The organism is Terrabacter sp. Soil811, from assembly GCF_001429655.1.
Lineage (GTDB): Bacteria > Actinomycetota > Actinomycetes > Actinomycetales > Dermatophilaceae > Terrabacter.
Window position 1 is genome coordinate 1,078,133 of sequence record NZ_LMSX01000001.1, and the last position, 56,605, is coordinate 1,134,737.

Below are 56,605 nucleotides of genomic sequence, written 5' to 3' on the forward strand. Positions count from 1 at the left end.
GCCGGCACGCGCGACGTCCGCCGGCACCACGTCGGACGCGCGTGGATCACGTGCCTGCTCGAGTTCCGCGACCGCCGCGTGCGGCAGTGGGACCCCAGCCACTACACGCCGCTCTTCTTCCTCGACGAGGCGCTCGCCCTCGCGGCCGGGCATCGTCCGTGCGCCGAGTGCCGTCGCGCCGACTTCAGCCGGTTCCGCGACCTCGTCGCGGCGAGCCACCGCACGACCCACCTGCCGGCGCCCGGTCTCGACCGGCTGCTCCACGACGAGCGCTGGGACCCGCGGCGGCGCACCCGCCGGCTGCATGCCTACGCCTGGGGTGACGTGCCCGACGGCACCTACGTGCTGCTGGGTTCGGGTCCTGCCGTCGTCACCAGCGGCGGCCTGCTGCCGTGGCTGCCCGACAACACGTATGCCGCCACGCCCGTCGAGCGCCCGCGCGCCGGCGTCGCGACGGTGATCACGCCACCGTCGTCCGTCGAGGCGCTGCGGGCGGGGTTCGAGGTGCGCGTCGGGCGGCGCCCGGGAGGCCCTCAGGCGAGCCCCAGCTCCTCGAGCGAGAAGGCGTAGCGGTACTCCACGCCGGCCTCGGCGGTGATCCGGTCGCCGGCGCCGGTGGCGCGGTCGGCGATGGTGGCGACGGCGACGACCTCGGCGCCGTCCTCACGGGCTGCCTCGACGGCGGCGAGCGGCGACGCACCGGTCGTCGTCGTGTCCTCGACGACGAGCACCCGTCGACCCGTGATCGACGGCCCCTCGATGCGCTGCTGGAGGCCGTGCGCCTTGCCGGCCTTGCGCACGACGAAGGCGTCGAGGCGCTCACCGGCGGCCGCGGCCGCGTGCAGCATCGAGGTCGCCACGGGGTCGGCGCCGAGCGTCAGGCCACCGACGGCGGCATACGTGAGGTCCTTGGTCAGCTCGCGCATGACGATCCCGACGAGGGGCGCGGCCTCCCCGTCGAGGGAGATGCGGCGCAGGTCGACGTAGTAGTCGGCCTCCTTGCCGGAGCTGAGGGTCACGCGACCGTGGACGATCGCCTTCTCTCGGATGATCTCGAGCAGGCGGGCACGGGCAGCGGCGGTGTCAGTGACGGTCACGAGGCTCCATCGTAGGGCCCCACGTCAGTCGGGCCGGAAAAGCGCTGTCGGGCGGGCGCGCCCGGGTGGTAGACATCCGGCGTGACGAGCGAGCTCGAGTTCCCCGACCTGCTGCGCCTCATCGACGAGCGGTCGCGGGCCTTCCGCTCCGCCGTCTCGACGGCGGCCAGCCTCGACGTGCCGGTCCCGACCTGTCCCGAGTGGACGCTGCTCGACCTGGTGCACCACCTGGGCGAGGGCCGTCGGTCGTGGGCCGCCACGGTCGCGGCCGGCCCTGCCGCCACCTCCCGGGTCCGGCCACCGTCGGACGGCGACGCGGCGGCGCCGAGCGAGCCCGACGCGCTGGACGGCTGGCTGGCGGCGTCCACCGGACAGCTCCTCGACGCGCTGCGCGAGGCCGGGCCGGAGCGCGGCTGCTGGACGTGGTGGGGCGACTCGCAGTCGCCCGGGACGTGCGGCGCGGTCGCGCGGCACCAGCTCCAGGAGATCGCGGTGCACACGTACGACGCCCAGCTCACGGTCGGTACGCCTCAGCCGCTCCCCGACGCCGTGGCCCTCGACGGTGTCGAGGAGTTCCTCTCCACGTGCTGCGCGACGACGAGCCCGTGGCCGCACGAGCCCGCCGTCGTCGACTACGCCGCGACCGAAGGACGCTCGTGGCGGCTCTGGGTCTCCGCCGACGGCGCACGCACCGCCCCCCGGCCCGAGACCGCCGGGCCGGTCGATGCCCGCGTCACCGGCACGGCGAGCGAGATCGTCCTCGCCGCGTTCTACGGCCGCCGTCCGCTGGAGGCACTGACGATCGAGGGCGACCGAGAGGTCATCGACCGGCTCATCGCCTGGGAGCCCGAGTAGCCCGACCGGGCGCGCCCTCGTGCAATGGGCGTATGCCGTCCTCCCACTTTCGGTGGGGGTGATCGTGCGGGCCGGTCGACAAACTGGAGGATCAGGCAGCCGCAGGATGGGAAGGACGAGTCATGGCCCCCCCGCACACCCCCGCTCGACGAGCCGTCCTCGCCCTCAGCACCCTCGTGGCCGGCCTGGGCCTCGCGGTCAGCTCCGTCGGGGCCGCGGCAGGCGCCGCCGCCTACCTCTACGTAGGCGGCGGCGGCTGCTCGGACACCGGTGCAGGCACGGCCGCGGTGCCGTTCTGCACCATCGCCAAGGCCGCGAAGGTCGCCGTCGCGGGGCAGACGGTGCTCGTGTCCTCGGGGACGTACACCGACGAGGTGTTCCCCTGGCACTCCGGCACCGCCGGCTCCCCCATCATCTTCCAGCCGGCCGCGGGCGCGGTCGTCACCATCGCGGGGGCCAAGCACGGTTTCACGATCTCCAACCAGAGCTGGATCACCGTGTCGGGCTTCACCGTCCGGGACACCACGAGCAACGCGTTCTACGTCTTCAACGCGACCGGCGTCCGGCTGTCGAACAACACGGCGCGGGGGTCGGGGAGCCCCGTGGCGGGCGCCACGGCATACGGCATGTACCTCAACTCGATGACCGGGTCGGTCGTCACCGGCAACCTCGTCACCGACAACTCGGCCTCCGGCATCTACCTGACGAACGGCTCGACCGGCAACCAGATCACGGGCAACGAGAGCTCGTGGAACGCGTACGGCTACGTGCGCAACGCGGTCGGGATCGACCTGCGGGCGCCCGGCAACCTCGTGAGCGGGAACCGCGTCCACGACAACGAGGACTCCGGCATCCAGTCCTACCCGGGCGGCGACCGCAACACGATCGTCGACAACGTCAGCTACCACAACAAGGGGTTCACGACCGCGGCCCTGACCAACTGCAGCGCCCCGCCGACCGGTAACACGGCCGGGTGCATCACCGGCGACCACGGCATCGACGACTTCGGCGTCACCGGCAGCTCCGTCGTCGGCAACACCGTCTACGACAACGTGGCGGCCGGCATCAACCTCGAAGGCGTGGCGTCGGGCACCCCGAGCGGGTTCACCTTCGCCGACAACATCTCGGTCGACAACGCGGCCTCGTGCCCCAACGGCGCGGGCGGCACCGTGAAGTGTCCCCGGACGAGAGGTGACATCCGCGTCGACGCGACGTCGCAGCTCGGCACGAGACTCGACTACGACCTCGTGAACCTCAGTGTCAGCGGCACGATGATGGTGTGGGGATCGACGTCCTACACGTCCCTGGCGGCGTTCCAGGCGGCGAGCGGACAGGAGTCGCACGCACGGCAGGCCGACCCTCGCTGGAACGGCCCCGCGCAGGCCGACTTCAGCCTCCGCGCAGGGTCCCCGGCGATCGACTCGGCCGACTCGAGCGCGCCCGGCCAGCCGGCGCTCGATGCCGCCGGCCGTCCTCGGGTCGACGACCCGAGCACCCCGAACAGCGGGATCGGCGTGCGCTCCTACGACGACCGCGGCGCCTTCGAGTACCAACCTCCGACCACGAGAGGGGCGACATCATGAGCGCGTCGACGACCTCCACCCACCGCTGGCAGCTCCTGCTCGGCGTCGCTCTGACGATCGTCGTCGCGCTCGGGTCAGCCTTCGTCCTCACCGGCGCCTCACGCGGGGCCGTCCCTGCCGTGCAGAGCGCCGCATCCCAGCCGCTCGGCGGTGACTGCCCCGACATCGGGTCGCTCGTCGCGGCCGCCTCGACGACGACCGCGTCGACGACCGCGACGACCGCGACGACGCACGGCGCGTCCGCGGCGGCCGTCCGTGCCGGGCTCGACACCGTTCTCTTCCGGGCCAGGGGCCTCGCGAGAACGACGGCCTCCGACGACGCCCGAGAGTCCATGCAGAACCTCGCCGACGACCTGGCCGCCTACCGGCTCAGTGTGACCCGACCGGCCACCGACCGCCACGCCGACATCGCCGCGACCGTCCGCGCCGACCTGACCGCCCTGCGTCGGCTCTGCGGACACTGAGGCTCCGTCAAACGACGTAGACGCGGGTCAGGCCCACGCGGGTGTCCAGCGGACGCGCGGCAGCGGATCGTCGAGGCATGAACGGACCACTCGTCACCTCCCTCGGCCACGCCGGTCTGCGCATCGACGCGCCCGGCATGCGGATGCTGTGCGACCCGTGGATGTCGCCACGCGGCGCGTTCCTCGGGTCCTGGTTCCCGTTCCCCGACAACGCGCACGTGCGGACACCGCAAATGCTCGATGCCGACTGGGTCGCCATCTCGCACGAGCACCTCGACCACTTGGATCTGCCGCTGCTGCAGGGCCTTTCGCCATCGACGCGTCTCGTCATACCGCGCTACCCCTCGAGGGAGATGCGCAACCGCATCGCGGGTGCGGGCATCCGCAACGTCGTCATCGAGCTCGACGCGTGGGAGCGGCTGGCCCTGAACGACCGCGGCGACTGGGTCACCGTCATCCCCGAGCTGAGCCCGATGTGCCACGACGCCGCGATCCTCGTCCACGTCGACGGGCACGCCGTGCTGCACACCAACGACGCGCGTCTCAGCGTCAGCCAGCTCCGCCGGGCTGCCGAGGAGTGCGAGCGTCCCCTCGACGTCATGGGGGTGCAGATGTCCGGGGCCTCGTGGCACCCCATCTGCTACGACTACCCGCCCGAGGTCGTCGAGCGGATCAGCTCCGAGAAGCGGCTGGGCAAGTTCCGCGCGGTGACCCGCCTGCTGCGGTCGGCGCCGCCGAAGATCGTCATGCCGTATGCCGGCCCGCCCGCCTTCCTCGACCCCGCCCTCGCGCACCACAACGCCGCGGTGCAGGCCCCCGGCATCTTCCCCGACCAGGCCCAGGCGCTGGCGTTCCTGCGCGACCGGCTCCCGGGCCAGACCTCGCTCTACCTGCTGCCCGGCGACCGCCTCCACGTCGGGTCCGGTGACGTCGAGCGCGACTCGAGGTGGGCCGACTTCTCCTTCGACGACACCTCCGAGTACCTCAGGGCGTATGCCGCCCGGCGCGCCGACGAGATCGCCGCGGTGTACGCAGAGCTGCCGGACCCCCCTCCGGAGAGCCGGCTGGGCGAGCGCTTCCGCGACCACTTCCTCGCACTGGGAGCCCTGTCCGGCTACTTCCTGCAGAGGATCGGCATGACGGTGCGGTTCGAGGTCGTCGGCCGGGCGGGCGGCACGTGGGACGTGCGGCTGGGGCCCGAGACGACGGAGGTGGACCTGTCCCCCGTCGGTGGGACGCCCGGCTACCACCTGACGGTCGAGGCCCGCTGGCTCGATGCGGTGCTCACGGGTCGCATCCGGTGGGAGGACCTCTTCCTCTCCCTGCGCATCCGCGCCAGCCGGGATCCCGACGTCTACAACGACTACCTCGTCGGCCTGCTCAAGCACGCGGACCGGGACGCCCTCGAGGCCGTCGAGGGGTACGAGACGAGCCGCGACCCGGCCGAGACGGTCGTGCTCTCCGACGGCCGGACGGACTACGTCGTGAGCCGCTACTGCCCCCACGCCGGCGAGGACCTCCAGTACGGCGGCGTCGTCCGCGACGGGAGACTCCGGTGCCTCGGGCACAACTTCGAGTTCGACCTCGAGACCGGGACCTGCCTCAACGCCAGGTGCGACCCGCTCCAGGTGACCCGGGCGCCGGCGCCGCTGCCGTCCGGTCGCTGAGGCAGGGACCGGAGGGCGGGTCGTCGCGTCGTCGGCGGCGGTTCACTGGGGGTGGAGCAGGTAGACCGCGGTCTCGAGCAGCACGGCCACGGTGCGCGACAGCGACGGAGCGCAGAGGTAGCCGGCATCGAGGTCCACCCGGCGCGGGACGACGTGCTCCAGGTACCACGTCTCGGGGTCCGGGGCGGGCGCGGAGGAGACCGCGGCGAGCGGTGGCTCGAGCACCCGTGAGTCGCGCATCCTGATCTGCGCCGGTCCGGTCAGTCCCGGTGTGGCCTCGAGCACCCAGCGGCACCCGGACGGGTAGCGGCGCGCCAACGCGACCGTCTCGGGCCTGGGGCCGACGAGGGTCATCTCGCCGCGAAGGACGTTGAGCAGCTGCGGCAGCTCGTCGAGCGAGGTGCGCCGGAGCAGGGCCCCGACCCTCGTGACGCGAGGGTCGCGCCCCATCGTGATGTCGAGACCCTCGCCACCCGAGGTCATGGTGCGCAGCTTGAGGATGGTGAAGGGGCGTCCGCCCGCGCCGACCCGCTCCTGGCGGAACAGCACGGGCCCCGGGCTCGTCGTGCGGATCGCGACCGCCGCCGCCACGACGACCGGCGCGCTCAGCACGAGGGCCACCGCGGCGACCACGACGTCAAGTGCCCGACGAGCGCGGCTGACCCGAGTGGATGCCGTCGTGCTCAGCCGGTCCCGGCCGCGACGAAGACGACGTCGAACTGGCTCGTCACCGCGCGGACGTCGTGTCCCCGGTCCACCACGTAGGCCGACGGCGTCATGTGTGTCCACAGCCGCGCTCCCTTCTTCCGCCTCTGCTCCAGCGCCCTGGTCAGCGCGTTCGGGACGTCCCCCGGGTCGACGAGGGTGACGAGCTGGCCGCGGTAGTGCTGCGCCCAGGTCCAGATGTCGACCGCTCTCGCCCCCTCGGCGAGGGGGATGTCCACGTAGGTGTGCACGTCGGCCTCGGCGCGCGCGACGTCGCCGGGATACGCCCCGGGGTGAGCCAGTGCCTTGCGCGCCTGGAGGGTCACCCGGGTGCCCCACCGGCGTACGGCCTCGCGCCAGCTCTGCTGCATCGCGTCGTCGCGGGAGCTGCCCTGGGAGGCGTACCAGGCATCGTCCTGCAGACCCGGGCTGAGGTCGATGACGTCCACCCCGGAGGCGGCGTAGCCGTCGACCGCGGCGAGGCTCGCTCCGGGGCTCGTGCTCGCGGAGCCGGCACCGCACATGCGCATGACCGCCGTGGACGAGGCGGTCCACGACAGGCAGCCCAGCTCGGGGACGACCACGTCGATGAGCACCTTCGTGCCGGGCGAGGAGGCGTGGATGTCGGCGACGGTGCGCCTCAGCATGTCCGCCGCCTGTTCCGGGGTCGTGCCGTCGTGGTAGCCGAGCTCGTCGGCGACCTTGATGCCGGCCACCCCTCGGCGGCGCGCGAGAGCGAGGGCGGTGCCGAGAACCTGGCGGTAACGGGTCGGTCCTGCGAGGTAGGCCTTGACGACGTCGGACTCGACCCAGACGCCGGTCCCCGTCGCGCTGAGGTCGTCGACGAGCTCGGCGTACCGTCCGTCCGTCGGCGTCTGGGTGCCGAGGACGCTCGCCGCCCGTGGGGTCGCGCTCGGGGCCGGCGCACCGCAGCCGCCGGCGAGAAGGGCCGACGCCGCGACGACCGAGGCCAGCACGCGCCTGGTCATCGCGGGGTGCCTGCCGTGAGCCGTCGCACGACGAGCACGGTGCTGACATCGGTGACGAGGTAGGCGACGGCGCTGGCCACGGCTGCCCCGGTCACCCCGAACGACGGGATGAGGGCGAGGTCGAGTCCGAGTGTCGCGAGCAGGCCGACGGCCTGCAGCACCGAACCGGTGCCGGGACGCCGGGTCCCCAGCAGGTAGCCGCCGGCCAGGCCCCCCGCGGGTGAGGCGCAGAGGCCGACGGCGATGATGGCGGCCGGCACGACGGACGCGACGAACTCCTGACCGTAGAGGGCCGGCAGCAGGGGTCCCGCGGCGAGCGCCAGCACGACGGCACCGACGATGCCCACGCCACCGAGCCACGGCAGCTGTCGACGCACGACCGTCGCGGAGGCCTCCGGCCCGAGGCGGGCGATCCGCGGATAGCTGACCCAGGTCACCGCGAGCGACGGCAGCCTGACGAGCTCGGCGAACTTCGAGGCCACGGCATACACGCCCAGCGGTGCCGGACCGGCGATGGAGCCCAGGACGAGGAAGTCCAGGCGCAGGTTGAGCAGGTTGACCAGGCCGCCGACCTGACCGAGCAGGCCGAACGACACGATGCTGCGGCCGAGCGGGCGGTCGGGACGCCCGGTCATCCGCATCCCCCGGCCGTGCACCTGGCGCACGAGACGGGCCCACCCCGCCCCGGCGACGACGACGTCGGCGACGATGAGCACGACGACGAGCAGCAGGGGCCCGCGCAGTCCGAGCAGCCAAGCGACACCGAAGGCGGGGAGGAAGGCTGCCTCCTCCCCGGCAGTGACCGCGTTGGACCCCTTCCGGTCGTCGAGCCCCTGGAGGCTCGACTTGGCGACGGCGAGCGGCAGCTGGGTCGCGACACTGACGCCGGCGAGGAGCATGACCAGCGGGCTCGCCGTCGGGAGCAGGACCGCATGGATGACGGGAACGAGCAGCAGCCACACCGCGGTGCCGATCCCCATGCCGGCGCCGAGCAGCACGAGGATCGTGGGCCACAGCCGCGGGTGCCCGGCGTGGGGGCCGGCGAGGAAGTAGCCCATCGCACCCGGCAGACCACAGGCGGCGAGGACGCCGACCAGACCCGGCAGGACGCGCAGCAGGGCGAGGACCCCGACGTCCTCGGCGCCTCCGACCCGCGCGACGAGGATCGTGCCGATCCCGAGCGCGACCACGGCGACGAGCCGGGCGCCGAGGTTGTCGAGGACGGCCCGCCCCGGGATGCGGAGGCGACGGGAGGCGTGGCTCGGGTTGAGACGCACCGACACGTCATCGCCTCCCCGGAACGGGGGCGGGCAGGACCTCCGGAGCCGGTCGCCGCGACTCGGCCACATCGGCGAGGATCAGGTCGAGACCGGCGACGAGGCCCAGGACCGCCCACAGGTGCCGGAAGTGCAGCACCTCGTAGAAGAGGCCCGACATGAGGAACGCCGCGCCGAGGGCGGCGAGGAAGTGCGGCGACGGGACGAGCCGCGTCACCGGCCCCGGGTCGCCGCTGCGTCCCCGACCTCCCTCGGCCACGCCACGTCCCCGGCGTCCCGCGACGCGCGCCAGCCGTGCCGCCACGGACGCGAGCAGGACGACGAGGCCGACGCCTCCGATGAGACCGAGCTCGACGAGCGTCGCCACGTAGTCGTTGTGCGCCTCCTTGACGTAGGGAGCAGGGATCGACGCCAGGGCCTCCTTCGTCCGCCCGGGACCGACACCGACCAGGGTCCCGTCCCAGAAGAGCCGGACGCCTTCGGAGAAGAGGACCTGCCGGTCCTGGCTCGACGAGTCCCCCCGACCGAACGAGTCGTGCAGGACCGGACCACCGGCGGCGGCGCTCGCCTGCACCGACCCCCAGTCGACCGAGGTGACGACCACCCCGGCGGCCCCCGCCAGGACGCACGCGAGCCCGGTCGCGGCGATGGCACCATGCGACCGCCATGACCCGACGACGACCCCGACGCCGAGGCCCACCACCATGCCGAGCATGGCGCCGTTCGACCCGGTGAGGACGGTCGCGACGACGAGGAGGAGCACGGTCGCAGCGCGCGCGAGGCGGCGGCGCGGGTGTCGCGAGGCGAGGACGACGAACAGGCAGGTGACGAAGTAGTTGCCGGCGAGGTTGGGGTCGCCGAAGGTCAGGGCGGACCGCGAGCCGTCCCGGGTGGTCTGGCCGGCGAGCCACGGGATCCCGGCGAGGCGACCGGCCACCAGCAGGCCGGCGCTGACGATCCCGCTCCAGCACCACGTGACGCACACGAGTCGGACGAGGGAGTGGTCGGCACGCACGGCGTTGGCGATGGTGGCGGCCCAGAGCAGGAGGAACAGGTCCTGTCCGAGGACCGTCGTCGAGAGGAGGTCCCGGCTGGCGAGCGCGGCGACGGCACCGGCCAGGACCAGGAGCCACATGCCTGCGGCGTACGGCACGTGGAGGCGTACGCCGTTGCTCGACAGCCAGAGGAGCACCCCACCCATCGCGAGGAGGATGGGCAGGTCCGCAGGTGAGGTGTTGCCGGGACCGGTGGGCGTGAGGACCGGCATGCACGCGATGGCTGCGGCGATGAGGAGGCGCACGGACCGTGACGCCGGCACCACGGTCCGGCGCGCCGGCAGCGGTGCGGACGCAGCGGCCCGTCCTGTCGTCGTGGGCGCAGCGGCCGCCGTCGTCGTCACGACCCCGCCTCCGCGAGGAGAGACGCGTGGGCGCGGGCGAACGGCGGTGAGTCGCTCGTCGTCGCCACCTCGCCGAGACCCACGAGCACGGCGTCCCGCCAGGCCGTGGTGCTCGGGTCGCGCCCGAGCGCGGGCGCGATGAAGTCGGCCACACCGGCGGCATACCACCCCTCGCCCCTCAGCAGATGCCGCACGGGGTCACCCCATGCACCCGCGCGGAGGCCCGCGTGCCCGTGGACCCGGGCACCGCTCGGGGTGTGCCGGTCGAGGTAGAGCGTGTAGGCGAGGGCGAAACGCACGCGGTCCCACAGTGGGGATCCACCGAAGCGAGCGTGCTCCCAGTCGACGACGCCGGTGACCCGACGACCCGTCCGCAGGAGGTTGCCGCACCAGAAGTCGCCGTGGGTGACGTGACCCGTGTCGAGGTCGCCGACCCGAGCCCTGGCGCGCCGGCACGCCTGCGCCGCCGCCATCCCGACCTCGTCCGGCCAGCGGCTCTCGAGCGCAGCGGCGCCGTCGACCTCCGGCTGCGGCGGGACCGTGAGGCCGTGCAGCTGGGAGAGCCACCCGGCCGCCGCGTCGAAGTCGGCCCGCACGTCACGGCGACGGCCCGTGTGGTGCCAGCGGTGGTAGTCGACCGAGAACGGCCGACCCGACGAGACCGTCGTGACGAGGAACGTGCCGGCCACGGTCTCGTGCAGGGCGAGCAGGCGGGGGACCGTCCCGCCGACGAGACCGGGGTCGAGCTGCCCCAGCTGATCGAGTGCGGCGGCCTCGGCACGGACCGACCGGGCGGCCCCACCGGTCAGGGCCACCTTCACCGCGAGGACCGGCGTCGTCGCACCGGAGGGTGTCGCCATGACGACCGCCTTGGGATGGTCGTCCCGCGACATGGCCACGACCGCGAGCCGGACCGTCCGGTCGTCCAGGTGCCGCCGCAGGACGTCCTCGACGGCCCCGAGGTCGGGGAACGCCGTCTGCCTCGTCGACGTGGTCATGGTCGGTGGACGATGACCATGCGCCCGGCCACGAGCGGACCGACCCAGCGGACGAGGTGGCGGTTCCGGCCGAGGCACGTCGTGGCCGTGATGAGCAGGGATCCGCGGGACCGCCCCGGGGGGACGGTCGCGAAGGCGTTCCAGAACCACGTCAGGCTCTCGACCGAGTCCTCGACGACGAAGGCTGCCGTCCTCAGGCCCGGCAGCACGACGAGCTCACGGTCGACGACGAGGCCGGCGTCCCGTGCGAGACGTGTCAGGCGCCTGGCGCTGAGCCGCCGCCCGTCGAGGAGGACGAGCCGCCTCGCCGACGACACTCCCGCGATCGCCGCCGCCGAGCCCCGTCGGGAGCCGCGGACCTCGACCACCGGCGTGCCACCCGGCACGAGCAGGGCCAGCGCGGCCTCGAGGGCGCTCACGACGCCCTCCCCCACCCGGGCACCGACGTCAGCAGCGGCCGGCGGACCTCGGGGTCGCCGGTGTAGACCTCCTGCAGGGTCGCGCCCAGGGTGCTCGCGTCGTAGCGGGTGCCGAGCTGGGCCCTGGCCCGCTCCGCCCAGGCAGCGGCCTGTCTCGGGTGGGTGAGTGCGTGGTCGAGCGCCCGGGCCAGCTGGTCCGGGTCCTGGGGCGCCACGAGCAGACCGGTCACTCCGGGGACCACGACGTCGGAGACCGCGTTCACCGACGTCGCGACCACGGGTATGCCGCACGCCTGGGCTTCGACGATGGCGCACGGCAAGCCCTCGTAGCGGCTCGACATGGCGAAGACGTCGAACGCCGGCAGCAGCTCGGCCACGTCCGTGCGGTGACCGAGCAGCAGCACGCGACGTTCGAGGCCCGACGCCTGCGCTCGACGGGCGGTCTCCTCCAGGAGGGGACCGCCACCGACCCAGACGAGCACGGCCGGCGTCGCCATCCGGGCCAACGCCTCGAGCATGACCTCCGGCGCCTTCTGGAAGTCCATCCGTCCGACCGTGCCGACGACCGTCGCGTCCGCGGGCAGCCCGAGCAGCGCCCGCGCGCGCAAGCGTGACGCCGGCGACGCGGTGACCGACGCGGGCTCGACCGCCGGACCGATCGTGACGAGCTGCTCGGGGCGGACCACCTTGCGCCGCAGCGCCTCGACCGCGACGCCGGTGCCGATGGCGAGATAGGCGTCCGTGACGTGCGAGAGCTCGCGCTCGGTGCGGATGTAGGCGTGCCGCACGGCAGCGGACTGGAAGTCGTGCCAAGGGAATCCGTGCAAGGTGTGCACGATGCGGGGCACGCCTGCTCTCGAGGCCGCCACGCGTCCCAGGACGCCCGCCTTGGCGCTGTGGGTGTGCACGACGTCGAAACCCTCGGCCCTGAGCAGCCGCGAGATCGACCGGAAGGCCCTGGCGTCCTGGGCCGGGTTGATCGGTGAGACGAGCTCCGGCACGACGACCACGTCGACGCCGCTCGAGCGAGCGACGTCGAGGAGAGCGTCACCCGAGCCGACGACGAGAGTGCTCGCGTACAGCTCTCGGGGCAGGCTCACCGCCCCGCGCACGGCGACCCCGCCGGCCCCGGCGACGCACCGGGTGATGATGTGCGCCACACGCTGCGTCATGCCCGCGCTCCTGTCATCCCCGGGTTCGTCGCTCGCCCGGCTCGCGCGGCCTGCTCGGCGCGGTCGACGAGCTCGACGAGGGACGTCCCCGGGCGTGCCGGGAGCACGACCTCGACGCAGTCGAGGGACCGGGCGAGGCGCTCCGACTCGCCCACGATCGACGGATGCGCCGGGCCGAGGCCGGTGCCCAGTGCCAGCGTCGCGGCGAAGGCCCAGTACCGGCGCAGCTCACCCGCGGCGTACGTGCCCGTGGCGAGGGCTCTCGCGGCGACCACCGGCGGGACCGGCCTCACCGAGGGTCGCGCCCCGGAGCCACGTCGGAGCACGAGGAGCAGGGACGGCGTCATGGCGGGCAGCGTGCCGTCCCACGGCTGCTCCACCCGGCCGTGGGGCATCGACCGACGGCCGGCCCGGACCGGGCCCGCGTCGACGCGTCGGGGCTCACGCAGCCCGTGGATCATCGCCCCGTCGTAGGTGCAGAGATTGTCGCTGACCGACGCGCCCTGGTCCGGCCCGAGGCCGGCGACGAGCGTCGACTTGCCCACGCCCCCCGGCCCGGCGAGGAGCACGCCCAGACCTGCAACCTGCGCCGCCGAGACGTGCAGCGGAACGGCTCCCCCGACACCGGCCCACCACAGGGTCGGGTACTGCAGGAGCGCGGCACGCCAGAGCAGCTCGGTGCGCCCGGGAGCCACGAGGCGCAGGGCGCGGTGGGAGGGCCCCGGGCGGGAGCGTGCCGTCACCGAGACTGCCCTCGGCGACGGCTCGACGAGCAGGTCCAGACCGCTCGCGCAGGCGTCGGTGAGCACGACGCGACGGCCGTCTGCGAAGGCACCGCGGGTGAGCGGCGTCAGGCCGTGCACCTCGAACGGCTCGCGAGAGGACTCCAGCTGCACGACGACATCGGCGTCCCGGCCCGGCTGCGGCACCTCGGCCCGGTGCGGCGCCTCCGCTCGAGGAGGGTCGCCGAGGGCGCGGTCGATGACCTGCGACCAGCCGCGTGGCACCGACCGGACCTCCAGGGTCAGGCCGCAGGACTTGGCGCGCCGGCTCACGGCATCCTCCACATCTTGTGGCTGCTCAGGGCCCCGTGGTCGACGCGACGTGGCTCGGGGACGCCGTCGGCCGGATCCACCGGGATCTCGGGGGTGACCTCCGTGAGGGGGGTGATGGGGGGACGGTGGACCCGGCCACCCTCCGCGAGCGTCTGCCGGTCGATGAGCCACCGGCGCCGGAAGGTGAGCACGCCGACGACGGGCCAGTCCATCACCGCGGCGGTGCGGGCCAGCTCCTCGAGGCGGCGCTGCGCCTCGACGGTCGGGCTGAGCACGATCACGACGGGGTCGGCAGGGCGACCGACGTCCTCGGCCGGCCGCGCGACCGTCGCGTCGGGGGCGTGGTCGACATGCAGGCCGGTGAGCGCCTCGAGCTCGGCGCAGACGCGCGCAGCCCACCGGTCGTGCTTCCTCTCGACCGGGAGCAGCAGCAACGGCCGCCCGGTGAACCGGGCGGCGAGCACGGCTGCAGCACCGCCGAACTCACGCAGGGCGCGGGCACCCCGTGGTCCCCCGAGGTCGAGCGTGGGCAGGTGCCCGAGGAGCGGGGCGTGCAGCTCGGCCGCCACCCACCGACGGCCCCGGACCCGGGGGTGGAGTGCCTCGAGGATCGCCACGAGGCCCAGCGCGAGGATCAGCGCGGCCAGACCCGCCAGAGCCACGAGCTGGCCGACCTTTGGGCCGACCGGATCAGAGGACGCCGTCGCGGGATCGAGCAAGCCGATGCTCGATCGCTCCGACGCCGCCAGGACGAGGTCGGAGCGCTGCCGCAGCAGGTCCGTGAGGGTCGGCGCGTCCGCCGCGATCCGCGCCTGCAGCTCGAGTACCGCGCCCGGGGCAGCCGCCGCCAGCTGGTGGATGAGGCCGTCTCGCTCCTTCGTGAAGCGGCTGATCTGGTGGTCGAGAGCGGTCATCTTCACGGCGTCGCTCTGGTGAGCGGTGTTGGCGTACTTGAGAGCCTGCTGGACGAGCGAGTTCGCGACGATGACCGAACGGTCCGCATTGCCCGTGGTGACGAGGACGTCGTTGACCGTGGAGACGCCCACTCGGTTCACGACGATCGAGTGGGTGGCGAAGGGAGTCGGGTCGCCCTCGAGCCCAGCTGCAGCCATGGCGTGACGCACCGTGTTGGGGGTCGTGATCACACCCTGGAGCCACTGTGTCGCAGCGTCCGCCTGGACATTGGTGCTGGCGAGACCACCGGACATCTGGACCCGCGCCGAGGCCTGGTACTGCAGGTCCTGGTTGGTGGCGTAGACGCCCGCCCCCAATGACGCCACCAGGACCAGCAACCCGATCAGCCACCAGTAACCACCGATCATGCGGCGGAAGGCTTCATCGATGCGCATGTCTTCTCTCTCTCAAGACGTCCGGGAATCAGTGCAGGACGGCGAACGGCCGCATCCGCGCCACCGGGCGGATGATCCGGTGCGAGGACAGGACCGACATCGCCGCGTTGACGCCGGCGTCGTCGAGGTGCGCCGTCTCGCTCGGAGCGGTGTCGTCGTAGCGGAACCGGAGCGTGGAGCGCCCCGCGGGATCGGGCTGGGAGGCCCCGCTCGTCGCGAACTGGTCGATGACGGTGCCCGCCCCGTGGCAGGCGGAGTGGAGGCTCTGGCCGCTGGACGGGCCGGCGACCGCGAGGTACGACGACGTCCGGTGCGTCCCGGGCAGCAGGACCGCCTGACCCGTCTGCGCGAAGGTGGTCCCGGGCACCATGAGGTGCGCCGGGTAGGCGCGGCACGAGTTGTGACGGTGCACGACGGCACGTTCGCCGGCGACGTCCTCCTCGTAGATCGAGTTGTGGGGCGAGTCGACGACGAGCCTGCCCGGGGCGCCGCCGAAGGCATCCGCCGCCAGCTGCCGGAGTGCCTGGTAGGTCGCCATGCGGAAGGCGAAGCCGTAGTTCATCGCCGCCGCGTTGGCGAGCATGAGCCGCTTCCCCTCGTCCGAGTCGAGACCGACCGGCGGGCACGCCGAGCTGAAGAAGAGGCGCATCCGCTCGCGGACCTGCTGGGTGGATCGCGCCGTGGCGAGGTGGAACAACGGCTTCTGGACCGCCATCGCCGCCCTCATGACGCGGGCGGTGTCACGCCGGCGGGCGAACAGGTGACCGATCTCGCCCGTCAGCACGCCGCCGCCGGCGTGGTACTGCAGCGTCACCTGGCCCTCGTGGACGCCGAGCTGCCGGGCGGCGACCGGGTCGAGGATCTCCTCGACCACCTGCAGCTCGACGAAGTGGTTCGTCGGACCCACGGTGCCGAAGCGGAGCCGGGCCAGCTGCCACGTGAGCGCGGGGACCTCGGCGACGAGACGCTCGCTGCCGCCCCACGCCGCGAGGTCGATCCGGCCGCTCTCCTCCACCCGCTCGAGCTCGGCGGGGTCGACCCCGTTCCGCTCGACGGCGAAGCCGGCGCCCTCGGTGGCGGCGGCGACCACGTCCCGATACGACAGGTCGCGCCGGTTGGTCGTGGGATAGGGGTAGCGCTCGCGCACCCGGCGGTAGAAGTCGCTGACGGCGGCATCGCTCGGTCGGTCGCAGCCCAGGGCGATGAGCGCCATGCCGCAGTTGACCGAGGAGCTCGTGAGCGTCGGTCGGATCGTCCCTGCCGTCGCCACGGCGATGCTCGAGGGCATCTCCATGGCCGACTTGTGGTGGAAGTCGGGAAGCACGACCGGTGGCGCCACGAGGTCCATCCCGAGCGTGGCGGAGTTCAGCGACGCGACGAGGTCTCGGTCCGCCGGGACGCGGTCGCTGTCGAACACGCGTGCCTCGTGGTGGCCTGCCGGCCGGACCGACGTCGGCTCCGCGGCGCGACCGGCGATGACGGTGATCTTCATGGGGCGAACCTGTCCTCGTGGGGTGCGGGCTGCATCAGTAGTCGTCCGGGTACGGGGCGGACGTCTGGAGGGCGAACACGTCGCCGGGTTCGGGGCGGTAGACCGGCAGCACCGCAGCGAGGGCGCGGCGCACGTCGTCCGCCGCGTTCCGCCGGGCGGCGTCGTAGAGCGCGAGCATCAGGGCGTCGAAGTGCTCGTGCACGGGGACGGCCTGCGCGCCGAAGATGCGTGGATGACTCGTGGGGAGGCATTCCTCGTCGTCGCTGAACAGCGACTCGTGGAGCTTCTCCCCGGGACGGAGCCCGGTGAACCGGATGTGGACGTCGCGGACGCCGAGCTGCCGTGCGAAGTTGGCCACGAGGTCGACGATCCGGACGGGTGAGCCCATGTCGAGCACGAACGTCTCCGAGCCGGTGGTCAGGTGCGCGGCCTCGAGCACGAGCCCGACCGCCTCCTCGATCGTCATGAAGTACCTCGTGACGTCCGGATGCGTCACGGTCACGTCCCGTCCGGCCGCCATCTGGGCCACGAGCACGGGCAGGAGCGAGCCGCGGCTGCCGAGCACGTTGCCGAAGCGCACGGCCGAGACCACGGTGCGGCCTCCCGCGTGCTTCTTGACCACCTGCTCGGCCAGGGCCTTGGTCGCTCCCAGGACGGAGGTCGGGTCAGCGGCCTTGTCGGTGGAGATGGCGACGAAGCGCTCGACTCCCGCCTCGACCGCGGCGACCAGCACGTTCTCGGTGCCCTGGACGTTCGACTTCACGCCCTCGCACGGATGCTCCTCGAGCATCGGCAGGTGCTTGAGCGCCGCCGCGTGGAAGACGACCTGCGGCTTGTACTGCCCCATGACCTGCCGCATGCGTTCGGCGTCGCGGATGTCGGCCACGACGGTGTCGTGCGACTCGAGGAACGCCTCTCCCCGCAGCTCGAGCTGGAGGCGGTGGAGGTTGGACTCGTCGTGGTCGAGCATGACGAGGCGGTGGGGCACGAAGCCGTTGACCTGGCGGCACAGCTCGCTGCCGATCGAGCCACCGGCCCCGGTCACGAGCACCGTTCTGCCCGTGATGATCTCGGCAACCTCCGGTGACGCGACGTGGAGCTCGCAGCGGCCGATCAGGTTGGCGACGTCGAGCGAGCACATGTCCGTGCCCACGACGTCGCGTCGCAGCAGGGCCACGAAGGACGGCAGCCTGCGGACACTCGCCCCGACGCGGGCGGCGGCGGTGGCCAGCCTCGTCACCTCGGCCTCGGGAAGCCCCGGGATCGCGAGGACGACGACGTCGATCCGCTCGGCCGTCGCGACCCGCAGGACGTCGGCCAGCCGGCCGAGCACGGGGAGGTGGCGAACCCGGCGCTTGCCGGGGTCGTCGTCGAGGAAGCCCACGGGACACAGCCCGAAGTCGTCGACTCGCTGCAGGTCCCGCGCGAGAGCCTTGCCTGCTGCCCCGGCTCCGACGATGAGGGTCCGGAGCCTGAGTCCGGGACCGGCGCTGCCGAGCCCCGGCAGGGTGACCAGCTGTGACGTCATCGCGTGCCCCCGATCCGCCAGAGCGCCGCACAGACCTCGTCGACGTCGTCATCGGTGAGGTTCTGGTCGAAGGGCAGCGACAGGGTGGTGGCGAAGACGGCGTCGGCGCCGGGAAGCCCGCCGGCAGGCACGACGCAGTGCTCGACGTGCCACGTCAGCCGGTGCAGGGGGATGAAGTGCACCGAGGTCCCGATGCCCTGGTCGTTGAGCCGGTCGATGAGCTCGTCGCGGGCGACCGGGAAGCCTGAGTGGACCCGCACCGCGTAGAGGTGCCAGGCGTGTCGGCCCTCGACCGGGCGCGGCGGCAGGCTGACCCAGGGGAGGCTGCTGAGCTGCGCGTCGTAGCGCGCCGCCACCTCGCGACGGCGTGCCTGGTCGGTGTCGAACCGGCGCAGCTGCGCACGACCGATCGCTGCCTGGACGTCCGTGAGGTTCGCCTTGAGGCCGTCGTCGGCCACGTCGTAGCGCCAGCTCGCCCCGGGCGAGTAGCGGCGCCAGGCGTCGCGGGACATCCCGTGCAGCCGGGTGCGGGCCATGACCTCGGCGAAGTCCTCGTCGAGGGTCGTCACCATGCCGCCCTCCCCGATCGCCAGGTTCTTCGTGGCGTAGAAGCTGAAGCAGGTCGCGCGGGCGATCGACCCGACCGGTCGCGTCCCGACCCACGTGCCGAGCGCGTGCGCGGCGTCCTCGATGACGTGGTCGAGTCCGATCCCGGCTGCCGCGGCGGCGGCATCCACGTCGACCGGGTTGCCGCCGAGGTGCATGACGACCATGGCCGACACGCCACCGACGTCGCGCACGGCAGCGCGGATGTGCTCCTCGGCCGGGACGGCCGTCCAGGGGTCGACGTCGGCGAGGACCGGCACGAGGCCGGCATGGGTGATGGCTCCGGCTGCGCCGCAGAACGTGTTCGTCGACATCAGCACGCGCGACCCACGGGCCAGACCCAGGCCCCGCAGAGCGAGCTCCAGTCCCGCGGTGCAGGAGCTGACCGCGACGCCCCGCGCGGCACCGACGTGGTCGGCGAACTCTCGCTCGAAGTCGGCGACCTGCTGCCCCGTCGTCACCCACCCCGACTCGAGGACCTGGGCGACGGCGGAGCGGGCATCGGGACCGATCACCGTGCGCGCGAAGGGAATCGAGCGAGCCGCGGCCACTCGTGGTGCGGATGTGTGGACCGTCATGGCTACCCCTGGACGTGAAGAGACTGCGAACGTGGGCGCGGGTGGCGCCCGCTCCCTCGACGGTAGGAACAGGGCGGCAGCCCCACACCCGCTCAGCGCCCGAGTCCGCCTACGCCATTCGCGGTAGACGCTCCCTCGGCACTCCGACCGAGGAGCCCGCCGCGGCGGGCCTCCGCCACGGCCGCGAGCGTCGAGTGGACCTGGAGCCGCCGCAGGATGGCTCCCACGTGCGTGCGGACGGTGTTGGGCGACATGTCGAGCAGCCGTCCCGTCTCGTCCCGCGAGCACCCGTCCATGAGGCAGCGCAGGACGTCCTGCTGACGCGGAGTCAGGCGCAGGAGAAGGCGGTTCGACGCGTCCGACGTCGTCGGGACGCTCTGTGGGGCCAGCACGGCGGTCATCCGGGACACCGGCATGAACACCTCGTGCGCGCCGACCTCGCGAACGGCGGCCACGAGTCGGTCGAGCGACTCGTCGCTGCACACCCATCCACGGATGCCGGACTCGAGGGCGTCACGCACGAGGTCGGCCGCGCCCGCCTCGGTCAGGAGCACGATCCCCAGGTCGTGATCGCGTGCGAGTGCAGTGCGCACGAGGTCGGACGACAGCTCCTGGCGCGTGACCGCGTGCAGGACGAGCACGTCCACCCGGCCCGAGCCGAGGAGCTGGGGCAGACCCGCCGACGTGCTCGTGCGGCCCACCACCCGCATGCCGGGTCGCGTCTCGAGGGCCTCCGCCAACGCCTCCAGTACCAGCTGCTGTCGGGCGAAGACCGCAACCCGAACAGGTTGGGGCGCCATCGACACAGCATCGTTCGGGACGGTGCCTCGCGCACCCGCCGTCTGGACGACCTCCGGCTACGTCACATGGCCGACCGTGTCGTCCTCAGGCGCGCAGTCGCGCCGGCCAGATCGCCGCGCTCCCGTGGTCGGCGAGCAGCGCTGCAGCCTCGAGCCGGGAGTGGACCCCGAGCTTGGTGAGCAGGTTCTGCACGTGCGTGCGCGCCGTGCTGTTCTGTACGCCGAGCCGGTGGGCGATCTGCTGCGTCGCCAGTCCCCTCGTGATGCACCACAGCACGTCCCACTCCCGGTCGGTCAGGAAGCGGAGGGCCCAGAGCGGGTCGTGGGCGGACGGAGGCAGGAAGGCGCGCTGCAGCAGCGTCGCCTCCACGGCGACCTGCCCCTCGACGGCCCGGTCGAGCATGAGGCAGATCGCATCGAGGGACATCGCCTTGCAGAGGAAGCCGGCAGCACCGACGGAGAGGGCCCCGACGACCGCCTGGGGGTCGGCCGTCGCCGAGAGGACGACGACCTTGGTGCCCGGATGGCGTGCCGTCAGGACGCGCACCGCCTCGAGGCTCGTCCCGTCCGGGAAGTGCAGGTCGATGAGGCACACGTCGGGTGCGTACTCGGCGACCGCGGCGACGGCGGCGTCGGGCGCCAGGGTCAGCGCCACGACGTCGTGGCCGCGGGCCTCGAGGGAGGCGCCGAGAGCCTCGAGCAGGAGGCGATGGTCGTCGCAGACCACGATCCTCATCGCGCCTCGGCCCACGGCAGGAGTGGCAGCTCGACCGTCGCGACAGCGCCCCCGTGGACACCGTTCTCGAGCCGGAGCCGTCCACGACACTCCTCGAGGACAGCTGCCACCGTCACCAGACCGATGGAGTGCTGGGGCACGAGGCGCCCCAGCCCCGGCCCGTCGTCGACGACGGTCAGCACGGCCCACGGGGCGTTCGCACCGACGGCGACCGCCACGTGCCCGTCCGTTCCTGCGGCCCGAGCAGCGTTGTCCAGCAAGCAGATCAACGCGCGGACGAGCGAGATGCGCGACGCGAGCACGGGCACGGGCCCCTCCGCCTCGATCGTGACCGTGGACGACGTGACGAGGGCACAGCACGACACCGCGTACGTCGCGACGTCCCTCAGGTCGAGCAGTCCCGGGTCGTCTCCGGGTGCGTCCCCCAGGACGGATCCCACGAGCTCGGTGAGCCAGGCGACCTCGTGCTGGATCCGGCTCAGGCGCTCCTTGCTGTCGAGGACCTGCGGGTCGGCGAGCAGGCTGATCGTGGCCAACGGCTGGATGAGGTCGTGGCACAGCGCGCGCATCGCGTCATCGCCACCCGGACGACGCGGCGCCCGGTGACCACCCTCGATGAGTACGTCGCGACGAGGCTGCGCCTCACGACGGATGTAGTCCGACTTTCGGTTCGACATGCGGTCCCCCCGGACTTGTCTTGTGTACTCAGGCCGAGAACCCCGCTCGGCCCGGGTCAGGCGGTGACACGGCAGAGCACCGTCGCGTCCGGCGACGGATCATCACCCATCCCAACGGGTGACGTGACGGGATCTGACCGACGCGGCGGCAGCCGCCGGGCGCCCCAGCACCCGACGCACATCCGACCCCCCAGGTCGGAAGGCTGCCGTCTCACTGTCATCACTCAGGTCCAGAACTGTAGGAGCCAAGGCCCACTCCCGACCCTCCGCCGGTCGTGGACCTAGTGGTGAGGAGTCGGCGACCTCCTGCCGTTTCACGGTAACACCGGGTCACTGCGACTGAGCACGATCGAGCGAGGATCGCCGAGTTCCCTTGCACGAACTGGACATCCGACACAACTCTCCCGTTCGCAGGCGAAAATCGCCGACGAGGAGATCCTCGACTCAGCGGCGGACGAGGCGCGCCCGGCGGCGCACGACCGACCGCGGCACGACGCGGAGCAGCCCGACGATCGCCTTGTACTGCAGGCCCGGGACCGAGACGACCCGGCCCTTGTCGACGTCGTCGAGGCAGTCGGAGACGAGGCGCGTCGGGTCGAGCCACATGAAGTCGGGGCCCGGCTTGCTGATCCCCGCGCGCTGCTGGAACTCGGTGTTGGTGAAGCCGGGGCACAGGGCCGTCACCGTGACCCCCGAACCGGCCAGCTCGCTCGCGAGCCCTTCGCTGAAGGTCGTGACCCACGCCTTGGCCGCGGAGTAGGACCCGGAGGCGATGAAGCCGGCCACCGACGAGACGTTGACGATGCGGCCCCGGCCGCGCTCGCGCATCACGACACCGGCCGCGTGCGAGAGGACGAGCACCGCCCGCGTCAGCACGTCGAAGGCGGCCTCCTCGACGGCGACGTCGTTGCGCAGGAAGCTGCGGCGCTGGCCGTAGCCGGCATTGTTGACGAGCACGTCGACGGGACGCTCGGGGTCGGCGACGCGGTCGGCGACCGTCTGCAGGGCCGACCGATCCGAGAGGTCGGCGACGAGCACCTCGGCCGTGACGGCATACCTGCTCGTCAGCTCGGCGGCGACGGCGTCGAGGCGCTCACGGTCGCGCGCGACGAGGACCAGGTCGTGCTGGCGGGCGGCGAGCTGCCGCGCGAACTCGTGTCCGATGCCGGCGCTCGCGCCGGTGACGAGGGCCGTGGGTCGCGTCGTGCGCGGTGCAGTCATGTGGCTCACCCTAGGGATCGGCCGTCGGCGCGGCGGTCTAGGGTGGCCGACTGTGCGCATCGCCACCTGGAACGTCAACTCCATCCGATCCCGCGTCGACCGCGTCGCCGCCTGGCTCGAGCGCAGCGACGTCGACGTGCTCGCGATCCAGGAGACCAAGGCGCGCGCCGACCAGTTCCCGCTCGAGCGGTTCGAGGCTCTCGGCTACGAGGTCGCCCACCACGGGCTGAGCCAGTGGAACGGCGTCGCCGTCGTCTCGCGCGTCGGTCTCGAGGACGTGCAGGTCGGGTTCGACGGGATGCCCGGCTGGGGCGATCCGGTCGCGCCCGAGGCGCGCGCCATCAGCGCGCTGTGCGACGGCGTACGCGTGTGGTCCCTCTACGTCCCGAACGGCCGCTCGCTCGACGACCCGCACCTCGCGTACAAGCTGGGCTGGCTCGAGGCGCTGGCGGCTGCCGGTCGCGGATGGCTGGCCGACGACCCCGGGGCGCAGATCGCCCTGCTCGGCGACTGGAACATCGCGCCGACCGACGCCGACGTGTGGAGCGTCCCGTACTACGAGGACAAGACCCACACCTCACCCGGTGAGCGCGTCGCCTTCCAGGGCGTCGTCGACGCCGGCTTCAGCGACGTCGTGCGCCCGCACACGAGCGAGCCCGGCACCTTCACCTACTGGGACTACACGCAGCTGCGCTTCCAGAAGCGGCAGGGCATGCGCATCGACTTCGCGCTGTGCTCCGCCGCCCTCGCCGACCGCGTCGTCGGGGCCGCCATCGACCGCGAGGAGCGCAAGGGCAAGGGTGCCTCCGACCACGCGCCCGTCGTCTTCCAGGTCGGCAACGCCGAGCCCGTCGGGACGACGGGGTCCGACGCGTGAGGCGCCACGACCGCCGCGGCATCGTCACGCCGGACGGCGCCATCCTGTCGGTGCACACCCACGTCGACCCGGAGCTGCCGTCGGACGCGCCGACGCTCGTCCTTGCCCACGGGTGGGCCGTCGACCACGAGAGCTGGATGCCGGTCGTCGAGCAGCTCGCCGACGAGCCGATCCGGGTCGTGCTGTGGGACCAGCGGGGGCACGGACGCTCGACGCTCGGGCTGCGTCGGGCCGAGATCGCGTCGATGTCGGTCGGGCACACGGGACGCGACCTCGACGTCGTGCTGCGCAGTGTCGTCCCCCCCGCCTCCCCGGTGCTGCTCGCCGGACACTCGATGGGCGGCATGACCGTCATGGCGCTCGCCGAGCAGCGGCCCGACCTCTTCGGCACACGCGTGCGGGCGGCGCTCCTCGTCGCGACCGCGGCCTCCCACGTCGCCCTCGGCGAACGCACCGGTGAGGCGGCCGTCATGCGGCTGGCCGCCCGCGGCCTGCCGCTTCCCCCCGGCGGCAACGCCAGGATCCGCGCCCTCGTGCGCGGCCTCTTCGGCGAGGACGCCGACCCGGCGGACGTGGAGACCGCCTGCGAGCAGGTGGCCGCCACGAAGCTGACGACGTTCGCCGCCTTCTACGGGGCGCTGCTCACCGTCGACCAGCGGGCCGGCTTCCCCGCCCTCGAACGCGTGCGTGTCGCCATCGTCGCCGGCCGCCTGGACCCGCTCATGCCGGTGACGCGGGCGCGCGCGCTGCGCGTCGCCCTCCCGCACGCGACGTTCGTCGACATCCCCCGCGCCGGCCACATGCTGCCGTGGGAGGCGACCGACGTCGTCGCCGATGAGGTACGCGGTCTGCTCGCCGAGCTGCGCGCCCGGCCCGCCACCGTCTGAGTCCCGGGCAGGACGTCCGAGCGGCGTCGCCTCAGAGGGCGACGAAGCGGGGTGCGTCGGCGTCTGCAGGCTCGGCGGCGCTCGTCCGGCGGCCCACCCCGAGGGTGAACGCCACGCCGGCCCCGAGCAGGGCGGCGATCGCGCCCCCGAGGAAGACCGTCTGCACCTGCACGACGCCGGCCCCGATGAGCGCGTCCGTGTCGAGCTGGTCCGGCAGCCGGCGCACCGCGTCGAAGTAGCGGTTGAGCCCGATCGACGTGAGCAGCGCGAGCCCGACGACCATGCCGACCATCCGGGCCACGACGACGAGCGAGCTCGCGACCCCGTGCGCGTCGGCCGGGGAGTCTGCGAGCGCCGCGTTGTTGACCGGTGCGAGCGCGAGGCCCATGCCCAGGCCGACGACGACCAGGACGACGGTCGCCGGGACGGTGTCGCCGACCGACGCGAGCGTCCAGCGCGACATGGCGACGAGGCCGACCCCTGCGAGGAGCAGGCCGGCGCCGGCGACGGCACCGTCACCGAGGCGGCGCAGCGACCAGCCGCCGACGAGGGCCCCGACGGGCACGGCGAGGAGGAAACGGACGAGGACGAGCGCCGCACCGGTCTCGTCGTAGGTGTCGGTGAGCCGCGCGAGGAGCGGCACGTCGACGACGACCGAGACGAGGGCCGCCCCGACGAGGAGGCTGACGACGAGCGAGCGGCTGCCACGGGCCCCGACGACGCCACGAGGGATGAGCGGGTCGGCCGCGTGACGGTGCCACCACACGAGGGCGACGAGGGCGACGGCGCCGACGGGCAGCAGGCTGTAGCCGAGCGGGCCGACGACCTCCTTCTCCGGGTCGGAGGACGCGAAGGTCAGCACCAGGCTGCCGAGCGCGACGGCCACGAGCAGTGCGCCCACGAGGTCGGCCCGCCGCAGGACGGCCCACCACCGGGGCGCCGTCAGCACCGCGACGACGACGAGCAGCACGAGGCCGACGACACCGACCGGGGTCAGCACGCGCGAGCTGCCGGCGAAGGGCACGAAGGGCGCGCCGAGGGTCACGTCGGTGACGAGCGCCTCAGGAGCCGCGAGCGCGAGCCCGGTCACGGCGAGACCGACGACGAGCAGCACGGCCGTGATCGCCGACAGGACGCGGCGGCTACCGGAGGGCGTGGGGCGCGGCGCGTCAGCCGACCCCTCCGTGCCCGCGCGGGGGCCGAGGAGGTGGATGACGGCATACAGCACGAGGGCAGCGGCGACGTTGAGCCAGAAGATCGCCCGCCATCCGGACCACGCCAGCACGACCGCGCCGAGGACCGGCCCGAGCACCGAGCCGAGCTCCTGCACGGCGCCGACGACCCCGAGCGGCGTCCCACGACGGTGCGGCGGCCAGAGGTCCGCGACGAGGGCGAGGGTGGCCGGGACGAGACCGCCGCCACCGATGCCCTGGAGCACCCGACCGGTCACGAGCACCGGCATCTCGACGGCGAGCGCCGTGACGGCCGAGCCGGCAACGAAGACGAGGAGGCACCCGAGCAGGATGCGCCGGCGGTCGAGCAGGTCGGAGAGCCGGCCGATGAGCGGCAGCACCGCGATGTAGCCGAGGAGGAAGCCGGAGATGATCGGTGTCGCCCGCTGGAGGGCGTCGATGCCGATGCCGACGCCGGCCATCATGTCGGTGAGCGCGAGGACGACGACGTACGTGTCGGCGGCGGCCAGCGCGACCGCGGCGGACGCGGCCGAGAGCAGCGCGAGGCGATGCGTGCCGGCAGCGGCCCCGGACGGGTGTGGTGTCGTCACCGGCGCGTCAGGGCTTGGTGATGGTGACGGGCTGGCCGTACTGGTCGAGCGTCAGGGTGTAGGTCGACGTCGTGCCGGCGCCGAAGAACGGGCCCGTGATGACGACCTGGCGCAGCTCCTGGGAGTCCGTGAGGCCGTAGGTCGCCTGGAACGTGCCGTTGGGGTCGCCGATGAGGAAGAGGTCGGTGACGGCCTTGCCGGGCACGGTGCCCTTGATCGTCGTCAGCACCTCGGAGCCCTGGCGCACCTTCTCGCCCGCGACCGGGGAGGTCGTCGCGGTGAGGAGCGTCGTCAGCCCCTTGTCGGGTGAGAAGAGGACGGCCGGGTCGGGAAGGCCGAAGGTCTTGGGGTCGATCTTGTTGGTGCCCGGGACGAGCGGCAGCTTGGCGTAGACGTCGCCGTCGAGCGAGGTGATCTCGGCGTCGGCCTGGATACCGTTGAGCGTCACCTTGAAGGTGCCCTTGAAGGCCGGTGGGTGCTTGCCCCAGCCGTCCGCCGACACGACACCGCTCGCACCCTGCGGGACGTTGCTGCTCGCGAGCCCCAGGTGCACGGACGGTGCGGCGTCGACCGTGGCCTTGGCGGCCGCGAGCTGCTGGGCAGGCGAGAGCTGCGACGCGCTCGGCGTCGACCCGTCCGGGCTGCTCGAGCAGGAGGCCACCCCGACGACGCAGAGCGCCGAGAGGGCAGCGGCGGCGAGCGTTCCCGTGATGCGCATGGGGGTCAGGCTAACCGAGGAGGCTCCTCCCCTCGGTCCGCCACGGCAATGTGGGTATGGCTAGGGTCGGGGACGATCACGGCGGGACAACCCTGCCACCAGACGAAGGAGCACGAACCCATGGCCCTGCTCGGAGTGATCCTGCTGCTCGTCGGCGCCGGAGTCGGCGTCGTCTCCTACCTGGCGACCCACGCCGCCGCCGGGACGGTCGCCGTCACGGCCTTCGGCTTCACGCGCAACGCGACGCCGCTCGAGCTCGTCGTCTACGGCGCCGCCGCGGTCCTGCTCTTCGCGCTCGGCTGGGCCATGGTCTCGGCCGCCGCCCGCCGCCGTGCCCGCCTGCGCCGCGAGGACAAGGAGGCGACCCACGTCACCGAGCTCGAGGAGAACGCCGAGGCCGCACGCCTCGACCACGAGCGCCGCTTCCAGGAGGCCGGCCTGCGGGACGAGGACCTGCGCCGCCGCGAGAGCGAGCTGTCGGCCCGCCACGAGGGCCTCGACACCCGTGAGGCCGAGCTGTCGCGCCGCGAGGCGGAGTGGCGCGAGCGCGAGGGCCCGTCGGTCGCCGACGTCGTGACCGGCCGCGCCGACGGGAGCGTCAACGAGGGCACCGCGTCGTGGGCGGACGAGCCGGGTTCGGCCGGCAGCGTCGAGCGCCCGGCCGAGACGCGGGGCAGCCGTCGCACCGACCGCACCGAAGCGCTCGACCCGGCTGACACGGCTGACACGGCTGACACCAGCTCCTCCGACGAGCGCGAGCAGCGCGACTCGACGGTGTGAGGGACCACACCGCCTACGTCTTCGACCTCGACGGCGTCGTCCGGGACTTCGCCCCGGGCGACGCCGACCCCGCGATCGAGGCAGCGCTCGGGCTGCCCGCGGGGCACGTCTCGGCGACGGCGTTCCGCAGCGAGCTGCTCCTGCCGACCATCACGGGCCGGCGCACCTTCGACGAGTGGTATGCCGCCATCTGCGCCGCGCTCGAGGAGGTCGTCCCCGAGCCGGCGCGGGTGCGCGAGCACATGGCGCAGTGGCACGCGAACCGCGGCACGGTCATCGATGAGACCGTCGAGCGCCTCGAGCAGCTGCGTGCGGACGGCCACCGCACGTACGTCTTCACCAACGGCACCGACCAGGTGCCACAGGAGATGGAGCTGCTCGGGATCACCCGGCTCTTCGACGGCCTGCTCAACACCGCCGACTTCGGCGTGGCCAAGCCCGACCCGATGGCGTATGCCGCCGCTCACCGCGCCATCGAGGCCGACCTCGGGCGCGGGGTGGCCCGCGCCGAGGTCTGGTTCACCGACGACCGCGAGGACAACGTCGAGGCCGCCCGTGAGTTCGGTTGGGACGCAGAGCTCTTCACTCGCTGAGTGCCGTGTGTCAGACGAGGTCGAGCGCCTCGCCGTCGGGGTCGACGCCCACCGCGACCGTCGAGCCGTCGCGCACCTCGCCCGAGAGCAGGCCGCGGGCGAGGCGGTCGCCGATCTCCCGCTGCACGAGCCGGCGCAGCGGCCGGGCGCCGTAGGCCGGGTCGTAGCCGCGGGCCGCGAGCCACTGGCGTGCGTCGTCGGTGACCTCGAGGGTGATGCGCCGGTCGGAGAGCCGCTCGGCGAACGCCCGCACCTGCAGGTCGACGATGTGGGCGAGGTCGTCCCGGCTCAGGGCGTCGAAGACGACGACCTCGTCGAGGCGGTTGAGGAACTCGGGCTTGAACGACGAGCGCACCACACCCATGACCGACTCCCGGCGTGCGTCGGGGCTCAGCGTCGGGTCGGTGAGGAACTGCGAGCCGAGGTTGGAGGTCAGCACGAGGATGACGTTGCGGAAGTCGACGGTGCGGCCCTGGCCGTCGGTGAGGCGTCCGTCGTCGAGGACCTGGAGCAGGATGTCGAACGTCTCGGGGTGGGCCTTCTCGACCTCGTCGAGGAGGATCACGGAGTAGGGACGACGGCGGACGGCCTCGGTCAGCTGGCCACCCTCCTCGTAGCCGACGTAGCCGGGGGGCGCCCCGATGAGCCGCGCGACGGAGTGCCGTTCGGAGTACTCCGACATGTCGATGCGGACCATGGCCCGCTCGTCGTCGAAGAGGAAGTCGGCGAGGCTCTTGGCCAGCTCGGTCTTGCCGACACCGGTGGGTCCGAGGAAGAGGAAGCTGCCCGTCGGCCGGTCGGGGTCGGAGACCCCGGCGCGCGTGCGGCGCACCGCGTCGGAGACCGCACGCACCGCGTCGGCCTGGCCGATGAGCCGGGCGCCGATGTGCTGCTCCATGTGCAGCAGCTTCTCGGACTCGCCCTCCATGAGCCGGCCGGCGGGGATGCCGGTCCAGGCTGAGATGACGTCGGCGATGTCGTCGGCGCCGACCTCCTCCTTGACCATCGGCTCCTCGTCGCCGGTCGTGGCCGCGGCCTCGCGCTCCTGGGCGGTCGCGAGCTCCTTCTCGAGGGTCGGGATGTCGCCGTAGAGGATCTTGGAGGCGGCGCCGAGGTCGCCCTCGCGCTGGAGCCGGTCGGCCTGGGTGCGCAGGTCGTCGACGCGGGCCTTGAGGTCACCGACGGCGTTGAGCCCGGACTTCTCGGCCTCCCACCGGGCGTTGAGGGCGGCGAGCTCCTCGGAACGGTCGGCGAGGTCCTTGCGCAGGCGCTCGAGGCGGTCCTTGCTCGCCGCGTCGCTCTCCTGCTCGAGGGCGAACTCCTCCATCTTGAGCCGGTCGACGGCACGCCGGAGCTCGTCGATCTCGACGGGGCTCGAGTCGATCTCCATGCGCAGCCGGGAGGCGGCCTCGTCGATGAGGTCGATGGCCTTGTCGGGCAGCTGGCGGCCGCTGATGTAGCGGTCGGACAGGCTGGCCGCGGCGACGAGCGCCGAGTCGGCGATCGTCACCTTGTGGTGGCCCTCGTAGCGCTCCTTGAGCCCACGGAGGATGGCGATGGTGTCCTCGACGGAGGGCTCGCCGACGAAGACCTGCTGGAAGCGGCGCTCGAGGGCGGCGTCCTTCTCGATGTGCTTGCGGTACTCGTCGAGGGTCGTCGCGCCGACGAGACGCAGCTCACCGCGGGCGAGCATGGGCTTGAGCATGTTGCCGGCGTCCATCGCGCCCTCCCCGCCGGCGCCCGCGCCGACGACAGTGTGGATCTCGTCGATGAAGGTGACGATCTGGCCGTCACTGCCCTTGATCTCCTCGAGGACGGCCTTGAGACGCTCCTCGAACTCACCGCGGTACTTCGCCCCGGCGATCATCGAGCCGAGGTCGAGGCTGTAGAGGGTCTTGTCGCGCAGGCTCTCGGGCACGTCGCCCTCGACGATGCGCTGGGCGAGGCCCTCGACGACGGCGGTCTTGCCGACGCCCGGCTCGCCGATGAGGACGGGGTTGTTCTTCGTCCGGCGCGAGAGGACCTGGACGACGCGGCGGATCTCGGCGTCCCGGCCGATGACGGGATCGAGCTTGCCCTCTCGCGCGCGGGCGGTGAGGTCGGTGCCGTACTTCGACAGCGCCTCGAAGGTTCCCTCGGGGTTGTCGGACGTCACGGGACGCCCCCCGCGCAGCTCGGGGATGGCCCCCTCGATGGCGTCGGCGTCGAGGCCGAACTGGCCCGTGCGCGCGAGCGCGAGCAGGAGGTGGTCGGTGGAGACGTAGGAGTCGCCCATCGCCGTCATGTACTGCTGGGCCTGCTGGACCACGCGTCCCGCCGTGGCCGAGAGCTGCGGCTGCTGGGCGCCGCCGGTGACCTGCGGCATGGCGGCCATGGCCCGCTCGGCGACGGCGGTCGCGGCGGCGACGCTCGAGCCTCCGGCGGTGAGCAGGGCCGGGGTGGTCGTGCCGCTCTGGGCTGCCAACGCGAGCAGCAGGTGTGCCGGCTCGATGTTCGGGTGGTGCTTGCCCGTCGCGGTCGTCGCGGCCTGGGCGAAGGCCTCCTGAGCCTTGTTGGTCAGCTGTAGGTCCATGCGTACTCCTGGTGAGGGGATCGGTTCACGGGGGTCAACTGGCGCTGACTTGAGTCTATTCCACTCAAGTTCGTGCCTGACCTGACGGTGACCGGCCTTCAGGTCAGGCAGAACTCGTTGCCCTCGGGGTCCTGCATGACGAGGTAGTGGTCCACCTCCGTGAGCGTCTCGCGCACGACCGTGGCGCCGAGGGCGACGAGTCGGTCGGCCTCCGCGTGCAGCTGCTCGCCCTTGCCCTCGGCAGGACCGGGCACCCCGCTGACCCGGACGTCGAGGTGCAGGCGGTTCTTCGCCGTCTTGCCCTCCGGCACCTTCTGGAGGAAGACCCGCGGCCTCGCTCCGTCGGGGTCCACGACGGCATACGCGTCGTTGTGGCGCTCGGGCGGCAGCCCCCAGGCGGTGAGCGCTTCGGTCCACGTCGCGAACCCCGGCGGCGGGGCGTCCTCGACGTAGCCGAGCACCTCGGCCCAGAAGCCGCCGAGGGCGCGCGGGTCGCTGCTGTCGATCGTCACCTGGAACGCGCGGGACATCGTCACTCCTCAGTCGTGCGGATCGGGGTCGTACCAGCCGTCGTGGGCCGCGGCGAGCGCCTGGAAGCGGACGGCATACGCCCGGTCGGGCGGGGTGCGCACGTAGACGGCCCACTCGTGGGCCTCGGAGTCGTCCTCGCCCGCGAGCGCCTCTCGCACGACGCGGACATCGGCCAGCCCCTCGGCCTCGAGCTCGTCCGCGAGCTCCTCGGCGGTGTCACGCTCCGGCAGCACGATGAGGTGCTGGGCATCGTCGGTCGGGCTCACGCGCCCAGCCTAGGACCGACCGACGACCTCGTCCGGCTCGGCGCCGGTCTCGATGACGCGCTGCGCGACCTCGCGCAGCTTGACGTTGTGGTCCTGGGACGCGCGGCGGAGCACGTCGAAGGCCTCCTCCGACACGATCCGGTGTCGCTCGATGAGGATGCCCATGGCCTGGCCCACGAGCCGGTGGCTCTCGACGGCGCGCTCGAGGTTGGCCTCGTTCTGGCGGAAACGGTCGACCGTGACGATCCGGTCCACCGCCTGCGCCAGCGAGTGCAGGAGCAGCTCTGCGACGGTCCGCTCGGCCACACCGGGAGACGGCGTCCGGCCGACGCCGGCCCACACCCGACACGTGGCGTGGATCCCCGACGACTCCATGAGGACGCCTCGGGTCCCCGCGTCCGCCGGGTCCACCGTCGCCCCGTCGAGGTCGACGGGTCCGGAGAGCACCTCACGGACGGCCGGGGGCAGCGCGGACGGCGGCACGACACCGGAGGCGCCGGCGAGCAGGTCGTGCTGGGTCGCGGTCACCCGGATCACGGCCTCGCCGACGAGCGCCTCACCGATGGCGGACGCGGCGAGCGCGAGCGCCTCCTCGAGGTCCTCGGAGCGGACCAGCAGCCGCGCTGCGGCGGTGATCCGCGCCGCGGCGTCGATCCAGCGGTCGTCGTTCGCTGCGGTCGCCGGACGCAGGTCGGTCACGGGCCCTCCAAGGTATGCGTGGGAAGGCCCGCGAACTTGGAGGCAGGACAGTGTTGCATCCCGTGACGCCGTCGGACAAAGCACGACACGAGGCAATTGCGAGGAGCGACCAATTCCCGCGCGGCACAAGGCCGCACGCACGCGACCTCCGGAGCCGGGCCCCGGAGGTCGCGTCTCGACAGCGGCGGTCAGGCCTGGTCGGGGTCCTGCCCGCTCTCGACGACGCGCGCCGCGATCTCGCGCAGCTTGACGTTGCGGTTGAGCGAGGCCTGCCGCAGCATCTCGAAGCTCTGTGTCGCCGTGATGCGGTGGCGCTCGATGAGGACGCCGACGGCGTGGCCGATGAGCCGGTGGCTCTCGATGGCCTGCTCGAGCTGGTGCTCCTTCTGCGCGCGCGCCTGACGCGCGACGACGCGGTCGACGGCCTGGCCGAGCGACTGCGCGAGCAGGTCGCCGACGATGAGCTCGTCGCTCGAGACGAGACGCGGCTCGTCGAACTGCACCCAGGTCCGGCAGTCCGACTCGTGCGCCGTCGGGAGGAGCAGCAGGCCCTCCCGCTTGTCGCCGACCAGGACGTCGTGGCGGTGCGGCGAGGAGTCGAGCCCCTGCCGGATGCCCGGTTCGAGGTCGCCGACGGCCACCCGTCCGCGCGGGGACAGCACGACCGGCTGCCCCTTCGTCGGTGAGACGCGCAGGGTCACCGCACCGTCGAAGAGCACGGTGAAGCCGGTGACGGCCGTGGCGAGCACCTGGTCGAGCTCCTCCGCCGTGGCGAGGTCGACGGCGATCCGGGCGGCGAGCTCGCGCCGCAGACGGGACTCGCGCTCGCGCGTCTCGTCCCGGACGACGACGATGACGAAGCCGTCGTGCTCCGCCGTGCCCGGCACGCCCGCCGACCGGACGTGGACCCAGGCCTCACCGCCGCCGCGCCGGAGGATGCGGTAGCGGTCGTCCTCGACGGGTCGGCCGGACTGGAGCAGCTCCATGCGTCGCTGGTGCTGGTGGTGCTCGTCGGAGGACTCCGACTCCGGGATCCACCACGGGTACGGCGGCACGAGCGGACCGTCCGCGAGCGACCAGCCGAAGGTCCGGGTGAACACGTCGTTGACCTGGACGACGAGGCCCTCGGCGTCGACGACGACGAACGGCTCCTGGATGGCTCCGAGGATCGCCCGCAGCCACGCGGCGTCGCGCGACCGCGATCGCGCCCGCACGAGATTGGCGGCGAGGCGCGCGCGGAGCTCCTGGGGCTGGAACGGCTTGATGACGTAGTCGTCGGCACCCTCGAGCAGCCCGGTGGTGCTGGCCTCGACGCCGGCCCGCGCGGACAGCAGGACCACGGGAAGGTCGCGCAGGCTCGCGTCGGCCCGGATCTCGCGCACGAGGGTCAGGCCGTCCATGCGGGGCATCATGACGTCGGCGAGGACGATCGACGGACGTCGGGCGCGCAGGTGCTCGAGGGCCTCGACCCCGTCGCGCACCGACACGACGTCGTAGTCGACGACGCAGTGGCGCGCGATGTAGTCGCGCATGTCGTGGTTGTCCTCGACGACGAGCAGGGTCGGACGCACGCCGTCCGGCCGCGTGGCCGGTGACATCGGGCCGGGGAGCTGCTCGGCGTCCGCGGACGACGCCTGCATCTCGGCCGCGACCGCGTCGCGCACGACCCAGCTGTTCGCCTCGTGGATGAAGGACTCGGCCGAGCGCGGCGTGATCGAGGGGCGCAGCGCGGCCCGCTCCGCGGGCCGGCCCCACGGGAAGGACACGGTGAAGGTGCTGCCCCTGCCCTGCCGTGACTGCACGGCGACGCGGCCGCCGAGCAGGTCGACGAGCTGGCGCACGAGCGACAGGCCGATGCCGGCGCCCTCGCGCGATCGTCGGTCGTCGCCGCGGTCGAGCTGCCGGAAGCGGTCGAAGACGAGGTCGAGGTCCTTCTCGGCGATGCCGATACCGGTGTCGGTGACCGAGACGGCGAAACCGGTGTCGGTCCCGCCCAGGTGGAGCGAGATGCGTCCGCGCGCCGTGAACTTCAGGGCGTTCGACAGCAGGTTCAGCACGATGCGCTCGAACATGTCGACGTCGACGTAGGCCTCGTGGTCGAGGTCGTCGCACACCACCTCGAACTCGAGTCCGGTGCGCTCGATGGCCGGGCGGAAGTTCGCGCCGATGCCGGTGACGAGCTCCTCCACGTCGGCCAGGACCCAGTGCGGCTCGACGGCCCCGGCCTCGACCCGCGTGAGGTCGAGGATGCGGTCGACGAGGCCGGCGAGACGGTCGGTGTTGCGGCGGATCAGCTCGAAGCGCTGGCGCTGCTCGGGGTCCAGGCCGTCGGCGGTGAGGGCGTCCTGCACCGGTCCGGCGATGAGGGTCAGCGGCGTGCGCAGCTCGTGGCTGACGTTGGCGAAGAAGTCGGACTTGGCGACGTCGAGCTCGGCCAGTGCCTCGGACCGGTGACGCTCCTCCTGGAGACGGCGGATGCCGCTCAGCGCCATCGCGACGTGCGCGGCGCACAGCTCGGCGTAGACCTGGAGCTGGGCGTCCCACGGGCGTCGGGGGTTCTCGGTCAGCAGCAGGTGCGCGGTGGGCTCGAGCAGCCCGGGCTCGACGACGGGCACGACGTGCACCGTCCGGCCCTCGTCGTCGACCCCGTCAGGAGCCGGGTCCCCCGGCGCGCACCAGCGCAGGTCGATCGAGAGGTGGTCGAAACCGTCCGAGCGGAGCACCTCGAGGGCACGACGGCGTACGTCCTCGGCGTCCTCGGCGTCGGCCAGCGAGGCGAAGAGCCGCGACGCGACGTCGGCGCGGCGCTCGGCCACCACCTTCGCGGTGGTCTCGGTCGCGACGTTGAGCACGCCGACGACGGAACCCGAGTCGTCGTGGATGGCGCCGTAGGACCACGTGAAGTAGGCCTCCTCGAGGTAGCCGGCGCGGTCGACGACGAGCAGCTCGTCCTCGACCCACGTCGCCGGGCCGCCACTGGTGACCCCCTCGAACATCGGGCCGATGACGTCCCAGACCTCGGGCCAGACGGCCCGCACCGGCCGCGCCCACGCGTCGGGGTGCTTGCTCTCGCCGAGGAGGGTGCGGTAGCCGTCGTTGTAGAGCATGAGCAGGTCGGGTCCCCAGCAGACGAGCATGGGGAAGCGCGACGACAGGCAGACGTCGACGAGGATCCGCAGGTTCGCGGGCCAGGACTCGACCGGCCCCAGCGAGGTCGCCGACCAGACGGTGCGCAGGAAGAGGTCACGCATGCTCGTCGGGGACGAGGGCACGCCGAGGCTCGAGGCGTTCGTCGTGGGGGCGCCGGGCAGGGCGCCCTCAGGGTGGTGCGGGGTCACACGACCTCCGGGACTGGGGTCAAGAAGCTGCCTCCGGCGGCATTCCACAACGGCGCGCCCCGTCTGCTTGAGGCGAGCACAGTCTGACACACGAGCACCGCCTCGGGCGGCGGAGACCTAGCGCTCGGGCCGCCACACGACGAGCGCCTGCGACGACGGGGCGCGAGGCGGGCGCTGGCCGGGTCGGACCGCCACGACCTCGCCACGTGGACCGACCGCGAAGACCCGGGCGCCGGCCGACAGAGCCGCCTGGGCCGCCGCCAGGTCGGCGGCGAGCTCCTCGACCCGTGACCGGAGGGCGGTCACGTGGTTCTCGAGGTCGAGGATGCGCTGGATGCCGGCCAGCGAGACACCCTCCTGTGACAGGCGCTGCACGTCGCGGAGCAGCTCGACGTCGCGCGCGCTGTAGCGCCGCCCGCCCCCGCGCGTGCGCGACGGGGAGACGAGGCCGAGCCGGTCGTACTGCCGCAGCGTCTGCGCGTGCATGCCGGCCAGCTCGGCCGCGACGGAGATGACGAAGACGGGTGCGTCGTCGTCGTGCCCACCGGGGCGGGCGCTCTTGCGGGCCATCGTCGTCACCTCGCTCGTCAGGCTCGGGCGCGCTGGAAGAGGTCGGCCCGGGGGTCGTGGCCGTTCTCGGCCGCAGCCATCCGCTCGATGGCCTCGCGGGCCTCGTCGGTCAGCCGTTGCGGCACGACCACCTGCACGCGGGCCAGCAGGTCGCCGGCGTGGTCGCCCCGCTTGACGCCGCGCCCCTTGAGCCGCAGGACGCGGCCGCTCGGGGTGCCCGGCGCCACCTTGACCTTGACCGACCCGCCGTCGAGCGTCGGGACCGCGACGGTCGCGCCGAGCGCGGCCTCCGCGAAGGTGACGGGCAGGTCGAGGGTGAGGTTGTCGCCCTCACGTCCGTAGACCGGGTGCTTGTCGACCCCCACCGTGAGGATGAGGTCACCGGCCGGCGCGCCGGGGTCGCCCTGGCGACCCTTGCCGCGCAGGCGGATCCGCTGCCCGTCCTTGACGCCCGCAGGGATGCGGGCATTGATGCGACCGAGGTCGGGGGAGCTGAGCGAGACCGTCGAGCCCTCGACGGCGTCGCGGAAGCCGATGCGCGTGTTGGCCTGGACGTCGGACCCGGGGCGCGGACCTGCCGTCGCGCCGTAGCCGCCGTAGCCGGCGCCGGGTGCACCCCCGCCGAACATCTGCCCGAGGATGTCCTCGAGGTTGGGCTGGCCGCCGGCGCCACCGGTGTCGAAGCGCACGCGCTGCCCACCGGGACCACCCGCCCCACCGAAGGCGGAGAAGATGTCCTCGAAACCGGCGCCCTGGCCGCCCGCGCCGCCCGCGGTGAAGCGGGCACCGCCGTGCGACATGGCCCGGATCGCGTCGTACTCGCGCCGCTTCTCGGGGTCGGACAGGACGGCATACGCCTCCCCGACCTCCTTGAAGCGCTCCTCGGCCTTGGGGTCGCCGACGTTGTGGTCGGGGTGCATCGTGCGCGCGACCTTGCGGTACGTCTTCTTGATCGTCGCGGCGTCGGCGTCCTGGGGCACGCCGAGGATCGCGTAGAAGTCCTTCTCGAACCAGTCCTGACTAGCCATGGCGCACCTCCTCGTTCACGGTGACTCTCACGCTGCTCCCATCATCGGGTATGCCGCCGGGCTGCGTGCGCAGCCCGGCGGCGGACGTCTCAGGCGGGGTCGGCAACCGAGACCCGGGCGGCGCGGACGAGACGGTCGCCGATGCGGTAGCCCGGCTGGAGCACCTGGACGACGGTCGTGCCGGTCGCCCCCTCGGGCAGCTCGGCCTCGACGTGCATGAGTGCCTCGTGCACGTTGGGGTCGAACTCCTGTCCGGCCTCGCCGACGCGCTCGACGCCGAAGCGACCGAGGGTCGCCTCGAGCTTGTCGGCGATCGCGGCGAAGGGGCCACCGGCGAGGTCGCCGGCCTGGCGGGCCATGTGGATGTCGTCGAGGACCGGGAGCAGGGACTCGACGACGCTGCCGACCGCGGTGTGGCGGATGACCTCGCGGTCGCGGTCGACGCGCTTCTTGTAGTTGACGTACTCGGCCTGCAGCCGCTGCAGGTCGGCGAGCAGCGTCGCGGCCATGGTGTCCTCCTCGGCGAGGGCCACGCCCTCGGTCTGCGAGGACTCGCCGGCGTCGCCGGTCTCGTTGGAATCGGTTGCGGTGTGGTCGAACTCGTCCTCGCCACCGGGCTCGGACGACGCGCCTGCGCCGCCCTCGTAGTACGTGTGGTGGCGCTCGCCGTGGGCGGAGTCTGCCCGCGGCGGGGTGCCGGCGGCGTCGCCGCCGGCACCCGTCGCGCCCGTCGCGGTCACGTCAGGCTGCTCGCCGGGCGTGCCGTGCTTCGGGGACTCGGTCACTTGGCTTCCTTGGCCTCGTCGTCGTCGACGACCTCGGCGTCGACGACGTCGTCGTCGGACGCGCCGGACGCACCGGGCGTGGTGTCGTCGGCAGGAGCGCCGTCCTGCGCCCCGGCGGCACTCGCAGCGTTCGCGGAGGCCTGCTCGGTGGCGTACACGGCCTGGCCCATGGCCTGCGACTTCGTGTTGAGGTCCTCGACCTTCGCCTTGATGTCGTCGGCGCTGGCCTCGGACCCCTCGGCGATGGAGGCCTTGAGGTCGGCGAGCGACTCCTCGACCGGCGTCTTGACGTCGGCCGGGACCTTGTCGCCCGACTCCTTGAGGAAGGACTCGGTCGAGAAGACGAGCTGCTCGGCCTGGTTCCTCACCTCGGCCTCCTCGCGACGCTTCTTGTCCTCGTCGGCGTGCGCCTCGGCGTCCTTGACCATCTTGTCGATCTCCTCCTTCGACAGGGCCGAGCCGCCGGTGATCGTCATCTTCTGCTCCTTGCCGGTGCCCTGGTCCTTGGCGGAGACGTTGACGATGCCGTTGGCGTCGATGTCGAAGGTGACCTCGATCTTCGGCACACCGCGCGGCGCCGGCGCGATGCCGGTCAGCTCGAAGGTGCCGAGCGACTTGTTGTGCTGCGCGATCTCACGCTCACCCTGGAAGACCTGGATGAGGACCGACGGCTGGTTGTCGTCGGCGGTGCTGAAGATCTCGGAGCGCTTCGTCGGGATCGCGGTGTTGCGCTCGATGAGCTTGGTGAACAGGCCACCCTTGGTCTCGATGCCGAGCGAGAGCGGCGTGACGTCGATGAGCAGGACGTCCTTGCGCTCACCCTTGAGGACACCGGCCTGCAGGCTCGCGCCCATGGCGACGACCTCGTCGGGGTTGACGCCCTTGTTGGGGGCCTTGCCGCCGGTCAGCTCGGTGACGAGGGCGGTGACGGCCGGCATGCGGGTGGAGCCACCGACGAGCACGACGTGGTCGATGTCCGCGACCTTGATGCCGGCGTCCTCGATGACCTTGTGGAACGGCGCCTTGGTGCGGTCGAGGAGCGACTTGGTCATCTGCTCGAACTGCGCGCGGGTGAGGTTCTCGTCGAGGTGGATCGGGCCCTCGGGCGTCATCGAGATGTACTGCGCCGAGATGTTGGTGCTCGTCGCGGTGGAGAGCTCCTTCTTGGCGCGCTCGGCCTCGTCGCGGAGGCGCTGCATCGCGATCTTGTCCTTGGACAGGTCCTGGCCGGTCTTGTTCTTCACCTGCGTGATGAGGTGCTGGACGACGACGTCGTCCCAGTCGTCACCACCGAGGTGGTTGTCACCGTTGGTGGCGCGCACCTGGATCGTGGCGAAGCCGTCCTCGGCGTCCTTGCCGACCTCGAGGAGGGACACGTCGAACGTGCCGCCACCGAGGTCGAAGACGAGGATGAGCTCGTCCTCCTTGCCCTTGTCGAGGCCGTAGGCCAGCGCGGCCGCGGTGGGCTCGTTGACGATGCGCAGGACGTTGAGGCCCGCGATCTCACCGGCCTCCTTCGTGGCCTGGCGCTCGGCGTCGTCGAAGTACGCGGGGACGGTGATGACGGCGTCCGTGACGGTCTCACCGAGGTAGGACTCGGCGTCGCGCTTGAGCTTCTGCAGGATGCGCGCGCTGATCTCCTGGGCGGTGTAGGTCTTGCCGTCGATCTCGGGCGACTTCCAGTCGGTGCCCATGTGGCGCTTGACCGAGCGGATCGTGCGGTCGACGTTCGTGACGGCCTGGCGCTTGGCGACCTCGCCGACGAGAACCTCGCCGTTCTTGGAGAACGCGACGACGGAGGGGGTGGTGCGCCCGCCCTCGGCGTTCGCGATGATGCTCGGCTCGCCGCCCTCAAGGACGGAGACGGCCGAGTTGGTGGTACCGAGGTCGATTCCGACGGCACGTGCCATGGGTGACTCCTTGATGATCTAGGTGGAGACCGTGGTGCTGGTGGTCCGGGTGAAACAGGTCCTCGCTCAATCTGCTCCCGCTCCGACGTGATTGTCAAAACCGGACTCGCAAATCTTGCGTTCACCCGACTCAACTCTGGGCTCTCGCGGATTGTTCCCGTCCGAGACACAGTCTTGGTGGCTAGCGTCGTGACCGGAGGTGCCTCATGCCGACGCACACGACTCGCACCGCGCTCGCCTCGACCGTCGCTGTCGGCCTGAGCGCGCTCTCGCTGGCCGCCTGCTCCGCCGGCGCGCCGAGCACCGCCGGCGCCACCTCCGCGGGCACGTCCTCGACGTCGTCTCCGGCCGCCTCGACGGTGGCGACGACCAGCGCGACCACCTCCCCGATCACCTCCCCGACCACGGGGACGACGCGTACGCCCTCGGCGACCTCGAGCGGGCCGGCCACCCCGACGGCCGCGCCGGCCACCTCGACGCCGGGCCGGGCGACCGGGACGGCGACGGTGGTGCGCACCCTGGCCACCGGGATCGACGTGCCGTGGGGCCTGGCCCGTCTGCCCGACGGGACCGTCCTCGTCTCGGCGCGCGACAGCTTCCGGGTCTACCGCCTCGACGTCGCAGCGGCCCGGCTGGCCCGGGTCGGCACGGTGCCGGGCGTCGTCTCGAACGTCGCACAGCAGGGTGAGGCTGGCCTGCTCGGCATCGCCGTCTCGCCCACCTTCACCCGCGACCACCTCGTCTACGCCTACTACTCCACGGCGGGCGACAACCGCATCGCGGCGATCCCGTGGGACCCGTCCGCGCCGGCCGGTCGCCAGCTCGGGACGCCGCGAGTGCTCGTCAGGGGCATCCCCCACAACGTGCACCACAACGGCGGCCGGATCGCGTTCGGGCCGGACGGCTACCTCTACGCGACGACCGGGGAGGCGCAGCAGCCGGCGCTCGCCCAGGACAGGGGCTCGCTCGGCGGCAAGATCCTGCGGATGACGACCGCCGGGCGCCCGGCCCCGGGCAACCCGTTCGGGACGCTCGTGTGGTCCTACGGCCACCGCAACGTCCAGGGCATCGCCTGGGACGCCGCCGGTCGCCTCTGGGCGTCCGAGTTCGGTGACCACAGCGAGGACGAGCTCAACCTCATCCGCCCCGGCCGCAACTACGGCTGGCCGCAGACGGAGGGGCGCACGAGCCGGGCGGGCATCACGGGCCCGGTCGCCCAGTGGGGCCCACCGGAGGACTCGCCGAGCGGCATCGCGATCGCGCAGGGATCGGTGTGGATGGCGGCCCTGCGCGGGCAGCGGCTGTGGCGCATCCCCCTCGACGGCTCGGCGACCACGGGGACGCCCCAGGACTTCCTCGTCGGTCGCTACGGGCGGCTGCGCAGCGTGCTCGCCGTCGGATCGGACACCCTGCTCGTGACGACGAGCAACCGCGACGGGCGGCAGAGCCCGGGGGCGGGGGACGACCGCATCCTGCTCGTCCGGGTGATCTGAGCCTCCTCAGATCGACAGGCTGGACGTCGCCGGCATGGTCCTGTTCGCCGTCACGCTGACCGCGCTGCTGCGCTTCCTCATGGAGCCCGCGGTGACGCACTGGCCGCTGCTGCTCGTCGTCGCCGTCGCCGGCGCGGGACTGGTGGTGCAGGGGCTCATCGGCCTGGCCAACCAGAACGCCCTCTACCGTCAGGCCGACCCCGACCGCCTGGGCTCGTCCGCCGGCCTGCTGCGCACGTTCATGTACCTCGGCGCCATGCTCGCCGCCGCCGCCAACGCGGCAGCCTTCCCCGACCGCGCGGCCCACGAGCACGGCTACCACGTGACGCTCGCGACCGACGCGATGACCGATCTCGACGCGCGTCCCACGAGAGCTCCGTGACGCGGATCTTCCCGCGCCTCGGCGAGACCGCCACGACCGACGAGGTCCTCGTCCTGCTGCCCTGAGCCACGGCGACGCGCCGCGGCCGCCCCCGACCCCTAGGCCCCGACGACGCGTCGCTGCTCGAATGCCGCCCGCAACGGGCCGACGTCGGCCTCGGGCACCCGCTCGTGCGCGAGGTCGTACGTCTCCTCGACGAGGGCGACCAGGGTCGCGACCGCGTCGTGCGGGGACGCGACGAGGAGAGACCGGATGCGCTCGACGAGACGGTCGGGCCGGTGGGCGAGCAGGGTCGCCTCGCGGTCCAGCCACTTGTGGAAGGGATGGGGCATCCACACCCGGTTGACGGCGAAGAGCGCGTCGAGCACCCCCTGCACGCCGTCGAGCAGGTCGCGGTGGAGCAGCACGACGTCGTCCCGGGCCCCAAGCATCTCGAGCCGCTCGCGGGGCCTCAGGTCGAGGGCCTCGAGCACCTGGGCGACGGCCAGCGCCTCCGGGTAGACGTCGCACCGCGTCCGCCACGCCTCGATGACCGCGTGGCCGTGCAGGGGTATGCCGTCGCGCAGGGCCGTGACGCGCACCTGCAGCTCCGCGTCGGTGTCGCCCGCGAGCACGCGGTCGAGATAGGTGTCGATGGTCGACGTGACGAAGCCGCTGACGTCGGTCTTGACACCGCCGACGAGCAGGCCGTCGGCCCACTCGTGGTCGTCCTCCTCCGCATAGACGCGGGTGAGCCCGGCGCCCTCGATCGCCGCCTCGCGGTCGGCGACGGTCGGCGGGGAGGACCAGTAGACGTCGAGCTCGATGTCGGACGACGCGTCGGCGAGCCCGCGCGCCACGGACCCGCCGATGAGCGCCGCTGCGACCTTGGGGTTCGCGGCATACGCCCGGACAGCCCTGCGCGCCAGCGCAATCCGCCGGTCGACATCGTCCACGGACATCCCGTCAACCTGCTGCAGGGATGCGCACGCTCGACACCGTGGTCAGCACCGGGTGGGCGTCGTCGCCGTCGCGGATCTCACCACCGCGCCAGACGATCGAGAGGTCCCGACCCTGGACGGTGAGCTCGGCGAGACAGTTGTCGAACCACGGACCGTCGGTGACCGCCCACGGGTAGGCGGGGTCGGGCACGTGCTTCGAGCGCTCGGCGACGAACCGCATGGGGCGCACCAGCCCACGGGCGAACGCGGACATCATGACGCGCACCATCCGCGGCATGGGGTTGCGGATCGGCGAGCAGACGGCCTGGATGACGCGGGACGTCGCGCCGTGGCGGGTCCTCGCGTCGACGACCTCGGCGACGTAGGAGTTGTGGACGTCGCCGGAGAGGAAGACGACGCTGGCCGGAGCCGCACCGCGCTCGCCCCGCGCCACCTGCATCACCATGTCGAAGACCTCGACGAAGCCGTCGTTGAAGGCGGCCCAGTGCTCGAGGTCGATGGACTGCCGGACCTTCTCGGCCCGGTCGGCGACGACACGTCCGTGGGTGCCCATGGCGAGCACCTCGTCGATCGCCTCGAGGTCGTGCAGCCCGGGAGGGAGCATGAACGGCAGGGACGTCCCGATGAGCAGGTGCTCGACGTCGCCGGTCAGCTGCTCGTCGAGCCAGCTCATCTCGTCGGGGTCGAGCATCGAGCGGTGCTTCGGCTCGAGGACCCGGGCGGCGCGCGAGTCGACGACGACGAGCCGGACGTCACCGAGGTCGCGCCGGAAGCTCCAGCGGTACACCTCGGGGTGGCGGTCGGAACGGCGGGCGAGGTCGAAGACGGCCTCGGTCAGGTCGAGCTCCTCCCCGCCGGGGTCGGCACCGGCGATGACCTGCGCGTAGATCTCGTCGTCGGCGAGCTGCGACGGCGAGAGGTTGCCGATGTGCTGGTAGACCCAGTACGAGGAGAGGCCGCCCATGAGCCGCTCGTGCCACCACGGGGTGCGGTTGATCTCCTCGTGCCAGGTCCACGACGTGTTCCAGTCGTCGCGGATGTCGTGGTCGTCGAAGATCATGCAGCTCGGCACCGTCGAGAGGAGCCAGCGGTTCGCTGCGTCACCCCACGCGAGCCCGTAGAGGTGGGCGTACTCCTCGTAGTCCTTGATCTCCTCACCCGGTGGCTCGGTGATGTCGCGGCGGGAGGCGATGAACTCGCGCATCGCCTCGGACGTCTCGTCGGCGTAGACCTGGTCACCGAGGAAGGCCACGAGGTCGGGCCACACCTCCTCGCCCCGGGCCAGGGCGAGCGCGAGCGTGCGCAGCGCGTCGACGCCGTTGGTGCGGTGCCCCTCATGGTCGTGCGGCACGGTGGTGCGGCAGGAGCCGAAGAGCAGCCGCGTGGATCGGCCGCGGTCGATGGTGCGGATGCGTGGGGGTGGGAAGGCGCTGTCGGGCTGGGGCCAGACCGGTGTGTCGTCGATGCTGACGGTGTAGTCCCACGACCCGCCCGGCTCGAGGCCATCGACGGCGACGAGCGCGTAGTGGTGGCCCTTGACGGCGAAGGTCGGGGCCGTCCAGTCGCGGCCGTCGGCGTGCACCGCGACGACTCCCGCACCGGAGGTTTCGACCCACACCGTCGCATCGGTCTCACCGATGTAGCGCAGCATCGGGCCGAGGACGAGCGGCGCGATCTCGTGGCCGGTCACGACGGCAGGTTCTCGTCGAAGAAGGCGAGCGTCCGGTCCCACGCGTCGGCCGCCACCTCGGCGTTGTACTTCGACGGCGAGGTGTCGTTGAAAAAGGCGTGCCCGACGCCGTGGTAGACCCGCGCCGTGAAGTCGACGCCCGCCTGCTCCATCCGTGCCTCGAGCTCGGGCACCCCGTCGGTGATGCCGTGGTCGTCCTCGCCGTAGAAGGCGAGGACGGGGCACCCGATCGTCGCAGGGTCGGCGTTCTCGGGGAAGTGACCGTAGAAGGGCGCCGCCGCGCGCAGCCGCGGGTCGGCAGCCGCGAGGGCGAAGGCGTACGTCCCGCCGAAGCAGAAGCCGACGACGCCCACCCGGCCGTCGACGCCCGGCTCGTCGACGAGCGCGTCGACGACGGCGCGCAGGGCCGGCACCGCCCACGCGGCGAACTCCGGCTGCCGCGCCGGCGTGGTGGCCGCGCGCATCTGCGGCTGGGCCGCGAGCCGGTCCTCCTCCGACGCGCTGAACATCAGCTCGAAGATCCGCGCACCCACCTCGGGCGTCAGTCCGACGTGCCCGAGCAGGTCGGGCGCGACGGCGACGTAGCCCTGCGCCGCGACGCGGTCGGTGACGTCCTTGACGTGGTCGGCCAGACCCCAGATCTCCTGGATGACGACCACGGCGCCGCGCGGCGTCCCGGTCGGGTCGGCGCGGTACGCGGTGAGGTCGTGGTCGGGGAAGTCGATCATCGTGCCCATGCCCCATTCCTACCCCCTGGCGCCGGGTCGCGGGTGTGAGGATGGCGTCGTGCCCACCCAGCCCGCCGCCGTCACGAGGGCGCTCGCGCACGTGCGCGGCCTCTCGACGGGACGCCCGCTCGACCCGACGTTGCGCGTCACCCTCAACTTCCACCCGGACCGGCTCGTGCGCGGCGAGCCGATCCTCGCCGTCATGGCCCGCGACGGCGTCTACCGCTCCCAGTTCGAGACGGGCACGGGCAACGGTGGGCTGACGGCGCACCCCGGTGGTGACCGGTGGCGCTGGGAGAGCCGGATCTTCGGCGGCGCCTACGACGACGCCGAGCCGGCGCTGCGGCCGAAGTACGGCGCCCTCGACCTGCACCGGAGCCCGTACGGCGCCGCGCCACGCTTCGGGTCGGCCCACGTGCGGCTGGCGGCGCACACGCTGGACCGGACGACGTTCTGCTTCCCCGACAGCGTCTTCGAGCCCGAGCACTTCGGCACCGCAACGGCCTTCGCGCTCGGCGAGCATGCCGAGGCCGCTGACCACGACCTCCTCGACGACTACGTCGAGGCCCACGCCCACGGGGTGCTCGACCTCGCCCGTGACGTCGAGGCGCTCGTGCTCGACCCCGGTTATCGAGGCACCGACGTCGAGGCCGACGCGCTCCGGCTCGGCGTGCCCGTCGAGTGGCACCCGGGCTACCGGCTCGACGTCGGGACCCTCCGCGCCCACCCGGGCTACCGCGGGCCGGAGTTCGTCGCGCTCGGTGAGTCGCTCGCCGTCGACGGCGTCGTCACCCCGCAGGTCATCGGGGACGCCTCACGAGCAGGGCGGCACGACGAGCAGTCCCTCAAGCGGGTCTGGCACTACGTCGCGCGGTTCGGATCCGCTTCTGCCTGAAGGGTGCCTGCCTCGTCGCCGGTGACCACGGTCGTCACGACCGATGTCACCGACGGGCGGCGAGGCGTCGACGAGAAGCCGAACCGGCAGGGCGGGTCGACCGGCGCGAGGCCACCCAACACCGCACCGTCGAAGCAGCCGTCGAGCGCCGTCACCGCGTGCAGGTCGGTGGCTCCGTAGAACTCCTGACGGCCCTCGAGCGCCGTGCCGCGGGTGCGGACCCCGCGCAGGACGACCCGGGCGACAGGGTCGACGACCGTCGCCCACCTCGGACTCGACGCGACGCGCGCGGGCACGGCCCGCAGGAGCCGGCCGAGCGGCCTACGCCCTCCGACCGTGAGGTCGAGGGACAGGGAGGGCGAGCTGACCTGCCAGCGGTCGCGGCCGGCGCGCACGGTGATCGGCTCGAGGCGCACCTCGTCGAAGGCGTACGTCGCCTCGATGAACGCCGCGACCGCCGGGGTCGGGGCGACGAGCACCCGGTGCCCGTCGGCCGTCTCGACCATCGCGTCGCCGAACGACCCGAGCGGCGTGCGCAGCCACGACCCGACGACGACCCGGACGCCGGACGTGGAGCCGACGCCGGCGATCTGCCCGTGGAAACGCTGCGCTGGCACGGTCCGAGCGTAGGTCAGCCGCGGAGCCGCACTCACTCGACCCGCGAGACGGTCTCCTCGATCCCTGCGACGAGCTTCGAGTAGTCGTCGGTGGGCGAGCCGCCGAGGACCGAGCCCCACGCCGGGACGAGCTCGGGACCGTAGCGGTGGCCGTAGCCGTCGGGCGGGTCGTGGCCGACGGCCATGTCGGTGGTCAGCTGCCAGAACGTCACGAACGGGATCCACGTGACGTCGGGGTTGACGTCGTGACCCCGCGGCTCGCGCAGCCAGTCGGGCTCGGCGCCGAGCAGGGCCGGGTTCCACCAGACGACGGGGTCGGACGGGTGCTGGGCGTAGACGAAGCGCGGGAAGTCCCAGGCGCCGTAGTCGCGACCGTAGTAGTCGTGGGTCAGCTGGTCGCCGCTCGCCGCGAAGCGGATGTGCAGTCCCGCGTCGACGACCGGGACGATCGCGGGCGACCCCTCGTTGCGCCGGGCCGTCAGCGACTCCGCGATGTCGGTGAAGCTCGGGGTCCCCACCCAGACCCCGCCCTGGGCGCGCGCGAGCATGTCGTCGGCGTCGGTGAACGCCGCCTGGCCGCCGTAGGACCCGAGCGACTCCCCGCCGACGACGAGCTGCGGACGGTCGTCGGGCGGCAGCGTGCGCCACACGGCATACACCTTGTCGAAGAGCGCCTTGCCCGCCTCGCGAGGGGTGTCGCGGTCGGTCATCATCGACATCGCGCTGGGCAGGTAGGAGTACTGCATCGCAGCGACCGCGCTGTCGCCGTTGCTGAGGTACTCGACGGACTGGGCCGACCAGTCGTCGACCCACCCGGTGCCCGTCGTCGTGAAGACCGCGAGCACCCGGCGGTTGAAGGCCTTCGTGCGCTGCAGCTCGGCGACCACGGCGTCGGCGACGTCGTTCACCGTGCGCCCAGGCGTGCGCCCGGCGTAGACGCGGATCGGCTCGATGGCCCCGCGGTCGGTCGCCGCGGTGATCTGTGCCGGCGTGGGCGCGCTCGTGACGAACATCTGGCCCTGGAAGCCGAGGCTGTCCCACGACTCGAGCGACCCCGGACCGCCCGACCGCAGCGGCGACGTCGGCGCGGCCCGACCGGTCGGGGCGGTGTTGACCTGGGCCGCGACGCCGGCGAAGGCCTGCATGCCGCGGTGGAAGAGCACGCTGTCGGTCACCCACGCCGCCGCGAGGGCCACGACGACGACGGCGGTGAGCGTCGCGATCGTCTTGGGCAGCACGTGACCGGCGGCCTCGGCGAGCTGGTGGGTGGCCCCGCGCAGACCCCGCGCGATCGCGAGGAAGAGGACGGCGACGACGGCCGCGAGCGCGAGCGCCAGGGCCCAGTCGAACGGGTCGAGGGGCGTCAGCCGGACGAACGCCGCCGTGCGCGCCTGCGAGCGCACGTTGGCGACCGTCAGCCCGAGGACCGCCACCGCCCCGAAGAGCGGCGCTGCGACGAGCAGCCAGTGCCGGGCCTCCCCGCTCACCGTGACGTGCAGGTCGATGAGGCGCGCCACCCGACGGACGACCCACGCGACGAAGACACCGAGCGCGTAGCCGACCACGGCGCACAGGCCGCTGATGAGGCCCTGGTAGTACCACGTGCGCGGCAGCAGGCTCGGGGCCATCGACGTGAGGAAGTAGGCGGCGCCGAAGAACAGCCCGGTGCGCGACACGTGCCACCAGGCCCGGCTCGCGCCGGGCTGGATGCGCTGGTCGGACACGTCGGGCATGGATCCACAGTAGGTCGCCCCGCTGTCGCGCCGCCTCGGGTTTGGCCCCTAGGTGACGACCCCGACCCGGGCACCCTGCCGGGCACCCGTCGGCCCGCCGGGGCACGATGGGGACATGCGAGCCCTCGAGAGCCGGATCACGACCTACAGCCGCGACGGGCTGCGCTTCGACGTGACCGACGCGGGGCCGCTGGGCGGTGACCTCGTCGTGCTGCTCCACGGCTTCCCGACCGACCGCACGAGCTGGGACCGGGTCGCCGCCCGGCTGCACGAGGCGGGGCTGCGCACCCTCGCCCCGGACCAGCGCGGCTACTCCCCCACGGCCTGCCCGCCGGGCCGGGACGCCTACCGCCTCGACGAGCTCGTCGCCGACGTCGTCGGTCTCATCGAGGCCTCCGGGCGGGAGCGGGTCCACCTCGTCGGCCACGACTGGGGCGGCGCCCTGGCTTGGCTCGTCGCCGGCAACCACCCGACCCGCATCGCGTCGCTGACCGTCCTGTCGACGCCGCACCCGGCCGCGATGTCGCGGGCCTGGCGGTCCGGCACCGAGCAGAAGCGCAAGTCCTGGTACATGGCGGCCTTCCAGGTGCCGCGGCTGCCCGAGCGGGCCCTCGCCGCCCGCTTCGACCGCCTCATGGCCCGCTCGGGCCTCCCGGCCGCCGACCGGAGCAGGTATGCCGTCCGGCTCGGTCACGCCGAGGCGCTCACCGGGCCGATCAACTGGTACCGCGCGGCCCGGCACTCCGGCGTCGCGGCACACCGCGTCGAGGTGCCGACGACCTACGTCTGGGGCTCGCGTGACCCTTTCCTCGGCCGGACCGCGGCCGAGCTGACCCACGAGCACGTGACGGGCGACTACGAGCTCGTCGAGCTCGACGCGGGGCACTGGCTGCCCGAGACCCGGGATGCGGAGTCCGCCGCGGCGATCCTGCAGCGGGTCGCGCGAGCCGGCTGAACGGCATACGCCCGCTCACCCGGAGGGTGACCGACGCCTCGCCCGGTGCGGGGAACACGGGCGCGCGCGGGTAGGTTGCACGACCGTGAAGATCGACATCTGGTCCGACATCGTGTGCCCGTTCTGCTACCTCGGCAAGCGCCGCCTCGAGGGCGCGCTCGCGCAGTTCGAGCACGCCGACGAGGTCGAGGTGACATGGCACAGCTTCGAGCTCGACCGCAACGCCGAGCCGGCGTCGGAGGTCGCGCTCGTCGACCTCGTCGCCGCCAAGTACGGCACGACGCGCGAGCAGGCGGTCGCCCAGCACGAGTCGATGGCCTCGGCGGCCACCGAGCTGGGTCTGACCTTCAACTGGGAGCACGCCCGCTACGGCAACACCTTCGACGCGCACCGGGTCGTCCACCTCGCCGCCGAGCAGGGGCTGGCCGACGCCGCCCACGAACGGCTCATGCGCGCCTACTTCACCGACGGCCTCGCGGTCGGCGACCGCGACGTCCTCGTGCGGCTCGCGACCGAGATCGGTCTCGACGGCGACGTCGTGCGGGAGATGCTCGAGTCCGACGACTACGGCAACCACGTGCGCAGCGACGAGGCCACGGCCAAGATGCTCGGCATCGAGTCGGTCCCCTTCTTCGTCCTCGACCGGAAGTACGGCGTCTCCGGCGCCCAACCCGTCGAGGTCTTCACCCAGGCCCTCGAGACCGCGTGGTCGACCCGGCACGAGGTGCCGGAGCCGGTCCCTGCCGGCGGCGGGTGCGGCGGCGGCTGCGGCGCGGGTGGCTGCGGCGGGGTCTGCGGCGCCTGAGGCACCTCTGAGGGGTGCCGCGGCCCTACCGTGGTCGGGTGGCGCACCCCCTGATGTTCGACGGCGCGGACCCCTATCTGGCCCGGGTCCGCGAGATCTGCCTGGCGCTGCCGGGCGCCGACGAGAAGGTGTCGCACGGGCGGCCGAGCTTCTTCACGACGAAGGTCTTCGTCACCTACGGCGGCACCGTCAAGGGCGACCACGACCCGGAGCCCTACCGCCAGTCCGTCCTCGTGCTCCCCGACGCCGGCGAGCGGCCGGCCCTGCTCGGTGACGGACGCTTCTACGACCCTGCCTACGTGGGTCCGTCCGGCTGGGTCGGGCTCGACCTGCGTGCGTGCGGCCCGCCGGAGGAGGTCGACTGGCAGGAGGTCGCCGAGCTCGTCGACGCCTCCTACCGGCTGACGGCACCGGCCCGCCTCGTGCGCGAGCTCGACGCCGGCTGAGCGCGGGCGCGCCCATCGTCCTCCCGCGGCCGCGGGGCGCGTAAGGTACCGCTCGCTGGACGACGAAAGGCGCACATGGGACGGCACACCGATCCCGCGGCCATGGGGTCGCGGCGCGCCGCGGTGGTGACCCTGACGCTGTCCGCGCTGCTCGTCATGGGCGGCTTCGCGATCCTCCACGAGTCCGGTGGGCTGCGTCCCGGCCACCGGTCGACACCCTCCACGCCCTCGGTGCCGGTGGTCACCCCGAGCAGCCGCGTCGCCGACGCCACCGAGCCCGGACGCACGCCCTCGACGCCGGCGACGACACCATCGACCTCGACGTCGACGTCGTCACCCCAGCCCTCGCTCACCACCCGCGCCCCGGCTCCTCTCGTCACCGCCCCGCAGCCGGCTCCGACCTCCTCCCCGCAGCCGTCGGGAACGGCCGGCCCGACGAGCCCGATCGGTCCAGCGCCCTCGACGAGGCCGGCGCCGCCGGAACGGGCCGGCGTCGCCCGGCAGGTCGTGGCCCTCGTCAACGTCGAGCGATCCCGCGCCGGCTGCGGCCCGGTGTCGGCGAACGCCGCCCTCCGGCACGCCGCGCAGGGTCACAGCGACGACATGGCGAGCCGCGACTACTTCTCGCACACGAGCCCCGACGGGGTGACCTTCGCCCAGCGGATCCGCGCCGCGGGCTACGACGGCGGCGCCATCGCCGAGAACATCGCGGCCGGCCAGACGAGCGCCAAGGAGGTCATCCGCGCCTGGATGGCGAGTCCCGGGCACCGGGCGAACATCCTCGACTGCGCCTACCGGGACCTCGGCGTCGGCTATGCGACGGGCGGCACCTACGGCACGTACTGGACCCAGACGTTCGGCGGCTGAGCCACCCCTAGGTTGGTGCCATGCAGCCGTGGCACGCGCAGGACCGGCACGTCGTCCGACTCGACTGGGGACCCGGCGCCGCCGAGGCCCAGACGGCGTATGCCGTCGCCGCGGGCTCTCCCGTGTGCGCGGTCGTCGTCGACGTCCTCAGCTTCACGACGTGCGTGTCCGTCGCCGTCGACGCGGGCATCCGGGTGCACCCCTACCGCTGGAAGGACGGGTCGGCCCGGGCCTTCGCCGACGGGGTGGGCGCGACGCTCGCCCGAGGTCGGTCCGAGGCCCGCGTCGACGGCGGGGTCAGCCTGTCCCCGGCCTCGATCCGTGCGGCCGGACCGCTGGGCGACCTCGTCCTGCCCTCGCCCAACGGCTCGACGACCACCGCCGTGCTGGCCGGCGCCGGGGCCGACGTCGTGGCGGCCTCGCTGCGCAACCGCGCTGCGGTGGCCGGCTGGATCGTCGACTGGCTCGACGCGTCCCGGCGGTCGCACGGTCCGGCGTCGCAGCCGGCGGTCCTCGTCGTCCCGAGCGGTGAGCGCTGGCCCGACGGGTCCCTGCGCCCGGCCGTCGAGGACCTGTGGGGTGCGGGAGCGGTCGTCGCCGCCCTGGCCGGCCTCCTCGAGCACCGAGGCGGACCCCTCCTGCTCAGCCCCGAGGCCGAGGCCGCCGGCGCGGCGTGGCTCGCCGTGGAGCACCGGGTCGACGAGGCCCTGCACGCGTGCGCGAGCGGCCTCGAGCTCGTCGAGCAGGGCTGGCCCGACGACGTGGCGGTCGCGGCCGAGCTCGATGCGTCGTCGCTCGTGCCGGTGCTGACGGACGGCGCCTACACCGGACGCACCTCGGTCAGGTGACGATGACGCTGGCCACCATGACGAGGGCAAAGCCGAACACCGAGATGACGGTCTCCATGACGGACCACGACTTGATCGTCTCGCCCACGGTCAGACCGAAGTACTCCTTGACGAGCCAGAACCCGGCGTCGTTGACGTGTGAGAAGAACAGCGAGCCGCATCCGATCGCGAGGACGAGCAGCGCGAGGTGGTTGGCCGACAAGGTCGGCGCGAGCGGCGCGACGATGCCCGCCGCGGTGATGGTGGCGACCGTGGCCGACCCCGTACCCAGCCGGATGAGCACAGCCACGAGCCATCCGAGCAACAGCACCGAGATGCTGACGCCCTCGGCCCAGTCCTTGATGACGTTGCCGACCCCGGCGTCGATCAGCGTCTGCTTGAACCCGCCACCGGCGGCGACGATGAGGATGATGCTCGCGATCGCGGGCAGCGCGGACCCGACCGAGTCGCTGACCTGGCCCTTGTTCAGGCCCGACCCGAGGCCCAGGGCGATGTAGCAGTAGAGCACCGCGATGAGCAGGGCGACGATGGGAGTCCCGATGAAGTCCATCGTCTGGCGGACCCCGGTCTCCTCGTCGGTGACGAGAAGCTTGGTGATGGCGTCGACCAGCATGAGGACCACCGGCAGGGTGATGCCGATGATGGCCGTCGCGAAGCCGACGCGCTTGCGCCCGGGCGCCAGCGGTTCCTCGAAGGAGCCCAGCCCGCGGTTGGCGCCGGCATCCTCACCGGTGGCCCCGCGCCGAGCGCCGCCGGTCTCAGGGCCATCGTCGCCGGAAGGACCTGCGACCGCGGTCCCGCGGCCCGTGGCCCGAGCGCCGGCGGGCACCGCGGTCCGGGACGCGGCGGTTGCGCCAGCGGATGCCGTGCCGAGCAGCACGAGGTCGTCCGCCGACTTGGGCACCCACCGGTCGACGAAGCGCGCGAGCAGCGGTCCGGCCACCACCACGGTCGGTATCGCGATGATGATGCCGAAGATCAACGTGCGCCCGAGGTCGGCGCTGAGCAGACCGATCGCGGTCAGCGGGCCGGGGTGCGGCGGCACCAACCCATGAAGCACCGAAAGCCCTGCCAGGGCAGGGATGCCGACCTTCATCAAGGACAGCCCTGTTCGTTGGGCCACGAGGACGACCACCGGCACGAGCAGCACCACGCCCACCTCGAAGAACAACGGCAACCCGAGGATGGCAGCGATGGCTGCCATCACCCAAGGCAGCCGACCCGGCCCGACGCGTCCGACCATCGTCCCGACGATCCGGTTGGCGCCGCCGGAGTCCTCGAGCAGCTTGCCGATCATCGCCCCGAGCGCGATGAGGATGCCGACGGCCCCGGCCGTCGTGCCAAAGCCGGCCACGAAGCTCTTGACCGTCTCACCGGCCGGCATCGTCGCGACGGCTCCAAGCACCGCCGACCCGAGCATGAGCGACAGGAACGGGTGGACCTTCGCCCACGTGATGAGGACGACGACGGCGAGGATGCCGAGGATGCACGCCGCGACGAGCTGCGCGTTACCGGCATACACCGGGGGCGCGTCGGCGGCCGGCAGTCCGCCCGGAATGGCCGTGGACACTGCAGCGGGAACTGCGATCAGAGACATCAGGCGTGCTCCTTCCGGTGGCCGAGGGCGGTCAGCGCCCGGTCCAGGACCTGAGCGGCGCTCCCCTCGTTGGTGATGGTCACTCCGGGCTCGTCTTCTTCGAGCGGCTCGAGCGTGGCCAGCTGGCTGGGCAGCAGGGACGGTGGCATGTAGTGGCCAGGGCGGTGCTCCATCCGCTCCTGGATGACATCGGACTCCGCCGTGACGTGCAGGAACCGGACGTGTGGTCTGCCCTCGCGGAGCAGGTCGCGGTAGACACGGCGCAGGGCCGAACACGTCACCACCGCCGACTCGCCCCGGCTCTCCTTGCGCGAGATCCACGCCCCGATCGCCTCCAGCCACGGCCAACGGTCCTCGTCCGTCAGCGGCGTGCCGCTGCGCATCTTCGCGACGTTGGCCTCGGGATGAAAGGCGTCGCCCTCGGCGAACTCCCACCCGAGGACGGTCGACAGACCCTTGGCAACCGTCGACTTCCCGCTCCCGGAGACTCCCATGACGACCACCACGTCGGGGTCGGGACCGCTCTCGCTGTCCAGCATTCTCCGAACCTAGCGCGCCGTCGCATGACGGAGGCCGTTGTGGCGGCGGGCATCTGGCAGGGTTCGGTGACACCGACGCGGAGCCCGGGTGCCACCGGACAGGTGTTGGGGTCACCGGTGGCCGCCCATCGAGGCAGATGGCAGCTACTGGCCGAGCGCCGTCCAGAAGGCCGAGGCGGCCCGGGAGGGGCGGCCGGTGCGGCGCTCCGACCAGTCGGCCGAGGTCATGAGCGCGGTGACGGCGTTGACGCCGAGCCAGCGCAGCGGCTCGGGCTCCCAGTCGCGCGACGTGCGCCCCGCCCAGGGCAGCGTCGCCAGGCCCTCGGGGTCGTCGCCGCGGATCATCGCGGCCAGCGTGCGGCCCGCGAGCGCCGAGGTGGCCACGCCGTCACCGACGTAGCCGCCCGCGAAGGCGAGGCCGGTGTGGCGGTCGTGACGGACCGACGGGAACCAGTCGCGTGGCACGCCGAGGTTGCCGCCCCAGGCATGCGTGAAGGTGACGCCGTCGAGGACGGGGAAGAGCTCGAGGAGGATCCGGCGCAGGGCTGCGTGGACGCGCTCGTCGCGGTCATAGAGCGGGGAGACCTTGGACGCGTAGTGGTAGGGAGCGCCTCTGCCGCCGAAGGCGATCCGTCCGTCCCGGGTGCGCTGGCCGTAGATCGTCAGGTGCCGGTTGTCGGCGAAGGTCGTGCGCTTGTCGAGGCCGATCTGCGCCCAGGTGTCGTCCGGCAGCGGCTCCGTCGCGGTCATGAGCGAGTAGATCGGTGCGATGGCGCGGCGGCGACCCGCGACGGTCGGCGTGTAGCCCTCGGTCGCGAGCACGACGTGCTCGGCACGCACCGTGCCGTGCGGCGTGACGACGCGTCGGCTGCGCACGTCGACGGCCGTCGTGCGCTCGTGGACGACGACGCCGCGGCGCTCGACGGCATCGGCGAGCCCGCGGACGAGCCGCGCCGGGTGGATGGCCGCGCAGTGCGGGGTGAACGAGCCGCCGAGCGCGTCGCTGACGCCGGCGACCGCGGTGACCTCGTGCGCGTCGAGGAGACGGTGGTCGTCCTCGCCGAAGCCCCACTCGCGATGGTCGGCGACCTCCTCGCGGACCCGTTCGAGCTGGGCCGGGTTGCGCGCGACCGAGAGGTAGCCGCCCTGGTCGAAGTGGCAGTCGATGCCCTCGGCGTCGGCGATCCGGCCGACGTCGGCGACCGTGTCGTGGAGCAGGTGCTGCATCCGCACCGCCGCGTCGCGCCCGCGCTCGGCGGCCATCCGCTTGAGCGACGCGGGGAAGAGGGCCGAGCACCAGCCACCGTTGCGGCCCGAGGCGCCGAAGCCGGCCACCTCCTTCTCGATGACGGCGACCCGGATCGTCGGGTCGGCAGCGACGAGGTGGTAGGCCGTCCACAGGCCCGTGTAGCCGGCCCCGACGACGGCGACGTCCACGTCGATGTCGGTGTCGAGCGACGGGCGCGGCTCGATGTCGTCGATCGTGTCGTGCCAGAGGCTGAGGCCGCGGTAACCGCTCGGGGGCATGGGCGGGATCATGCCACCTCCCAGGCCTTCCGCAAGCCCTGGGAACCTGTGCCTTTTCGCTTGAATCCCCTTCCAACACCTACGGAATCCGCGGTCCGGCGAGGTTTGGGCCATCACTTCCGCCGCGTCGCTCGGCGGGGCATGATGCGGGCATGAGCACCGTGGATCGCGCCCGTCTCGCCGAGCTGCACGCCCGAGAGCGGACAGCCTTCTCCGGGGCGCGGCCACGCTCCCGGGCCCTGGCCGAGCAGGCGGCCGCACACATGCCCGGCGGCGTCCCGATGAGCTGGATGGTCAAGTGGCCGGGCGACTTCCCGGTCTTCGTCGAGCACGCCGAGGGGGCGCACTTCACGTGCGTCGACGGCATCGACCACGTCGACCTCTGCCTCGGTGACACGGGGGCGATGATGGGGCACTCCCCCGCACCGACGGTCGAGGCCGTGACCCGTCAGCTCTCCCGCGGGATCACGACGATGCTGCCCACCGAGGACGCCATCGCGGTCTCGACCGGCCTCGCCGAGCGCTTCGGTCTGCCCTA

55 protein-coding genes (2 of these 55 cut by a window edge) are annotated in these 56,605 nt (G+C 72.7%); 18 read left to right on the forward strand and 37 right to left on the reverse strand.

The genetic code is table 11. The features are described 5' to 3' along the window. Window positions 1–570: the 3' portion of a hypothetical protein gene (locus ASH01_RS05010; RefSeq protein WP_056772053.1), read on the forward strand. Its footprint begins 111 nt before the window's first position; only the last 570 of its 681 coding nucleotides appear in the window; the start codon falls outside the window, past its left edge; its stop codon occupies window positions 568–570. Here the strand turns inward: ASH01_RS05010 and pyrE are convergent. Further along, window positions 534–1,097, reverse strand: coding sequence for an orotate phosphoribosyltransferase (gene pyrE, locus ASH01_RS05015; protein ID WP_056772055.1), 564 nt, complete (start codon window positions 1,095–1,097; stop codon window positions 534–536). The two genes, ASH01_RS05010 and pyrE, sit on opposite strands and share 37 nt — an antisense overlap. Before the next feature lie 81 nt (window positions 1,098–1,178). Between pyrE and ASH01_RS05020 the strand changes: the two genes are divergently transcribed. The 4 genes from ASH01_RS05020 (at window position 1,179) to ASH01_RS05035 (ending at window position 5,666) form a co-directional block, all read left to right on the forward strand. Beyond that, window positions 1,179–1,952 carry a maleylpyruvate isomerase N-terminal domain-containing protein gene (locus tag ASH01_RS05020; RefSeq protein WP_056772059.1) on the forward strand — a complete coding sequence of 258 codons (774 nt, stop codon included), beginning with the start codon at window positions 1,179–1,181 and terminating at the stop codon, window positions 1,950–1,952. Between the two features lie 122 nt (window positions 1,953–2,074). Next, entirely contained in the window at window positions 2,075–3,535 is a 1,461-nt protein-coding gene (locus tag ASH01_RS05025; protein WP_056772061.1) for a right-handed parallel beta-helix repeat-containing protein, read from the forward strand. Beyond that, window positions 3,532–3,999 (forward strand): hypothetical protein, encoded by a 468-nt coding sequence (locus ASH01_RS05030; RefSeq protein WP_056772064.1) that lies wholly within the window; start codon window positions 3,532–3,534, stop codon window positions 3,997–3,999. Before ASH01_RS05025 ends, ASH01_RS05030 begins: the two co-directional genes overlap by 4 nt. A 77-nt stretch (window positions 4,000–4,076) precedes the next feature. Further along, window positions 4,077–5,666: a Rieske 2Fe-2S domain-containing protein gene (locus ASH01_RS05035; RefSeq protein ID WP_056772068.1), complete on the forward strand. Its 1,590-nt coding sequence runs from the start codon at window positions 4,077–4,079 to the stop codon at window positions 5,664–5,666. A 42-nt stretch (window positions 5,667–5,708) separates the two neighbouring features. Here the strand turns inward: ASH01_RS05035 and ASH01_RS23545 are convergent, their stop codons facing one another. The 16 genes from ASH01_RS23545 to ASH01_RS05115 form a co-directional block, all read right to left on the reverse strand. Then, the gene (locus ASH01_RS23545; protein ID WP_443081059.1) at window positions 5,709–6,353 is read right to left on the reverse strand and encodes a sugar transferase; all 645 of its coding nucleotides are present in this window, start codon (window positions 6,351–6,353) and stop codon (window positions 5,709–5,711) included. After that, window positions 6,350–7,360: a hypothetical protein gene (locus ASH01_RS23550; protein WP_162260582.1), complete on the reverse strand. Its 1,011-nt coding sequence runs from the start codon at window positions 7,358–7,360 to the stop codon at window positions 6,350–6,352. The genes ASH01_RS23545 and ASH01_RS23550 overlap by 4 nt, the downstream gene beginning before the upstream one ends. Beyond that, the gene (locus tag ASH01_RS05050; RefSeq protein ID WP_056772078.1) at window positions 7,357–8,643 is read right to left on the reverse strand and encodes a lipopolysaccharide biosynthesis protein; all 1,287 of its coding nucleotides are present in this window, start codon (window positions 8,641–8,643) and stop codon (window positions 7,357–7,359) included. Before ASH01_RS05050 ends, ASH01_RS23550 begins: the two co-directional genes overlap by 4 nt. Window position 8,644: 1 nt before the next feature. Next, window positions 8,645–10,036 (reverse strand): O-antigen ligase family protein, encoded by a 1,392-nt coding sequence (locus ASH01_RS05055; protein ID WP_056772079.1) that lies wholly within the window; start codon window positions 10,034–10,036, stop codon window positions 8,645–8,647. Beyond that, entirely contained in the window at window positions 10,033–11,034 is a 1,002-nt protein-coding gene (locus tag ASH01_RS05060) for a phosphotransferase family protein (RefSeq protein WP_056772082.1), read from the reverse strand. Before ASH01_RS05060 ends, ASH01_RS05055 begins: the two co-directional genes overlap by 4 nt. Further along, window positions 11,031–11,453, reverse strand: a complete 423-nt coding sequence (locus ASH01_RS05065) for a hypothetical protein (protein WP_156415431.1) — start codon at window positions 11,451–11,453, stop codon at window positions 11,031–11,033. The genes ASH01_RS05060 and ASH01_RS05065 overlap by 4 nt, the downstream gene beginning before the upstream one ends. Further along, window positions 11,450–12,625: a glycosyltransferase gene (locus tag ASH01_RS05070; protein ID WP_056772095.1), complete on the reverse strand. Its 1,176-nt coding sequence runs from the start codon at window positions 12,623–12,625 to the stop codon at window positions 11,450–11,452. The genes ASH01_RS05065 and ASH01_RS05070 overlap by 4 nt, the downstream gene beginning before the upstream one ends. After that, window positions 12,622–13,680, reverse strand: a complete 1,059-nt coding sequence (locus ASH01_RS05075; protein WP_156415432.1) for a hypothetical protein — start codon at window positions 13,678–13,680, stop codon at window positions 12,622–12,624. The genes ASH01_RS05070 and ASH01_RS05075 overlap by 4 nt, the downstream gene beginning before the upstream one ends. Then, window positions 13,677–15,029, reverse strand: a complete 1,353-nt coding sequence (locus ASH01_RS05080) for a hypothetical protein (RefSeq protein ID WP_056772100.1) — start codon at window positions 15,027–15,029, stop codon at window positions 13,677–13,679. Before ASH01_RS05080 ends, ASH01_RS05075 begins: the two co-directional genes overlap by 4 nt. Before the next feature lie 28 nt (window positions 15,030–15,057). Continuing rightward, window positions 15,058–16,521 (reverse strand): RtcB family protein, encoded by a 1,464-nt coding sequence (locus ASH01_RS05085; RefSeq protein WP_056772103.1) that lies wholly within the window; start codon window positions 16,519–16,521, stop codon window positions 15,058–15,060. 34 nt (window positions 16,522–16,555) lie between these two features. Then, complete coding sequence (locus ASH01_RS05090; protein WP_235509528.1) at window positions 16,556–18,049, reverse strand: polysaccharide biosynthesis protein; 1,494 nt, start codon at window positions 18,047–18,049, stop codon at window positions 16,556–16,558. Beyond that, window positions 18,046–19,233, reverse strand: a complete 1,188-nt coding sequence (locus tag ASH01_RS05095; protein WP_056772106.1) for a DegT/DnrJ/EryC1/StrS family aminotransferase — start codon at window positions 19,231–19,233, stop codon at window positions 18,046–18,048. Before ASH01_RS05095 ends, ASH01_RS05090 begins: the two co-directional genes overlap by 4 nt. Before the next feature lie 92 nt (window positions 19,234–19,325). Next, entirely contained in the window at window positions 19,326–20,033 is a 708-nt protein-coding gene (locus ASH01_RS05100) for a response regulator transcription factor (protein ID WP_082622654.1), read from the reverse strand. A gap of 85 nt (window positions 20,034–20,118) precedes the next feature. Then, window positions 20,119–20,769: a response regulator gene (locus ASH01_RS05105; RefSeq protein WP_156415433.1), complete on the reverse strand. Its 651-nt coding sequence runs from the start codon at window positions 20,767–20,769 to the stop codon at window positions 20,119–20,121. Further along, complete coding sequence (locus ASH01_RS05110) at window positions 20,766–21,446, reverse strand: sensor histidine kinase (RefSeq protein WP_056772116.1); 681 nt, start codon at window positions 21,444–21,446, stop codon at window positions 20,766–20,768. The genes ASH01_RS05105 and ASH01_RS05110 overlap by 4 nt, the downstream gene beginning before the upstream one ends. A gap of 444 nt (window positions 21,447–21,890) precedes the next feature. Beyond that, window positions 21,891–22,667 (reverse strand): SDR family NAD(P)-dependent oxidoreductase, encoded by a 777-nt coding sequence (locus ASH01_RS05115; RefSeq protein ID WP_056772119.1) that lies wholly within the window; start codon window positions 22,665–22,667, stop codon window positions 21,891–21,893. A 52-nt stretch (window positions 22,668–22,719) separates the two neighbouring features. Here ASH01_RS05115 and ASH01_RS05120 point away from each other — a divergent pair, with 52 nt between their 5' ends. Next, window positions 22,720–23,544 carry an exodeoxyribonuclease III gene (locus ASH01_RS05120; protein ID WP_056772121.1) on the forward strand — a complete coding sequence of 275 codons (825 nt, stop codon included), beginning with the start codon at window positions 22,720–22,722 and terminating at the stop codon, window positions 23,542–23,544. Continuing rightward, window positions 23,541–24,431 (forward strand): alpha/beta fold hydrolase, encoded by an 891-nt coding sequence (locus ASH01_RS05125; protein WP_056772124.1) that lies wholly within the window; start codon window positions 23,541–23,543, stop codon window positions 24,429–24,431. The genes ASH01_RS05120 and ASH01_RS05125 overlap by 4 nt, the downstream gene beginning before the upstream one ends. A gap of 31 nt (window positions 24,432–24,462) precedes the next feature. Here the strand turns inward: ASH01_RS05125 and ASH01_RS05130 are convergent, their stop codons facing one another. Together ASH01_RS05130 and ASH01_RS05135 are read right to left on the reverse strand one after the other, a co-directional pair. After that, window positions 24,463–26,214, reverse strand: coding sequence for an MFS transporter (locus ASH01_RS05130; RefSeq protein WP_056772127.1), 1,752 nt, complete (start codon window positions 26,212–26,214; stop codon window positions 24,463–24,465). Window positions 26,215–26,221: 7 nt separating this feature from the next. After that, on the reverse strand, window positions 26,222–26,932 hold the full coding sequence (locus tag ASH01_RS05135) for an LppX_LprAFG lipoprotein (RefSeq protein WP_056772130.1): 711 nt from the start codon (window positions 26,930–26,932) through the stop codon (window positions 26,222–26,224). A gap of 120 nt (window positions 26,933–27,052) precedes the next feature. Here ASH01_RS05135 and ASH01_RS05140 point away from each other — a divergent pair, with 120 nt between their 5' ends. After that, complete coding sequence (locus ASH01_RS05140; RefSeq protein WP_056772132.1) at window positions 27,053–27,712, forward strand: hypothetical protein; 660 nt, start codon at window positions 27,053–27,055, stop codon at window positions 27,710–27,712. Continuing rightward, entirely contained in the window at window positions 27,709–28,305 is a 597-nt protein-coding gene (locus tag ASH01_RS05145; protein WP_056772135.1) for an HAD family hydrolase, read from the forward strand. Before ASH01_RS05140 ends, ASH01_RS05145 begins: the two co-directional genes overlap by 4 nt. A gap of 10 nt (window positions 28,306–28,315) precedes the next feature. Here the strand turns inward: ASH01_RS05145 and clpB are convergent, their stop codons facing one another. From clpB to ASH01_RS22825, 10 genes are all read right to left on the reverse strand, one after another. Further along, entirely contained in the window at window positions 28,316–30,877 is a 2,562-nt protein-coding gene (gene clpB / locus ASH01_RS05150; RefSeq protein ID WP_056772136.1) for an ATP-dependent chaperone ClpB, read from the reverse strand. A gap of 98 nt (window positions 30,878–30,975) precedes the next feature. Then, window positions 30,976–31,407, reverse strand: a complete 432-nt coding sequence (locus tag ASH01_RS05155) for a VOC family protein (protein WP_056772736.1) — start codon at window positions 31,405–31,407, stop codon at window positions 30,976–30,978. A gap of 9 nt (window positions 31,408–31,416) precedes the next feature. Next, on the reverse strand, window positions 31,417–31,674 hold the full coding sequence (locus tag ASH01_RS05160; RefSeq protein ID WP_056772139.1) for a hypothetical protein: 258 nt from the start codon (window positions 31,672–31,674) through the stop codon (window positions 31,417–31,419). 9 nt (window positions 31,675–31,683) lie between these two features. Next, a complete protein-coding gene (locus ASH01_RS23555; RefSeq protein WP_056772142.1) occupies window positions 31,684–32,373 on the reverse strand; it encodes an ANTAR domain-containing protein in 690 nt (229 codons plus the stop codon). Window positions 32,374–32,561: 188 nt separating this feature from the next. Then, complete coding sequence (locus ASH01_RS05170; RefSeq protein ID WP_056772144.1) at window positions 32,562–35,711, reverse strand: ATP-binding protein; 3,150 nt, start codon at window positions 35,709–35,711, stop codon at window positions 32,562–32,564. A 117-nt stretch (window positions 35,712–35,828) separates the two neighbouring features. Further along, complete coding sequence (locus ASH01_RS05175; protein ID WP_056772738.1) at window positions 35,829–36,281, reverse strand: heat shock protein transcriptional repressor HspR; 453 nt, start codon at window positions 36,279–36,281, stop codon at window positions 35,829–35,831. 17 nt (window positions 36,282–36,298) lie between these two features. Continuing rightward, entirely contained in the window at window positions 36,299–37,309 is a 1,011-nt protein-coding gene (locus tag ASH01_RS05180) for a DnaJ C-terminal domain-containing protein (protein WP_056772146.1), read from the reverse strand. Between the two features lie 89 nt (window positions 37,310–37,398). Then, complete coding sequence (locus tag ASH01_RS05185; RefSeq protein ID WP_056772148.1) at window positions 37,399–38,094, reverse strand: nucleotide exchange factor GrpE; 696 nt, start codon at window positions 38,092–38,094, stop codon at window positions 37,399–37,401. Next, the gene (dnaK, locus tag ASH01_RS05190; protein ID WP_056772150.1) at window positions 38,091–40,004 is read right to left on the reverse strand and encodes a molecular chaperone DnaK; all 1,914 of its coding nucleotides are present in this window, start codon (window positions 40,002–40,004) and stop codon (window positions 38,091–38,093) included. The genes ASH01_RS05185 and dnaK overlap by 4 nt, the downstream gene beginning before the upstream one ends. A gap of 181 nt (window positions 40,005–40,185) precedes the next feature. Further along, window positions 40,186–40,521: a hypothetical protein gene (locus tag ASH01_RS22825; protein WP_156415434.1), complete on the reverse strand. Its 336-nt coding sequence runs from the start codon at window positions 40,519–40,521 to the stop codon at window positions 40,186–40,188. Here ASH01_RS22825 and ASH01_RS05200 point away from each other — a divergent pair. Together ASH01_RS05200 and ASH01_RS23330 are read left to right on the forward strand one after the other, a co-directional pair. After that, window positions 40,514–41,497 (forward strand): PQQ-dependent sugar dehydrogenase, encoded by a 984-nt coding sequence (locus tag ASH01_RS05200; RefSeq protein ID WP_235509529.1) that lies wholly within the window; start codon window positions 40,514–40,516, stop codon window positions 41,495–41,497. The genes ASH01_RS22825 and ASH01_RS05200 overlap by 8 nt on opposite strands. A 34-nt stretch (window positions 41,498–41,531) precedes the next feature. Then, window positions 41,532–41,879 carry a hypothetical protein gene (locus ASH01_RS23330; protein ID WP_056772156.1) on the forward strand — a complete coding sequence of 116 codons (348 nt, stop codon included), beginning with the start codon at window positions 41,532–41,534 and terminating at the stop codon, window positions 41,877–41,879. Window positions 41,880–41,977: 98 nt separating this feature from the next. Here the strand turns inward: ASH01_RS23330 and ASH01_RS05210 are convergent, their stop codons facing one another. Genes ASH01_RS05210 through ASH01_RS05220 form a run of 3 tightly spaced genes read right to left on the reverse strand, consistent with a single transcriptional unit; the run spans window position 41,978 to window position 45,247 of the window. Next, window positions 41,978–42,820 (reverse strand): hypothetical protein, encoded by an 843-nt coding sequence (locus tag ASH01_RS05210; protein WP_056772159.1) that lies wholly within the window; start codon window positions 42,818–42,820, stop codon window positions 41,978–41,980. Between the two features lie 4 nt (window positions 42,821–42,824). Beyond that, the gene (locus ASH01_RS05215) at window positions 42,825–44,510 is read right to left on the reverse strand and encodes an alkaline phosphatase D family protein (RefSeq protein WP_235508516.1); all 1,686 of its coding nucleotides are present in this window, start codon (window positions 44,508–44,510) and stop codon (window positions 42,825–42,827) included. Then, window positions 44,507–45,247 (reverse strand): dienelactone hydrolase family protein, encoded by a 741-nt coding sequence (locus tag ASH01_RS05220; RefSeq protein WP_056772162.1) that lies wholly within the window; start codon window positions 45,245–45,247, stop codon window positions 44,507–44,509. The genes ASH01_RS05215 and ASH01_RS05220 overlap by 4 nt, the downstream gene beginning before the upstream one ends. A gap of 49 nt (window positions 45,248–45,296) precedes the next feature. Here ASH01_RS05220 and ASH01_RS05225 point away from each other — a divergent pair, with 49 nt between their 5' ends. Continuing rightward, the gene (locus ASH01_RS05225; RefSeq protein ID WP_056772165.1) at window positions 45,297–46,133 is read left to right on the forward strand and encodes a DUF3626 domain-containing protein; all 837 of its coding nucleotides are present in this window, start codon (window positions 45,297–45,299) and stop codon (window positions 46,131–46,133) included. Here the strand turns inward: ASH01_RS05225 and ASH01_RS05230 are convergent. Next, window positions 46,100–46,750: a hypothetical protein gene (locus ASH01_RS05230; RefSeq protein ID WP_056772744.1), complete on the reverse strand. Its 651-nt coding sequence runs from the start codon at window positions 46,748–46,750 to the stop codon at window positions 46,100–46,102. The genes ASH01_RS05225 and ASH01_RS05230 overlap by 34 nt on opposite strands. 32 nt (window positions 46,751–46,782) lie before the next feature. Then, window positions 46,783–48,483, reverse strand: a complete 1,701-nt coding sequence (locus ASH01_RS05235; protein WP_056772167.1) for an alpha/beta hydrolase — start codon at window positions 48,481–48,483, stop codon at window positions 46,783–46,785. Between the two features lie 115 nt (window positions 48,484–48,598). Between ASH01_RS05235 and ASH01_RS05240 the strand changes: the two genes are divergently transcribed. The 5 genes from ASH01_RS05240 to ASH01_RS05260 all read left to right on the forward strand — a co-directional run bounded on the left by ASH01_RS05240 (window position 48,599) and on the right by ASH01_RS05260 (window position 52,404). After that, window positions 48,599–49,438, forward strand: coding sequence for an alpha/beta fold hydrolase (locus ASH01_RS05240; RefSeq protein WP_056772171.1), 840 nt, complete (start codon window positions 48,599–48,601; stop codon window positions 49,436–49,438). Between the two features lie 85 nt (window positions 49,439–49,523). Then, window positions 49,524–50,243 carry a DsbA family oxidoreductase gene (locus ASH01_RS05245; protein WP_056772174.1) on the forward strand — a complete coding sequence of 240 codons (720 nt, stop codon included), beginning with the start codon at window positions 49,524–49,526 and terminating at the stop codon, window positions 50,241–50,243. A 38-nt stretch (window positions 50,244–50,281) separates the two neighbouring features. Next, on the forward strand, window positions 50,282–50,689 hold the full coding sequence (locus tag ASH01_RS05250) for an MmcQ/YjbR family DNA-binding protein (RefSeq protein WP_056772176.1): 408 nt from the start codon (window positions 50,282–50,284) through the stop codon (window positions 50,687–50,689). Window positions 50,690–50,764: 75 nt separating this feature from the next. Further along, the gene (locus ASH01_RS05255) at window positions 50,765–51,556 is read left to right on the forward strand and encodes a CAP domain-containing protein (RefSeq protein ID WP_056772178.1); all 792 of its coding nucleotides are present in this window, start codon (window positions 50,765–50,767) and stop codon (window positions 51,554–51,556) included. Between the two features lie 20 nt (window positions 51,557–51,576). After that, window positions 51,577–52,404: a 2-phosphosulfolactate phosphatase gene (locus tag ASH01_RS05260; protein WP_056772181.1), complete on the forward strand. Its 828-nt coding sequence runs from the start codon at window positions 51,577–51,579 to the stop codon at window positions 52,402–52,404. On the opposite strand, the gene ASH01_RS05265 is transcribed toward ASH01_RS05260, so the two are convergent. The 3 genes from ASH01_RS05265 to ASH01_RS05275 form a co-directional block, all read right to left on the reverse strand. Then, on the reverse strand, window positions 52,397–54,001 hold the full coding sequence (locus ASH01_RS05265; protein WP_082619402.1) for a GntP family permease: 1,605 nt from the start codon (window positions 53,999–54,001) through the stop codon (window positions 52,397–52,399). The genes ASH01_RS05260 and ASH01_RS05265 overlap by 8 nt on opposite strands. Then, window positions 54,001–54,540, reverse strand: coding sequence for a gluconokinase (locus ASH01_RS05270; protein ID WP_056772184.1), 540 nt, complete (start codon window positions 54,538–54,540; stop codon window positions 54,001–54,003). The genes ASH01_RS05265 and ASH01_RS05270 overlap by 1 nt, the downstream gene beginning before the upstream one ends. A 144-nt stretch (window positions 54,541–54,684) precedes the next feature. Continuing rightward, window positions 54,685–56,067, reverse strand: coding sequence for an NAD(P)/FAD-dependent oxidoreductase (locus tag ASH01_RS05275; protein WP_056772750.1), 1,383 nt, complete (start codon window positions 56,065–56,067; stop codon window positions 54,685–54,687). A gap of 152 nt (window positions 56,068–56,219) precedes the next feature. Here ASH01_RS05275 and ASH01_RS05280 point away from each other — a divergent pair, with 152 nt between their 5' ends. Next, window positions 56,220–56,605, forward strand: the 5' end (the start) of a protein-coding gene (locus ASH01_RS05280) for an aspartate aminotransferase family protein (RefSeq protein WP_056772187.1). 970 nt of this gene lie beyond the right edge of the window; 386 of the gene's 1,356 nt are visible here — the first part of the coding sequence; it begins with the start codon at window positions 56,220–56,222; the stop codon falls past the right edge of the window.

Coding starts and splice junctions, on each gene's coding strand:
- dnaK (WP_056772150.1), bottom strand. CDS start 40,004: ATGGCACGTGCCGTCGGAATCGACCTCGGTACCACCAACTCGGCCGTC.
- ASH01_RS05025 (WP_056772061.1), top strand. CDS start 2,075: ATGGCCCCCCCGCACACCCCCGCTCGACGAGCCGTCCTCGCCCTCAGC.
- ASH01_RS05210 (WP_056772159.1), bottom strand. CDS start 42,820: ATGTCCGTGGACGATGTCGACCGGCGGATTGCGCTGGCGCGCAGGGCT.
- ASH01_RS05095 (WP_056772106.1), bottom strand. CDS start 19,233: ATGACGGTCCACACATCCGCACCACGAGTGGCCGCGGCTCGCTCGATT.
- ASH01_RS05135 (WP_056772130.1), bottom strand. CDS start 26,932: ATGCGCATCACGGGAACGCTCGCCGCCGCTGCCCTCTCGGCGCTCTGC.
- ASH01_RS05090 (WP_235509528.1), bottom strand. CDS start 18,049: ATGACGTCACAGCTGGTCACCCTGCCGGGGCTCGGCAGCGCCGGTCCC.
- ASH01_RS05255 (WP_056772178.1), top strand. CDS start 50,765: ATGGGACGGCACACCGATCCCGCGGCCATGGGGTCGCGGCGCGCCGCG.
- ASH01_RS05080 (WP_056772100.1), bottom strand. CDS start 15,029: ATGCGCATCGATGAAGCCTTCCGCCGCATGATCGGTGGTTACTGGTGG.
- ASH01_RS05085 (WP_056772103.1), bottom strand. CDS start 16,521: ATGAAGATCACCGTCATCGCCGGTCGCGCCGCGGAGCCGACGTCGGTC.
- ASH01_RS23330 (WP_056772156.1), top strand. CDS start 41,532: ATGGTCCTGTTCGCCGTCACGCTGACCGCGCTGCTGCGCTTCCTCATG.
- ASH01_RS05180 (WP_056772146.1), bottom strand. CDS start 37,309: ATGGCTAGTCAGGACTGGTTCGAGAAGGACTTCTACGCGATCCTCGGC.
- ASH01_RS05030 (WP_056772064.1), top strand. CDS start 3,532: ATGAGCGCGTCGACGACCTCCACCCACCGCTGGCAGCTCCTGCTCGGC.
- ASH01_RS05265 (WP_082619402.1), bottom strand. CDS start 54,001: ATGTCTCTGATCGCAGTTCCCGCTGCAGTGTCCACGGCCATTCCGGGC.
- ASH01_RS05220 (WP_056772162.1), bottom strand. CDS start 45,247: ATGGGCACGATGATCGACTTCCCCGACCACGACCTCACCGCGTACCGC.
- ASH01_RS05270 (WP_056772184.1), bottom strand. CDS start 54,540: ATGCTGGACAGCGAGAGCGGTCCCGACCCCGACGTGGTGGTCGTCATG.
- ASH01_RS05110 (WP_056772116.1), bottom strand. CDS start 21,446: ATGTCGAACCGAAAGTCGGACTACATCCGTCGTGAGGCGCAGCCTCGT.
- ASH01_RS05060 (WP_056772082.1), bottom strand. CDS start 11,034: ATGACCACGTCGACGAGGCAGACGGCGTTCCCCGACCTCGGGGCCGTC.
- ASH01_RS05105 (WP_156415433.1), bottom strand. CDS start 20,769: ATGAGGATCGTGGTCTGCGACGACCATCGCCTCCTGCTCGAGGCTCTC.
- ASH01_RS23550 (WP_162260582.1), bottom strand. CDS start 7,360: ATGACCAGGCGCGTGCTGGCCTCGGTCGTCGCGGCGTCGGCCCTTCTC.
- ASH01_RS05175 (WP_056772738.1), bottom strand. CDS start 36,281: ATGGCCCGCAAGAGCGCCCGCCCCGGTGGGCACGACGACGACGCACCC.
- clpB (WP_056772136.1), bottom strand. CDS start 30,877: ATGGACCTACAGCTGACCAACAAGGCTCAGGAGGCCTTCGCCCAGGCC.
- ASH01_RS05100 (WP_082622654.1), bottom strand. CDS start 20,033: ATGGCGCCCCAACCTGTTCGGGTTGCGGTCTTCGCCCGACAGCAGCTG.
- ASH01_RS05155 (WP_056772736.1), bottom strand. CDS start 31,407: ATGTCCCGCGCGTTCCAGGTGACGATCGACAGCAGCGACCCGCGCGCC.
- ASH01_RS05260 (WP_056772181.1), top strand. CDS start 51,577: ATGCAGCCGTGGCACGCGCAGGACCGGCACGTCGTCCGACTCGACTGG.
- ASH01_RS05070 (WP_056772095.1), bottom strand. CDS start 12,625: ATGACGCAGCGTGTGGCGCACATCATCACCCGGTGCGTCGCCGGGGCC.
- ASH01_RS05140 (WP_056772132.1), top strand. CDS start 27,053: ATGGCCCTGCTCGGAGTGATCCTGCTGCTCGTCGGCGCCGGAGTCGGC.
- ASH01_RS05240 (WP_056772171.1), top strand. CDS start 48,599: ATGCGAGCCCTCGAGAGCCGGATCACGACCTACAGCCGCGACGGGCTG.
- ASH01_RS05035 (WP_056772068.1), top strand. CDS start 4,077: ATGAACGGACCACTCGTCACCTCCCTCGGCCACGCCGGTCTGCGCATC.
- ASH01_RS05235 (WP_056772167.1), bottom strand. CDS start 48,483: ATGCCCGACGTGTCCGACCAGCGCATCCAGCCCGGCGCGAGCCGGGCC.
- ASH01_RS05115 (WP_056772119.1), bottom strand. CDS start 22,667: ATGACTGCACCGCGCACGACGCGACCCACGGCCCTCGTCACCGGCGCG.
- ASH01_RS05275 (WP_056772750.1), bottom strand. CDS start 56,067: ATGCCCCCGAGCGGTTACCGCGGCCTCAGCCTCTGGCACGACACGATC.